Source organism: Microvirga lotononidis (assembly GCF_034627025.1).
In the GTDB taxonomy this organism is placed as follows: Bacteria; Pseudomonadota; Alphaproteobacteria; order Rhizobiales; family Beijerinckiaceae; genus Microvirga; species Microvirga lotononidis.
In genome coordinates this window covers 222,301-279,971 of sequence record NZ_CP141050.1, presented here as the reverse complement: position 1 = coordinate 279,971, position 57,671 = coordinate 222,301, and the positions used below count along the sequence as shown (strand labels likewise).

Annotated in this window: 46 protein-coding genes and 6 pseudogenes (2 of these 52 only partly in view); 19 read left to right on the top strand and 33 right to left on the bottom strand. The window is 61.5% G+C overall.

From position 1 onward, the window contains the following. Positions 1-321, bottom strand: partial view of a hypothetical protein gene (locus U0023_RS30940; protein WP_009488977.1) — the 5' portion only. 69 nt of this gene lie to the left of the window's left edge; the window shows 321 of its 390 coding nt (coding positions 1-321); its start codon is at positions 319-321; its stop codon lies off the left edge, out of view. 206 nt (positions 322-527) lie between these two features. Between U0023_RS30940 and U0023_RS30935 the strand changes: the two genes are divergently transcribed. Genes U0023_RS30935 through U0023_RS30925 form a run of 3 tightly spaced genes read left to right on the top strand, consistent with a single transcriptional unit; the run spans position 528 to position 3,836 of the window. Beyond that, the gene (locus U0023_RS30935; RefSeq protein WP_009488976.1) at positions 528-890 is read left to right on the top strand and encodes a DsrE family protein; all 363 of its coding nucleotides are present in this window, start codon (positions 528-530) and stop codon (positions 888-890) included. A 36-nt stretch (positions 891-926) separates the two neighbouring features. Further along, positions 927-1,904: an MBL fold metallo-hydrolase gene (locus U0023_RS30930; protein WP_009488975.1), complete on the top strand. Its 978-nt coding sequence runs from the start codon at positions 927-929 to the stop codon at positions 1,902-1,904. A 54-nt stretch (positions 1,905-1,958) separates the two neighbouring features. Continuing rightward, positions 1,959-3,836: an adenylate/guanylate cyclase domain-containing protein gene (locus tag U0023_RS30925; protein WP_245272835.1), complete on the top strand. Its 1,878-nt coding sequence runs from the start codon at positions 1,959-1,961 to the stop codon at positions 3,834-3,836. Between the two features lie 36 nt (positions 3,837-3,872). Here the strand turns inward: U0023_RS30925 and U0023_RS30920 are convergent. The 3 genes and pseudogenes from U0023_RS30920 to U0023_RS30910 form a co-directional block, all read right to left on the bottom strand. After that, a pseudogene (locus U0023_RS30920) lies at positions 3,873-4,178 on the bottom strand (DDE-type integrase/transposase/recombinase); the annotation flags it as partial. Positions 4,179-4,184: 6 nt separating this feature from the next. Beyond that, complete coding sequence (locus U0023_RS30915; RefSeq protein WP_322883917.1) at positions 4,185-4,745, bottom strand: IS630 family transposase; 561 nt, start codon at positions 4,743-4,745, stop codon at positions 4,185-4,187. Then, complete coding sequence (locus U0023_RS30910; protein WP_322883902.1) at positions 4,717-5,250, bottom strand: winged helix-turn-helix domain-containing protein; 534 nt, start codon at positions 5,248-5,250, stop codon at positions 4,717-4,719. Before U0023_RS30910 ends, U0023_RS30915 begins: the two co-directional genes overlap by 29 nt. 202 nt (positions 5,251-5,452) lie before the next feature. Here U0023_RS30910 and U0023_RS30905 point away from each other — a divergent pair, with 202 nt between their 5' ends. Next, complete coding sequence (locus U0023_RS30905) at positions 5,453-6,283, top strand: IS5 family transposase (protein WP_009764920.1); 831 nt, start codon at positions 5,453-5,455, stop codon at positions 6,281-6,283. Positions 6,284-6,299: 16 nt separating this feature from the next. On the opposite strand, the pseudogene U0023_RS30900 reads toward U0023_RS30905, so the two are convergent. The 4 genes and pseudogenes from U0023_RS30900 to U0023_RS30885 form a co-directional block, all read right to left on the bottom strand. After that, positions 6,300-6,751: pseudogene (locus tag U0023_RS30900) on the bottom strand (IS6 family transposase); the annotation flags it as partial. A gap of 80 nt (positions 6,752-6,831) precedes the next feature. Continuing rightward, complete coding sequence (locus U0023_RS30895; protein WP_195904134.1) at positions 6,832-8,337, bottom strand: B12-binding domain-containing radical SAM protein; 1,506 nt, start codon at positions 8,335-8,337, stop codon at positions 6,832-6,834. A gap of 22 nt (positions 8,338-8,359) precedes the next feature. Further along, the gene (locus U0023_RS30890; protein ID WP_323673925.1) at positions 8,360-12,247 is read right to left on the bottom strand and encodes an ATP-binding protein; all 3,888 of its coding nucleotides are present in this window, start codon (positions 12,245-12,247) and stop codon (positions 8,360-8,362) included. A gap of 385 nt (positions 12,248-12,632) precedes the next feature. Beyond that, positions 12,633-14,114 (bottom strand): amidohydrolase family protein, encoded by a 1,482-nt coding sequence (locus U0023_RS30885; protein WP_154660880.1) that lies wholly within the window; start codon positions 14,112-14,114, stop codon positions 12,633-12,635. A gap of 2,419 nt (positions 14,115-16,533) precedes the next feature. On the opposite strand from U0023_RS30885, the gene U0023_RS30880 reads away from it, so the two are divergent. Next, on the top strand, positions 16,534-16,782 hold the full coding sequence (locus U0023_RS30880; protein WP_009488964.1) for a hypothetical protein: 249 nt from the start codon (positions 16,534-16,536) through the stop codon (positions 16,780-16,782). A 157-nt stretch (positions 16,783-16,939) separates the two neighbouring features. Then, positions 16,940-17,086 (top strand): annotated as a pseudogene (locus U0023_RS30875) (IS6 family transposase); the annotation flags it as partial. 213 nt (positions 17,087-17,299) lie between these two features. Here U0023_RS30875 and U0023_RS30870 read toward each other — a convergent pair. From U0023_RS30870 to U0023_RS30830, 9 genes and pseudogenes are all read right to left on the bottom strand, one after another. Further along, positions 17,300-18,080: pseudogene (locus U0023_RS30870) on the bottom strand (efflux RND transporter periplasmic adaptor subunit); the annotation flags it as partial. Further along, positions 18,077-18,316: a DUF3302 domain-containing protein gene (locus tag U0023_RS30865; protein ID WP_009488960.1), complete on the bottom strand. Its 240-nt coding sequence runs from the start codon at positions 18,314-18,316 to the stop codon at positions 18,077-18,079. The pseudogene U0023_RS30870 and the gene U0023_RS30865, both read right to left, overlap by 4 nt. A 23-nt stretch (positions 18,317-18,339) precedes the next feature. Then, entirely contained in the window at positions 18,340-19,749 is a 1,410-nt protein-coding gene (locus tag U0023_RS30860; protein WP_009488959.1) for a DUF1214 domain-containing protein, read from the bottom strand. A 110-nt stretch (positions 19,750-19,859) separates the two neighbouring features. Then, on the bottom strand, positions 19,860-21,314 hold the full coding sequence (locus tag U0023_RS30855; RefSeq protein WP_009488958.1) for a DUF1254 domain-containing protein: 1,455 nt from the start codon (positions 21,312-21,314) through the stop codon (positions 19,860-19,862). 436 nt (positions 21,315-21,750) lie between these two features. Further along, entirely contained in the window at positions 21,751-22,647 is an 897-nt protein-coding gene (locus U0023_RS30850; protein WP_009488957.1) for an aminoglycoside phosphotransferase family protein, read from the bottom strand. 617 nt (positions 22,648-23,264) lie between these two features. Then, positions 23,265-23,495: a hypothetical protein gene (locus U0023_RS30845; protein WP_009488956.1), complete on the bottom strand. Its 231-nt coding sequence runs from the start codon at positions 23,493-23,495 to the stop codon at positions 23,265-23,267. 445 nt (positions 23,496-23,940) lie between these two features. Beyond that, on the bottom strand, positions 23,941-25,896 hold the full coding sequence (locus U0023_RS30840; protein WP_195904133.1) for a PAS domain-containing protein: 1,956 nt from the start codon (positions 25,894-25,896) through the stop codon (positions 23,941-23,943). A gap of 1,074 nt (positions 25,897-26,970) precedes the next feature. After that, a complete protein-coding gene (locus U0023_RS30835; RefSeq protein ID WP_009488951.1) occupies positions 26,971-28,029 on the bottom strand; it encodes an IS110 family RNA-guided transposase in 1,059 nt (352 codons plus the stop codon). A gap of 128 nt (positions 28,030-28,157) precedes the next feature. Beyond that, a complete protein-coding gene (locus U0023_RS30830; protein WP_009488950.1) occupies positions 28,158-28,646 on the bottom strand; it encodes an Lrp/AsnC family transcriptional regulator in 489 nt (162 codons plus the stop codon). A gap of 105 nt (positions 28,647-28,751) precedes the next feature. On the opposite strand from U0023_RS30830, the gene U0023_RS30825 reads away from it, so the two are divergent. From U0023_RS30825 to U0023_RS30815, 3 genes and pseudogenes are all read left to right on the top strand, one after another. Then, positions 28,752-29,960 (top strand): diaminopropionate ammonia-lyase, encoded by a 1,209-nt coding sequence (locus U0023_RS30825; RefSeq protein ID WP_009488948.1) that lies wholly within the window; start codon positions 28,752-28,754, stop codon positions 29,958-29,960. Further along, a pseudogene (locus tag U0023_RS30820) lies at positions 29,957-31,191 on the top strand (allantoate amidohydrolase). The gene U0023_RS30825 and the pseudogene U0023_RS30820 overlap by 4 nt, the downstream one beginning before the upstream one ends. Positions 31,192-31,201: 10 nt before the next feature. After that, positions 31,202-32,362 carry a M20 aminoacylase family protein gene (locus U0023_RS30815; protein ID WP_009488943.1) on the top strand — a complete coding sequence of 387 codons (1,161 nt, stop codon included), beginning with the start codon at positions 31,202-31,204 and terminating at the stop codon, positions 32,360-32,362. Between the two features lie 82 nt (positions 32,363-32,444). Here the strand turns inward: U0023_RS30815 and U0023_RS30810 are convergent, their stop codons facing one another. Next, positions 32,445-33,059 (bottom strand): DUF938 domain-containing protein, encoded by a 615-nt coding sequence (locus tag U0023_RS30810; RefSeq protein ID WP_040637849.1) that lies wholly within the window; start codon positions 33,057-33,059, stop codon positions 32,445-32,447. Between the two features lie 89 nt (positions 33,060-33,148). Further along, positions 33,149-34,261: a flavin monoamine oxidase family protein gene (locus U0023_RS30805; protein WP_009488939.1), complete on the bottom strand. Its 1,113-nt coding sequence runs from the start codon at positions 34,259-34,261 to the stop codon at positions 33,149-33,151. Positions 34,262-34,384: 123 nt separating this feature from the next. Between U0023_RS30805 and U0023_RS30800 the strand changes: the two genes are divergently transcribed. Continuing rightward, positions 34,385-35,299, top strand: a complete 915-nt coding sequence (locus U0023_RS30800) for a LysR family transcriptional regulator (RefSeq protein WP_009488937.1) — start codon at positions 34,385-34,387, stop codon at positions 35,297-35,299. Between the two features lie 281 nt (positions 35,300-35,580). Here the strand turns inward: U0023_RS30800 and U0023_RS30795 are convergent, their stop codons facing one another. Continuing rightward, a complete protein-coding gene (locus U0023_RS30795) occupies positions 35,581-35,802 on the bottom strand; it encodes an MliC family protein (RefSeq protein WP_280940642.1) in 222 nt (73 codons plus the stop codon). A gap of 340 nt (positions 35,803-36,142) precedes the next feature. On the opposite strand from U0023_RS30795, the gene U0023_RS30790 reads away from it, so the two are divergent. Beyond that, on the top strand, positions 36,143-37,132 hold the full coding sequence (locus U0023_RS30790; protein WP_009488935.1) for an MBL fold metallo-hydrolase: 990 nt from the start codon (positions 36,143-36,145) through the stop codon (positions 37,130-37,132). A 92-nt stretch (positions 37,133-37,224) separates the two neighbouring features. Here the strand turns inward: U0023_RS30790 and U0023_RS30785 are convergent, their stop codons facing one another. Continuing rightward, a complete protein-coding gene (locus U0023_RS30785; protein ID WP_009488933.1) occupies positions 37,225-37,908 on the bottom strand; it encodes an HAD family hydrolase in 684 nt (227 codons plus the stop codon). Between the two features lie 209 nt (positions 37,909-38,117). On the opposite strand from U0023_RS30785, the gene U0023_RS30780 reads away from it, so the two are divergent. Next, positions 38,118-38,615 (top strand): pirin family protein, encoded by a 498-nt coding sequence (locus U0023_RS30780; protein ID WP_040637846.1) that lies wholly within the window; start codon positions 38,118-38,120, stop codon positions 38,613-38,615. A 454-nt stretch (positions 38,616-39,069) separates the two neighbouring features. Here the strand turns inward: U0023_RS30780 and U0023_RS30775 are convergent, their stop codons facing one another. Further along, on the bottom strand, positions 39,070-39,288 hold the full coding sequence (locus tag U0023_RS30775) for a hypothetical protein (protein WP_154660879.1): 219 nt from the start codon (positions 39,286-39,288) through the stop codon (positions 39,070-39,072). A gap of 317 nt (positions 39,289-39,605) precedes the next feature. Here U0023_RS30775 and U0023_RS30770 point away from each other — a divergent pair, with 317 nt between their 5' ends. After that, positions 39,606-40,196, top strand: a complete 591-nt coding sequence (locus U0023_RS30770) for an alpha-ketoglutarate-dependent dioxygenase AlkB (RefSeq protein WP_009488926.1) — start codon at positions 39,606-39,608, stop codon at positions 40,194-40,196. Positions 40,197-40,303: 107 nt separating this feature from the next. On the opposite strand, the gene U0023_RS30765 is transcribed toward U0023_RS30770, so the two are convergent. Next, on the bottom strand, positions 40,304-41,023 hold the full coding sequence (locus tag U0023_RS30765) for a Crp/Fnr family transcriptional regulator (protein WP_009488924.1): 720 nt from the start codon (positions 41,021-41,023) through the stop codon (positions 40,304-40,306). A 459-nt stretch (positions 41,024-41,482) separates the two neighbouring features. Between U0023_RS30765 and U0023_RS30760 the strand changes: the two genes are divergently transcribed. The 3 genes and pseudogenes from U0023_RS30760 to U0023_RS30750 all read left to right on the top strand — a co-directional run bounded on the left by U0023_RS30760 (position 41,483) and on the right by U0023_RS30750 (position 44,695). Continuing rightward, positions 41,483-42,442, top strand: coding sequence for a helix-turn-helix domain-containing protein (locus U0023_RS30760; protein WP_009488922.1), 960 nt, complete (start codon positions 41,483-41,485; stop codon positions 42,440-42,442). Positions 42,443-42,962: 520 nt separating this feature from the next. Beyond that, positions 42,963-43,724: a dienelactone hydrolase family protein gene (locus tag U0023_RS30755; RefSeq protein WP_009488918.1), complete on the top strand. Its 762-nt coding sequence runs from the start codon at positions 42,963-42,965 to the stop codon at positions 43,722-43,724. Between the two features lie 167 nt (positions 43,725-43,891). Further along, positions 43,892-44,695 (top strand): annotated as a pseudogene (locus tag U0023_RS30750) (DUF1194 domain-containing protein). Between the two features lie 236 nt (positions 44,696-44,931). Here the strand turns inward: U0023_RS30750 and U0023_RS30745 are convergent. From U0023_RS30745 to U0023_RS30715, 7 genes are all read right to left on the bottom strand, one after another. Further along, the gene (locus U0023_RS30745; protein ID WP_009488912.1) at positions 44,932-45,240 is read right to left on the bottom strand and encodes a response regulator; all 309 of its coding nucleotides are present in this window, start codon (positions 45,238-45,240) and stop codon (positions 44,932-44,934) included. A 98-nt stretch (positions 45,241-45,338) separates the two neighbouring features. Next, complete coding sequence (locus U0023_RS30740) at positions 45,339-49,331, bottom strand: PAS domain-containing protein (protein WP_009488910.1); 3,993 nt, start codon at positions 49,329-49,331, stop codon at positions 45,339-45,341. A 303-nt stretch (positions 49,332-49,634) separates the two neighbouring features. Next, positions 49,635-50,156, bottom strand: a complete 522-nt coding sequence (locus U0023_RS30735) for a GGDEF domain-containing protein (protein ID WP_009488908.1) — start codon at positions 50,154-50,156, stop codon at positions 49,635-49,637. Beyond that, a complete protein-coding gene (locus tag U0023_RS30730) occupies positions 50,120-50,479 on the bottom strand; it encodes a hypothetical protein (RefSeq protein WP_009488905.1) in 360 nt (119 codons plus the stop codon). Before U0023_RS30730 ends, U0023_RS30735 begins: the two co-directional genes overlap by 37 nt. Positions 50,480-50,616: 137 nt before the next feature. After that, complete coding sequence (locus U0023_RS30725; protein WP_052600410.1) at positions 50,617-51,621, bottom strand: sensor histidine kinase; 1,005 nt, start codon at positions 51,619-51,621, stop codon at positions 50,617-50,619. Positions 51,622-51,625: 4 nt separating this feature from the next. Continuing rightward, a complete protein-coding gene (locus U0023_RS30720) occupies positions 51,626-51,805 on the bottom strand; it encodes a hypothetical protein (protein ID WP_009488901.1) in 180 nt (59 codons plus the stop codon). Between the two features lie 765 nt (positions 51,806-52,570). Further along, a complete protein-coding gene (locus U0023_RS30715) occupies positions 52,571-53,740 on the bottom strand; it encodes a YihY/virulence factor BrkB family protein (RefSeq protein WP_009488899.1) in 1,170 nt (389 codons plus the stop codon). A gap of 514 nt (positions 53,741-54,254) precedes the next feature. Between U0023_RS30715 and U0023_RS35800 the strand changes: the two genes are divergently transcribed. After that, on the top strand, positions 54,255-54,464 hold the full coding sequence (locus U0023_RS35800; RefSeq protein ID WP_407667467.1) for a hypothetical protein: 210 nt from the start codon (positions 54,255-54,257) through the stop codon (positions 54,462-54,464). 43 nt (positions 54,465-54,507) lie between these two features. Next, positions 54,508-54,684: a CsbD family protein gene (locus U0023_RS30705; protein WP_009488895.1), complete on the top strand. Its 177-nt coding sequence runs from the start codon at positions 54,508-54,510 to the stop codon at positions 54,682-54,684. Between the two features lie 131 nt (positions 54,685-54,815). Here the strand turns inward: U0023_RS30705 and U0023_RS30700 are convergent, their stop codons facing one another. Together U0023_RS30700 and U0023_RS30695 are read right to left on the bottom strand one after the other, a co-directional pair. After that, positions 54,816-55,790 carry a magnesium transporter CorA family protein gene (locus U0023_RS30700; RefSeq protein WP_009488893.1) on the bottom strand — a complete coding sequence of 325 codons (975 nt, stop codon included), beginning with the start codon at positions 55,788-55,790 and terminating at the stop codon, positions 54,816-54,818. A 95-nt stretch (positions 55,791-55,885) separates the two neighbouring features. Further along, positions 55,886-56,548 (bottom strand): DUF6766 family protein, encoded by a 663-nt coding sequence (locus U0023_RS30695; RefSeq protein ID WP_009488891.1) that lies wholly within the window; start codon positions 56,546-56,548, stop codon positions 55,886-55,888. A gap of 422 nt (positions 56,549-56,970) precedes the next feature. On the opposite strand from U0023_RS30695, the gene U0023_RS30690 reads away from it, so the two are divergent. After that, entirely contained in the window at positions 56,971-57,495 is a 525-nt protein-coding gene (locus U0023_RS30690; RefSeq protein ID WP_009488889.1) for a helix-turn-helix domain-containing protein, read from the top strand. Here U0023_RS30690 and U0023_RS30685 read toward each other — a convergent pair. Further along, positions 57,419-57,671, bottom strand: partial view of a helix-turn-helix domain-containing protein gene (locus U0023_RS30685; RefSeq protein ID WP_009488887.1) — the 3' portion only. The gene runs 50 nt beyond the window's last position; the window shows 253 of its 303 coding nt (coding positions 51-303); its start codon lies beyond the right edge, outside the window — the gene reads right to left on this strand; the stop codon is at positions 57,419-57,421. The two genes, U0023_RS30690 and U0023_RS30685, sit on opposite strands and share 77 nt — an antisense overlap.

Genomic DNA, 57,671 nt, shown 5'->3' with positions numbered 1-57,671 from the left:
AGCGGCAGCAAGGTCAGGAACCCAGGCCTTGAACCGCGCCGTCATCGCACCGCGTCCCTCCACATTCAAGGATTGGAGCCCCATTGTGTGGAGTGGCCCAACGAGCCTGTCGCCCTCACCGAAGAACAGAGTGCCGTCCTCCCACTCCAGCAGCACAAAGCCTTTTTCAGTCTGCACAATGAAGCTTTGGCAGAACGGCTTGAAATCGAGAACGACCGTGCCGGTAAAGCGGGGATTGCCGGGACCGGTGGTGATGAGACCCACGACGCCAACCACAAAGGCAACGCACCAAAGGCCAACAGCCAGGAGAGGCTTTGTCATCGCAGGCCCCCTCACAAAATTGGAGAGACCGCCCAGATCGACGCAGCACGAACTTTGCGAATATTATAGCCGCTTCAGTGGGCTATGTTAATGATCCGGTTTACCCTGCCGTGAGCACAAAGCCCCCGAAATATTCCATCTGCTCTGGTTGAGGCCGGAAGAGATCACGAGCATGATCGGCAGGAGCAGTGCTCTCGGAGGCCGTGATGCCAAGTCTTCTTGTCCATATCACCTGTGGCCCTGAGAATCCGACCAAAGCGACGCTCGCGTTCTTTGTCGCAGCGGCGGCAGTTGAAGCTGGACATGAGGTTCATGTCTTTCTCGCGGGCGATGCCGTCCAACTCCTGCGCGAACCGGTGCGGAACGCCCTGGTCGGGCTCGGCACAGGGGCGCTGAACGAACACTATTTGAAGATCATTGCGGGAGGCGGTCGTCTCTACCTCTCGGGCGGTTCGTGCGCCGCACGAGGTGTGACCGACCATGATCTACAAGGTCTGCCTCACGAGAAGGGAGCACCACCCACATTGGTGCAGCTGGTCATGGAGTGCGACCGCAGCATTGTCTACTGATGAGACCATCAATGGGGGCTGGAATGGGAGACCTTCGTGACAGCAACTACGACCGTTGATCGGGTTGAGATCCATGTCCTGGTGGACAATGTAACGGACAGCCTGTCCACTGTTCCAGGCTTCGTCGAGAACGAGTGGACTTACCTGTGGCGGAACGGGATGAAACGGCTGTCGGGCCGCTGCATCTGCTGTGCTGCCCATGGCTTGTCATGCCTGATCACCGCCTACCGTGGCGAGAGCAGGCACACCATCCTCTTCGACACGGGGCCAGAGGAGGAGGTCTTCGAGCCTAATGTCTCTCGACTGGGGGTTGATCTCGGCACTGTCGAAGAAATCATCCTCTCCCACGGCCACTGGGATCACGCGGGCGGGATGCTCCGAGCGCTTGATCTCATCCGCGAGCGCAATGGTGGGCAGCCGGTCCCATTCTATGCCCATCCCGGCATGTACGCGACCCGTGCTATGAAGCAACCGGATGGCAGCATGCGGCTGATGGAGGACATTCCCAATGTTGAGGCCCTGACGGCTCGCGGCGCACAGGTCATCAACACGACTGAGCCGCAAAGCCTCTCAGAGGGGATGTTCTATGTCAGCGGCGAAATCCCGCGCCGAACGGCCTTCGAGCATGGTTTTCCGGGACAGTATCGACAGACCAATGAGGGCGGCTGGGAGCCTGATCCCTTGCTCATGGATGAGCGCTGGGTTGCCGCTAACGTGAAGGATAAGGGCCTCATCGTGTTCACGGCCTGCTCCCATGCTGGGGTGGTCAATGTCCTCAAGCATGCTCAGGACTGCTTTCCCGGTGTGCCGCTCCATGCCGTTGTGGGCGGGTTTCACCTCTCGGGCGGCAACGAGAAAATCATCCCTGAGACGGTGGAAGGCATGAGGGAGTTTGGCCTGAAGACCATAGCGGCAGCCCATTGCACTGGATGGCGGGCCGTCATGGCGCTGACGCAGGCTTTCGGCGAGCCGGTAGTTGCGCCTTCGGCTGTCGGTAAACGGTATACGTTCTGACAGAGCTTATTCGACCATCTTCCCGTCACCGCCCAGGTCAGCATGATGCTCCAGATGAAGCTTGACAGTTTGGCTTACCCACTTGCCGATGCGGGCTGGACACCTCACTGCGGCGAGCAGCATAATTCGATCTGGAACTATACCGAGGCTCCCATGGGTCCGCAGGAGCACAAGGTTGAGCGGCGGCTGGCAGCCATCTTTGCGGCTGACGTGGCAGGCTACTCACGCCTCATGGAACAGGATGAGCTGGGCACACTCCGGAACCTGATATCCCATCGGGAGGTCTTGGATCGGCTGATTGCCGAGTACGGCGGGCGCATTGCCAATACGGCTGGCGACAGTGTTCTGGCCGAATTCCCCAGCGCTGTTGAGGCCGTCCAATGCGCCGTCCGAGTCCAGAATGCTCTCATCCAAGAAAACCAAGACACGCCTGCGGAGCGCAGCCTCCAGTTCCGGATCGGGGTCCATGTCGGCGACGTGATGGTACGGGGTGGCGACCTGCTCGGAGACGGCGTGAACATCGCCGCTCGGCTGGAAAGCATTGCTGAGCCGGGTGGCGTCTGCCTCTCCGAGGCTGCCTACGGGTATGCGCGGAAGGCGCTGCCTCTCGCATTTGCGGATCTTGGACTTCAGAAGGTAAAAAATTTCGAGGAGCCAGTTCGAGCCTACAGTGTCGGCTTAATCAGCACTGCCTCGGCCAGCTTCACGCCAGGGAACTCACCTGACATGCCACCTATTCTGGACATACCGTCCATCGCGGTGCTGCCATTCACAAACCTGAGTGAAGATCCGGATCAAGCATTTCTGGCTGATGGCATCGTGGACGAAGTGACCTCTGCCCTGTCGCGTTTTCGCTCTCTTTTTGTCATAGCGCGAAGTTCCGCCCTCGCCTACAAGGAACGCGTAGCGGATGTGAAGCTGGTCAGCCGAGAGCTAGGAGTCCGCTATGTGCTGGAAGGCACGCTGAGGCGGGCGGGTGATCGGGTCAGGATTACAGCGCAACTTATCGATGGCCAGAGTGGCGGCTATATATGGTCGGATCGCTACGGCGGTGAAATCACGGACCTGTTCGACTTACAAGATCGAATCACTGAGAGCATCATCGGGGCATTGCAGCCCACCATCCGCTCGTCCGAGATCGAGCGTGCTCGGCGCAAGAGACCGGGCAATCTTCATGCCTATGACTACGTTATGCGGGCTCTACCGTCGATCTGGGCGGTGGAAGGCGCGATGAATGAAGAGGCCCTTAAACTACTCGAACAGGCCATAACTCTTGATCCAGGTTATGCCCTACCCAAAGCACTTGCTGCTTGGTGTCATGGCCAGCGGGTGCCATACCTCTGGACCAAGGATCCGGAGGAGGAGCGTTCGGCGGCTCTCAGGCTGGCGAAGGAAGCCGCCCGTCTCGACAGCAACGATCCGCTCGTATTGACGGTTCTCGCGTCGGCTTATGCCGTGGGAAGAGAGTTCGCTGAGGCCATCCCGATTATTGACAAGGCCATGCAACTTGATCCGAACTCAGCCTGGGCATGGCATCACAGTGGCTGGATCAGGAACTTTCTGAGCCAGCCGGAACTTGCCATCGAACACTTCCAGCGCTCGATCCGCATCAGCCCACTCGACCCGTACAACTTCGATGCTGCCATTGGAATTGGCATCGCTCACTTTCATGCCGAACGGTTCGCAGAGTCTGCATCGTGGGTGCGCCGGGGGATTGCGGAGAAGCCCAGTGCGACGTGGGCGTGGCGGATTGTTACAGCGGCATACGCCAATCTGGGAAGATTGGATCAGGCGAGAGAGGCGCTCACCCACCTTGTCCAGGCCCATCCTGGGATCACGATTGCAGCGATCAAGCAAGCATCGATGCCCCCGAGCCGATCCTTTCAGCGTGCCTTGTTTGACGGCCTACGCACGGCTGGTCTTCCAGAGTGACACCGACTAATTTCGTTTGTGCCGCCAATGGCACCGTCAAGTTGTCGGAGAAGGATACGCGGACCCTGGTTTGAGGCTGGACCAGGCGACAGTAACGACGCCGGTTATCTCAGTCCAGGCCTGGAACGCCCGAGCGCGGGCACGGCGATGATCGGCGGCCTTGGAGTGGGTAGAGCGGCGGAAGAGGTTTGCAACCTGATCGTGGACTGAAAGGAAGCGTTGAGCCTGACCGGCTGACTTGAAGCGCGTCATGATGCGCTCGCGCCTTCGGGTCGGTTGGTGGCTGTTTTCCGCTCGATTGTTTAAGCCTTTATGCTGCCGATGCTCGACACACGGCATTATACCCGCTCATGGAATTCCTGACGCAGTGAGATACGGGTAGGCCGTCAATGTTGTGAGACGGCCTGTCTCGTCGAGGAGCCGGTTCCAGGCGCGGCAGACCGCGTCCAACACGGCTTCATAATCGTCGAGCATCCGATGCGAGAGATAGCGCTCACGCAGGTAGAGCCAGACCCGCTCCACCGGGTTCAGCTGGGGTGACGCCGGCGGCAAAGGCAACAGCGTGATCGTCTCTGGCACGTGCAAGGCCCGCGCGTCGTGCCAGCCAGCCTGATCCAGCACGAGCACTGCATGTACGCCGGGTTCGAGCTGCCGGGCAAACTGCTCCAGAAAGATCATCATCGCGTCGGTGTTCACCCGCGGCAGAGCCAACGCGAAGGTCTCGTCCGTGCCGGGCCGGCAGGCGGCAAACAGATACAAGCTCTCGAAGCGCTGATCGACCACACCGGGCGGACGTACCCCACGCTCGTACCAAACGCGGGTGGTCCGGCCTTTCTGGCCAAAGCGCGCTTCATCCTGGCACCAGAGTTGAAGACGCGCCTCAGGGTGCTCGGTCGCGAGGGCCTGCAGCTTTGACGGGAGTTCCTTTTTTGAACGCCGCCTGCGCGGCCGGATTGCCCTTCGGGTGCGAGGGCCGGGTCTTCTGCCGTGACAGGTTCAGCCGCTTGAGCAGGCACGAGAGCCCCCATTCGCTGTAGTGAACGCCATACGTCCGCTCGACATGCTCACACAGGTCGACCAGACGCCAGGCACTGACCCCATCGCGCTCGGGCTCCGGCCCGTGCAGAATGTGGGCCTTGAGCGCGGCCTGCTGCCCAGGGTTGAGTTGTTCCGGGCGACCCGAGCGGGGCCGGTCATGCAGATCGTCAGGTCCCTCGACATTGAAGCGCAGGATGGCATCGTGCAGAGCCTGGCGCTCCATGCCGGCCAGCCGGGCGGCCTCCGTTCGGGTCATGCCCTCAAGCGCATTGGCAATGGCCAGCAACCGCAGGCTGGCCCGGGTGTCCCTCTCACGAGCAGCCCGTTGGCGTAAGTCGGATGGTGAGTAGTCCTGGCGGATCCGGAGGGCAGCCATGCTGATCCCCTCAACAACGCCCCCGCTCCGCAGTGAATCACGTCAGGCGCCCCGACGCAAATCCGAGTCAGCAATTCCCTGGCTGGGTATTAGAGGCTGGTGAGCAATTTTATTGCTCGAGCCAAGTGGTTGATTCAGAATAGGTTTGGTGCTGGGCCGCGGAGGCGGATGCGGGCTGTTTCACGTTTGAGGAGCCCGTGCCATGGATGTCAGTTCCTACGCCAGCGATCTCACTGATGCGGAATGGGCGCTGCTGGAGCCGCTGATAACCCGCAGCCATCCCGCCGGGCGACGGCAGACTTATCCGCTCCGACGCATCACCGACGCCATCTTCTATCTGCTGCGCACCGGCGCCCAGTGGCGGCTGCTACCGCACGAATACCCTCCGCGTTACGCCGTGTTCTATCACTATGCCCAGTGGCGCGAGAACGGGACGTGGGAGCAGGTCACGCGAGTGCTGCGCGAGAGTTATCGCCGCATGATTGGCCGGGCTCCTCAGCCGACAGCGGCGATCATCGACAGTCAGTCGGTCAAAACCACTGAGATGGGTGGACCACGTGGGTACGATGGTGGCAAAAAGATCAAGGGCCGCAAGCGTCACTTGCTCGTTGATACGCAAGGAACGCTGCTGAAGAACAAGGTGCATCCGGCCGACATCCATGACCGCGCGGGCGCCGAGCTCCTGTTGGAGGGTTTAGAGCATCTCTTCCCGGTTATCGAGCTCATGTGGGCGGACACGGCTTATCGAGGGTTGAAGGATTGGCTGTGCAGAGCGCTCGGATGGAAGCTATCCATTCCGCAACACTGGTGGAGCGGTGGCGTCTGGATGCGGGCCGACGCGGAGCCCCCAACACGGCCGAGTGGCTTTCACGTGCTCGCACGCAGATGGATCGTTGAGCGGACCATCGCCTGGTTGACCACCAACCGCCGCCTCGCCAAGGACTACGAACGCCTAGTCGAGACCGGCGAGATGCTGCTTTATCTTGCGATGAGCCGCATTTTGCTGCGCCGCCTCACGCGGAAAGAAAGATAATTGCTCACCAGCCTCTTATAGCTCGCTTGGTCGCGCCGGAGCTTGCGAGTTTATCGGTAATCATCACGCGCGGTGCGATGCCTTGTTTCTTGAGCAGCTTGCGCAACAGCCGCTTGGCCGCCTTGGCATCGCGGCGGCTCTGGACCAGGATATCGAGCACGATCCCATGTTGGTCGACAGCACGCCAGAGCCAATGCTTCCGACCGGCGATGCTGATCACCACCTCATCGAGGTGCCACTTGTCTCCGGCTAGCGGAAGACGGCGGCGGATCTGGTTGGCAAAGTTCTGACCGAACTTCAGCGCCCACTGTCGCACCGTCTCATGACTGACCAGGATGCCGCGGCGGCCAGCATTTCCTCCACCATCCGCAGGCTGAGCGGGAACCGAAAGTAGAGCCAGACGGCATGGCTGATGACCGCGGCCGGAAAGCGGTGGCGAGCATAAGGAGAATGACGCGTGTTCTTCATCCCTCCTCTATGCCTCTTTCCGGTCACCTACCGGTTAACCTGACGCTACCGTATGAAGAAGGCGAACGATCCTAACGATATCATCCCTGCTCACGCACCGGGGTTGATAACCTGGTGAGATTTCCCGCGATATCGGGATGAACCTCTCCTGCTTCATCTGTAATCATGGTCGGGCTGAAATTCTGTCGGAGATGCTCGGGGAGGGCGAAGAGTGGCTGATAAAGTGGTCCGAGAGGCTGACTAGAGGTAATATAGGTGAGTGTCTCGTCATGAGTGAGAGACGGGCTACGACGATTGTTGATCAGGCTAGGCATGCACAAGCGGGCGCTATTTGCGATCAAACATGTCATCTGACGCACAGAAAGAGATCGCCGGTATCGACGCCAAAAGCCAAAACTGTGACGTGCGATCTGCCTGCTGTGGCCATTCAGTTTCGCAAGGCTTCGAACAAATGGGACTACCCGTTCAAGCTCGTCAATCGGTCGTGTGAGTAGGGTATATCCGTCCATATCCCTGAGTTTCGCCATTGGAAGGAACTGCTTTGACCGAAGACGGTCGTGGAACAAGGGGGTTCCGAGGAGCGGGATCGTGAGGCTGAGGAATGCCGGAAGAGGGATCCTGTCGCAATTCAGGACAAAGTCGAGCTCTGCCTCCATGTCTTCGAGCAGCTGCACCGTTGGGTCAAAAAGCAGACCATACTGGAAAACGATTCCGGCTTCTAAACATGCCCTGATGACTTCGAGCTGTGGCAAAACAAGATTTTGCCGTTTGTTATAGGCTTTAATTTGGTCCGCGTTGAAACTTTCAACGCCGCAGAATAGGCCAAGGCAGCCTGCCTCACGCGCACGGGTGAGGTTCATAGGATCTGAAAAAAAGTCACTTGTGACCAGCGCAAGCCATCCAGGTAAGATTCTACGCTTTACAAGATCTTCTAGCAGATCCAGCTTTTGGTAGAACAAGGAGCGATTGTTGCCATAAAAATTGTTGTCTACGAAAAGAACCGGCTTAGGGCGCCGATATGATCGGAGCTGCTCCTCCACAAAGTCTAAATCATAAGCTGCATAAGGCCTATTCTCCGCTGTCAGAGCACAAAAGGAGCAACGAAAATTACAGTACCGGCTCGATTCCGCATAGTTAACCGGGCCATTCCACGTTAGAAGATCAAAGCGTGGGCGGAAATGGTCTGCCACGACATGAGGCCCGAAAACCTCCTGTGCTACAGTGGCCAATTCCTCAACATCTCCATTGCAAGCGTAGTCGAAGGTACTGGCACTCGTTCGCGGCAAATTGCGAACGGCGGGCCCTCCAGCGACAACAACGCATTTAGGCGACTTGACGCGTGTGTAGGCTGCGAGCTGCCGCATTCTGTCGAACGCTGATGTGACCCCCGTAAGAACCAACATGTCTGGCCAAGAAAACATCTTCTCGTCAGCGAGTGGGCCACTATAGAACTCACTATAAAGCATCAGCTCAACTTCACTGCTGGCGAAGGCTCCTGCCAGAAATGCGTGCCCGACGCCTTGCGGTACAAAATTGGGGCGCCCGTTTGGGTTACGCGAATCGTCAAAATGAGCAATGACGATCAAGACTCGAGGCTTACGCGCAGGTCTATGCACCAGAGCTATCCTTACGAATGAGACTAAATCCTGCGGCAGACCGCTCTGCAATTTCCCACTGAGAGCGGTCATAGATCTCTGACAAGGCATCCAGTTGCATCGACGCCATGAGGCAAATGTCATCAAGGGGAGCGTTCTGGGCTTGGAGCCGTTTCCGTGCAGCTATCGCCATCCCGAAGAGCTGTAGGCGCATCGAATCCGAAAGCGCCCTGCGCCAAAGCCGAACGGCCTTGCGCTCTCTCCCGAACTTTGCCTCCAAGTCGCCGGAAGCCATAAACGACACCGGTCGTCCAATGGGATAAATTCTTGCGAAGCGCCGGAGCTTTGTCGCGCTAGCACTGGCGAGCTTTAGACACAACTCATTCGCCGCCTGGCTGGCGTTCTCGCTAGACTCAATCATCGCTGCTCTAAAGGCGCCGCTGAGAGCTGGCAGTGTTCTCGATTTCATGGTTGGATTCACCATGTCGATCCAGCGAAGCGCCTCGGTGAGCTGGTTCTCCCAGACATCCAAGTCTCCTTGGAGGTGCGCCACATCCGCCAGATACGCTGCAGCCTCAAGGCGATGGATAGGCTCAAGCTCCATCGCACGGGCTCCTAACAAATCTGAGAGCTGATGAAGGCATACAAGCGCCTCTTTATGGACACCGAGAACGTGGTAGCCGCGTAAACCGCCTGCTAGACCGCAGCCGAGTACTTGGATGTCATCCCGTTCTAATCCAGCACGACAGATCGCACCGACGAGCTTGATCCACTCATGCTCACTCCGGAAGATTGGATTAAATAACCATGGATTGCTGATCGTTTCCAATCCTACTGCGAGTTCACACCATCGTCTTGTATCACCGACCGAAGATGCTTGCTCAAGACCTCTCTCGAAATGGATCCTGGCTTGCTCCCAATCTCCAACGCTGGTCTTGTACAACCCTGTGAGGAGGTCCACTCTTGGCCTCACCGCAGGATTGTTCAATTCTTCTGACAGTCGGTTCGAAAGCTGAAGGTAGTATTCTGCTTGTTTCCTGAGTGGTATAACTCCACAAATTGCGCCGAGGCTTGCATAATTCACAACAAGTACAGGAGTTATGCTGCCCACCCGCTCGGCTAGAGCGGTAGCGCGTAGGGTTGCATAAATCAGCCGGGTCTTATCGCCTTGGAAATAGTAAATCCGGGTTAGGTCTTCATAGACCCGCGCCGCCTTGAGAAGCACACTATCGATGCTCGATCCTAAGGAACTACTCGTATCATTGGCAGCTAATTCCGAGTTTCGTCGACGTACATGTCGGAAAAGATGTCGGATGGCTTGTCGCAAGATACTTGCGGTGAGACCGACGGAGCTTTTCGGGAGAGGTAGCTTCATGATTCGGAGGCCATCTTCGTAGGCGCGCCGAGCAGCCTCGAGATGACCGAGGTTTAGTTCTGCCTCACCCTTAGTGAAATAAGCGGCCGCAAGTCGCTCAGCTGGTAAGACATATTGGGGTTCGCTTCCAGCCATTGCGAGGAAGCGATCAACCAGCACAAGTGCCGCGGAGCTGTTGTATTGCCGTAGCCTTATCTCTGCAACGACATCGAGGTAAACGAATTCCTTCGGTGGAACTTTGGCCTGTTGCCACTGCCGGAGAATAAGCGCTAGCGTTTCGGGTTCAGCGCGACGGTGACTGCTCTCAAGCATACGGGCAACTTCGGCATGGGCTTCTTCCCGTTGCTCTGACGGCATGCTTGCATACACCACCTCCCGAATGACGGCGTGGCTGAACATGAAGCGGTCTGCCTCAACGAAGTCTCGCCTTAACAAATTCACTGCAACGAGGTTAGAGATACAATTTGAGACATCGATATCTGCCTTCCTCAGAGGCTCAATGGCCCCGAGGTCCTCAACTGTGAAAGTTCCTGTCACGGCGCTTGAGATCTTGAGAACGAGTTGCTCATTGGAAGGCAAGAGATCCATGCGACCCAAGATTGCCGCTCGAGCGGACCGAGGCAATGTGACGGTACTTTGGTGGGGCGACGAAGCTGATGCTTGATTGAGCGCCTGGCAAATTTCACCCACGAATAATGGGTTGCCGCCGGTCCGGTGCCAGATCTCATCCTTAAGATAGGCGCCCGGGTTCGGGTATTTCAGCAGGTGCTGAGCCAGTTCTGTCGTTTCCCGCTCATTCAGTGGCTTAAGCCGAATCTTTTGAATAACAGTACCGCCTTCGAACTCAAAGTCTTTAGGCGTTGCATCGCGGGCAGTGAGAAGGACCGTGACCGGGTTCGATGTTCGGGCAATATCAGCAAGGAGGAGTCTAGATGCAGCATCAAGCCACTGCACATCCTCGATTATGATGAAGCCGGATCCAGTTTGCAGTGCGTCAAGAATCAAATCTCTGACGAGACGTCGTAGATTCTCGGAACGGACGCTACTCGATAGCTCTTCGGTCAACGCCGTGGCGTTGAGCCCGAGGTCCAGTGTGTCTCCTAGAAGAGAAATATATGGAACATGCTCTTGCCGGTTTGCCAACCGCTTGGCGATTTGATCGAATGCGTGGTCTCCACGCAAGCGCTCGACACCAAGGAGCTGTCTTACGACGCGGCGGAATCCGAAGTATGGTGTCTCGCGCTCGACCTCGTCAGCAGTCGCTACAAGGACGGTGAAGCCTTCTACCCGGCAAATTTGAGCAAGCCGGATCATCAGTGCGGATTTTCCGATCCCAGCTTCGCCTTCGATGAGAATTATCTGTGTGCCGGCTTTATGTGGTCGCTGAACAAGGGAAATCAGTTGCAGCAATTCTGCAGTGCGGCCTACAAGGTTCTGTTCCAGGGGAGGCACGCCATCGCTACGTCGCTCAATAGCGATGTAGGTCGCAATTGGAGTCCGGAGCCCTGGGACATTCATTGGCCAGGGACCCTGGAAGTTGACAAACTCGGACGCTGCGCTGGCGGTCATAGCATCCGCAAGCGTACGACCGGCCGCAACAGTTGTGAGCCGAGCGGCGCGATTCACCGCTTCTCCAAGGACTGTGTATTCAGCTCGATGGGGTGTCCCCAAAGGGCCACAAAACGTGTCTCCGGTTGCGATGCCTATAGACAGCTGCAGCCCTACTTGTTCAATGGCCGAATGAAGCTCTATGGCCGAGAGGCAGGCACGCCGAGGGTCGTCTGTATGGGTATACCCTGGCAAACCGAAAGCAATGAGAGCTTGAAGTCCGCCCTCGCAGCTTGCAATCCTCAGGCACTCACCAGAAAACTTTCTTGCCTTTGCATGAAGCGTATCAACGACGAGCTCAAGGCTGCCAATGTCATTAAGTAAGTTTGTGCGGGTAACTCGAGCAAATAGGATTGTAACAGTCCGAATCTCTGTGAGCCATCGCGCCAGAGGCGAGCCAAGTCGAGTGCGCACCACAGACGGAAGATAATTTATGAGATCCGCGCTTCCGAGTTCGGGGGACGCTTTGTGCGGGGCGCGCTTGAGAGGCGGTGGATCTTCGATTTCAATAAGGCGGACCATGTCGTCCGTGCTTCGCCCCTTCGCATACTCACGGACACTCTGCCATGCCTCTGCGGATATCAAGACTTCTCCACTCTCGGCTAGCCCAGCACAATGAGCGACCTCCGAGACACAGGGACCGGTAAGGATGACCTGTCTATCTTTTGAGCGTGTTTCCAGATGCACAACGCTCAATGTGCCTGCAGCGACACCTGAGCGAAGGGTAAGCGTCTCGCCCTCAATATCGATTGCACCAAATTCTCGATTGAGGATGTAAGCACAGTGACAACCACGCCAGACAGCCGATGCCAGTTGAGGTGGATCCCCCTCTGCCTTCCAGCCAGCAAGGAGTGAGTCCCCCTCAAAGCTTAGAACAGAGCCGCCCCGCTTTTCTATTGCTTCAACCAGCTCGCCCACGACCTGATTCAGAGCATGCCCGATCCTCTCTGCGCCGGCGTTTGTTCCGTCGCGTGATAACCTTGCGGTAAGGCGGGTAAAACCTGAGATGTCAGTTATTAGAAGCGCGCCAACATGCGACTCTTGCAGGGGAAGCGCACCACGTCCCTCCGCCCAATCGATAAGTACCCCGGGCAGAAACCTAAAGATGTCCTGTGATGCTCGGTCGGTCATAAACCTCGCCGGTCAAGACGGAAAAGCTACCATAAAAACCGCCCATCTCCTGTCACTATGTATGACTCGTTGGGAAGAAAGTGGCGCACGCCCCAGGCCCAGCCGTAAGCTTAGCATTAGAATCGGCAGATAGAATGGGGAGCATGATGTTCTCAAGTTGCATTTGATCAGGTCAGCTGACAGTTCGCGGGAGCATATCAACTTTCGTTGCCCACAGTGGCTTTGGCACATTCTTCGCGGCATAGAACGCGTCGAGTCGCGATCGTGTGCTGTTGGGAACCCCAGGGTGCAATGAAAGATGATCTGCGGCGTTGATTCCAAAGAAGCGATCGCTCAACGTACCTTCAGCTCCAATCGAAGGATCGCCACTAAGCTCGGCGAAAATCTGTTCGAATGTGCGGAGATAGCCAAAGGTATCGCCACCTTCGATGATGAGCATCTCCCAATCGCTGCCGTACATCAATCGTTCACTCAAAGGGACTGAACCTGGCCCCTGCATCGTCTTGAACAAGGTGCGAAGGGCAGATTTGAGGTTCGATGGATTGGTGATGGCATGTGTGAAATAGGCCGAGTCCGCATAAAAGTTAGCCCCATGGTTTCCCATTGGTTGCATCAGCTTCATATACTGCTTCGCGCGGTCGAGATTACTCTGGAGGCCTACTTCCGTATTCCCAAAATGCCCGAACGTAACGCTTAGCCCCGCCGGTACGGATTGCCAGTAGGACGCTTTAGTGAGTTTCTCGAAGTCGGATGAGGGGCTGTTTGACTTCGAAGTATGAGCCATGATCGGCACATTGTTGGCAATACACCAGCTATATAATTGAAGCAGAGCCCTATCGAGGAGAACACCAATATCTGGACGCTGCAGAGCTGGCGCAATCCACGGTTCTCGCCAGCGGCTCCACGATAGCGATGAGTTGCCCATAGGAGCAAACCCCATTGGCGGGTACATCTTAACGCCGATAAATCCCTGCGAGCTGATCGCTCTTTGAACGAGCGCGAGGGGAGACTCTTGAATCAGCTGAAGGTCGTACGCAACCTGCCTCATCGGGTCGAACGGAGCGAAGCAATGGACTCGACCTCCTGTAAGAATTGAAATTTGCTCCATGACATTGATCTGATCTTGTATGGAGGTTTTCGTCGGCTGGCCGTGAGCGAGTGACCAGTCAAAGTCCAATTGATGACAAATTATAAGGTCTATTTTTCGCGATGAACCTGAAGAGTACCGAGAGAGATACTCCAAGACATTGACATATCGATACTGAAATTGCTGTAATACAAACGCTAAAGCGGCATCAATTTCCTGCCGCGCTGAGCCTCTCAGTTTCTGCTGCCGCAGGCGATCCCGCAACTTGTTGTGCTCTGTCGGAAGGGATCGTATGGCGTCAGCAATGGAGTCTGCACTTTCCGCACGCGGTTGGCCCACATAGCGGCGCTCAACGATATCCAAAGCACGCGTGAGCTCCTGAAGCCCCTGAAAGTACTTCTGAGCTCTATAAGCGGCGATAGTCTGCTCGATCCTTCCGGCGTTGCATTCCGCTCTCATCTGCTTGCTGATCTCTTGAAGGAGTGCAAGCTCGTCTGTCCCACTTGGTGCAATATGCCATCCCACCTCCTGGAGAATTTCGCCAAGATACTTGAGAGCAGGGGTCACTCTAGCTCGCACAAGAGAGATGTATCGCTCAACCTGGATGTCGGATCCATTGAACACATGCACGTGTGTGTCGATGGTGAGTGGAGTAGTTGAACTGGTGTAACGTGGATCATCCGGACAAACGCCGGTCGCAGGGGAAACGAGAGTTGCGCACCCCCCGAGATTTACCCCGATCGTAGACAGCGCTCCACTGATGGCCTGGCGGCGAGTCAGCATCGGGGGCACCCCTCTTACGCTAGTGACGGATCAATAATGGTTGAGGATCAATCGTAAGTCTATGTCTGGCCTATAACTCTAAAGAATAGTATTTATGCTAAGAGAGTGGGGCAGGATTGGAACAGCTCAGAGAATCGGAGCTGGTATTACGCAACCATGACCTCGTATGGCAGATGCTGGAGGCTTAATGAACTGTGGATGTCTCACTATTGCCTATAAATGTCGAGTGAAAGTCTGCACTTCCAAGCTAGATAAACGAACCTCTATGAAGTTGGTGTCAGTGGCTTTCGAAGTCAGCAGATCTAGCCGTAAATTATCCATTCGACTTAGACTGCTGACGCGAGAACTTACTCACACATTTGCTGAGTTCTGGAGACGATTGCACCGGTTTTGTCGGTGGCCCACAGACGGACGGCGTGCAACGCATCGGTGGGTCCCAAACCCAAGTGTTGAGTTAGTTGAGGCACCTTTGGCCCCATGAACTAATTGGCCAATGCACGCTGGAACGTTGCCTATCCAGGGTTGTTTGTCCCTGCCTTCACGGTTCCTCCTGTTCGTGATGGTTTCTCCCTCTGGTGAAGGCTTGAGCCCTGAGTGTGTCTTGGGGCTTTCTTTTGCTGGGCTTCATTTTGGTTGGAGCCCCCTCACACGAAGCTCAAGGCGGATTGCACGTAATCGCCCCCGAAGCTCAAGTTCACGGCGGTGGAACTCCTCCTCAAGTTTTGTCAGTTCGCGTATTAGGGAACCGTACTCTGACACCAACTCCGCATCATCCTGACCCGCTAGTGTGGACGGAGATTTGAGCCCGGTTTGGACGATTGAACGAACCTGCCTGACCGTCGGTGGGCCAAACCCGGCAAGCGTCATCAGGAGACCGTCTGAGAGAGCAGCCACTTCCAAGAGGGAGGGGCGGCGGCCACCAAACTCAGCCAGGATACTTTGCTGTGCCTGAAACCTTAACAACTCTATTGGAAACAGATCGTCGTGCGGCACCCCACCCTCATGCACAAGGTCAGTAGGCGGCTAAAGTAACCTTTGCCGGGATGGATTGCAGGACCAATATCCCAATGATCCTGTGTCTACCCGAAAGAAGGCAATGCCGGACGGCAGATGAAGTTAGCCCTCGATTAGACGAGGCGTTGCCCAACCAAGGCAATCCTGGCTCGTTACCATTTCCCAGGTCGCCCGTCTGCGAAGGAGTTCACGATGGATGACTTCGGCAGGTATCTAACATGGCTCCTGCTTGCACTGGGCTTTGCCATAACCGCTACGCTATTGCTGTATGGGCTTGGATATATTCTGTAGGCCATCAAGCACTCAAGTCTCAGCCTCCTAGGACCTCTTCGACAATCCCTGGTTTCCAGTCTGACAGTGACTGCAGCACCCTAGCTGGTCCTTGGCGTATCCTACATCTCGGTTCCCAGTTTCCGATGGTGGCCACGGGGACACCAACGCGGGTTGCATTTTGCCAGACTTTTTAGGAGTCCCACACCGCCAAAAGTGACCCCAGAGGTGCGGGTGCCCGTTCCACTATGTAAGCGAATGCCATTCAGCAGGAGAAGAGAGCCCCCAACTGGGTCTGAAGCCTAAGCCTCGCAACCTCATTGTGACGCCACATATCCCGGATTGCTTCGGCTGTAGCGGTCTGACTTTCCCGCTCAAGCTTCTCCGCCGCAGCCACAAGAAGCTGGGCCTCCGTTTCCCGTAAGTCCAACTCGCGCTTCAATTCCCGATAGTACGAAGCTTTGGCAGTTTCAGACATTGCAACCCCCATCCTATCGGTAACAGCATGAGGGGTGAATGTTTCCACCTGTGCCTTAGCAAGATTTAGAGGAGCAGAGAGGGACCAAAGACAGGGATGCAGAGTTGTCTCTCTGCCCAGGCGTTCCTTCGTGTACACCGCCTCGGCAGATCGATGTTGCCTTCATGGTCCCTTGAGAGAGCCCCAGGTTTCCCTGCTTGGGGTTCTTTCCTTTTGCCTGGACCTCTTAGGAGTCTCAGCCGCCAAAAACTGACCCCAGGGGTGTGGGGTGAGAGCATCTTTCAAAAACACCGTTAAAGGTCTTGTTCTTGTTGTCGGACCTGAGGGGCAGTGATGTTGCTAGGAATTTAAAGCTAAATATTGCCCAGGTTCAACCCATCCCAGTTTTTGACATAAATCGACGAAAACATGGACAGTTGAACATAACTGAGGAGGCCACCCATGCTCCCGAACGCGTCTTATTTTCATCTTGGTGACAATGGACTGTATTACGGCAACTACGGTGGGCTGGATTACTCAGCGGGGAAAGAAGACGGAAAAGCGGCCGTGCCAGCTTATCCAACACCCGTCGATGCTTACGATAAACTCTTTTACCAGCATGACCTTGCCCTCCAGAACGCTTCCACCCCAGGTGAGCGTCTCGACGCACATATTCAGGTTGTGGAGGGCGTGTGGCATTTGCTGTTCTAAGAGTGTGGCGCAGGCGTCCCACTCCGCCAAAGTGACCCCAAAGGGCGTGATAGGGATAGGGACTGTCACAGTCAGCAGCCAGCACAGATGCTTCGACCGAGCTTATCTAATCTGCGCTGACGAGGCTTTTCAATGTCTTCGGCCTTCTGACGCGCTGCCGATGCTGGGCTTCCAGTCAATGGCCACTGCCCGTGTGATCCTCGGTGGGATCGAGATGATCCACATGATGCGCAAGCAGCAGGCGAAGTATGCCTGCAATCCGCAGCCGTCATTGGCCGAGCAGTTCAATCTGCTCGCCGCCTAATCCTAAGATGAGATCGCGGCCATCTTCGCGCCCCTGCTGCAAACTTGCGACGCAACCCGCCGGCGTCGCCCTTTCGGCTGTAGGGCTGAGGTTTCGCAGGGATGTGTGTGGGCCCCCCTGAGGCTCGAGCGCCGCGCTGTCACGGCTCCCGCCTGTACGTGGGCTTGTTGGCCTTCGGCGCTGGCATCACAAGCTGATACGCCTGCCCTCTGGCCGTACAACAAACGGGGCCGATTGGACCTCCGAGGGGGCAACGGCCAGACCACTGACTTGCATCTGCCCGGTCGCGATGGCCTGCAACACGGTCTCGACACGGCCGAGATAGACCTCGCCTGGGAAGGGCTTGAACGTAACCTCCACGGGCTAGCCGACTTCGACGTAGCGTGAGTAAATCTGCTGGATCTCCACGCCGAGGATCGTCTCCGCCGTGTCGATGAACGCCATCACGGGGATTGCGCGGTCACCCGTGCTCCCTTGCGCAGCGCCAGTTTGGTCACGTAGCCATCGGCCGGCGCCCGCACTGTGGTCTTGTCGAGGTTCCACCTGGCGCCTTCGAGCTCGGCTCTCAACTGCTCGACCTCGGACTCGCGCTGCTGGACGTCAAAGGCGCGACCACTGTCCCGGCTCTGGAGTTCCGAGAATTGGCTGCGGCGCAGTTCGGCGAACTTGAGCTGGGCCTCGATGGTCTGGACCTGGGCCTGGTAGGTGGTCGGATCGATACGGAACAGGACGTCGCCCGCCTTCACCGGCGTGTTGGCCGCAACGGGAACGTCGACCACCTCGCCCGCCACTTCGGGCACGATCTGCACCGAGTTGCGGATCGCCGCCGCCGGCCGGACGGCGCGCCCCACCCCATCGGGATGAACAGCCCGACGAGCAGGAGCAGCAGCATGAGGACCGGCGACAGCTTAAAGAACAGGTTGAAGGGAATGAACCGCAGCCAGATGAACAGGGCCAGCAGCGCGATGTAGGAATTGAGCAGGACGACGATCACTCGGACGCCTCCCGCCGAGCTGGCACATCGACATAGGCCCAGATCAGCACCAGCGGCCGGAACACGAAGCCGAACACCAGCGTCGCCCAACTTCCGACCGTCACTGCCTCGGGCCAGGGATGGCCGCGCTTGCGGGCGATGTGTCCCGGCATTATCCCGAGCGCCACGAACACCGCGACACCCGTGGCAACGAGGACAATGAGGACGATCCAGGCAAAGATATCGAGACCCGACATGGAAGCCTCCACCCGCATTGCGATCAGTTCACCTTCGCGACGTCCGGCAGCCTCCAGGCCTTGTCGAAGAACTCCTTCTTCGGACCATAGGCCCGGAACATCAGCTCGAAACCGCGCTGCGGATCGGTCGGCACCCAGTTGGCCTCCTTGCCGGCTGGCGCCTTCGGGCCGAAGTAGATGTCGACGGACCCGTCGGCATTCCGCTGCACCTCGGCGGCGTTCGATGCCCGGCTGGCTCGGCCGACGTTCCTGATGAGCGCATGGGTCTCCCGATCATAGGCGGTCACCGACCAGTACTGCTCAACCGGCACGTTCGGCGGCACGGTCAGGCGGTAGGTCTTGGCTCCGTCATAATTCTCGCCGTCCTTGTCCTTGATGTTGATGAGGTAGAACTGGCCCGATCCCAGCCGCTTGATGCCGATGTAACCGTAGGTGTAGGTCAGGCCCCGCGCGTCAACGGGGTAATGGTCGGGGTCATTGAAGCCGGCCGATGCGGCCTGGATGAGTTCCGGTGATGTCGGGAACGTCCAGTGGGTTCCCTCGAAGAACGTCGGAAGGCCCGCATCGTACCGGGCCTCGAGCAGCATGTGGGTCTCCCGGATGCCGGCATCGAGCGCCTGACCCGCCGCATCGCCAGGCGCGAAGGGCTTGCCCTTTTCGATCCCGAGCGTGCGCAGCGGATCGATCATGGCCCTGTCGCGGTCGAGCCACGGCTCGCTCTGCACGATCCGGTTCAGCCCCTCGTAGAAACTGCGGTCATAGCGGATGGTCGAGTCGAAGAGGATGTCCTTGACGTCGGTGAAGACGGTCGCAGGAGGGCTGGCAGCTTGCGCCAGGGGGTAGATCCTGATCCGCTTGCCGTAGGCGATGGACCTGGCAACGTCGGCTTCGGCATGGCTGGCGAGGTTGGCCCGGAACAGGGCATAGCTTCCGTGGGTTTCGGGTTGCAACCCGACATAGCCGTCGGGAACCTTGTCGGCATAGTCCGGGGGCAGCATGACGAACTTGCTGCCTTGGCCCTTGTCGACCCCAAGCAGGCCGGCGTCCTCGAGCGGCTGCTGCCAGATGTTGACGATGTTGGCATTGAGCGAGCCGTCGGATCCAGCCGGCGGCACCTCGATCACGATCGGCCCCACGTCCTTCGTGTTCATGAACGCCATAAAGTAAAGCGTGTCCGGATTGGGGGTGAGCGTCTGGTTGCGCCAGTCGAGGGGGTGGCCCCAGTAGATCACTTGGTTCACCTTGCCCGGGGTCTTGGTCAGCATCTCCTGGAGCATCAGGTCGTAGTTGACCACCGGCATGCTCCAGATCGCCGCCTCGACGGCCCGGCGCTCGATGACTCTCCGTTCCAACTCCTTGGGCGACGTGCCCTGGGCGGATGCCGGTGCCGCCAGGGACACGACGGCCAGTGCAGCAACAACCAATCTCTTCATGACGTCCTCCGCCAGGTTATCCCTGCATTTGCTCCCAAGGGTCGTCGAGGCGATCGGCCCCCGATTGCTCGGTCGCGGTCTTGCGCGGGATCGCTCATAACCGCCGCCTCCTATTGCACTTCCTCGAAGTCGCCGGGCTTCCAGCTCCGGTCGAAGGCCGCCTGCTCGGGTCCGTAGATGCGAATGTAGGCGAACCAGCCCCTGCCGGGTGCGGTCTTGATCCAGCGTGCCTGCTGCCCGGCTGGCGCCGTCGGCCCGAAGTACAGGTCGAGGGGTTTCGTCTGGTCGACGTCCTTGAGCTCGAACAGCGAGCGCAGCGCCGCCTTGTCCTGATCGGTCTGGACCTGCGAGCGGGTCTGCGCGTCGTACACCGTGACTGACCAGAACAACTGACCCGGCACCGGCTGCGGGATGGTGAGCTTGTAGTTCCTGCCGCCGTCGAGGAATGCGCCTGTCGCGTCGCGAGCACTCAGCCAGTACAGCGAGCCCGCGCCCGCGTTGCGCCGGAACATGGCGGGCGAGGTCACGATGGCCTGTGCGAACCACCGGTCACGGGCATCGAGGTCAATGCTTGTGGGCGTCTCGAACTGGGCGCTGCCGGGCACGAGGCCGGCCCATTCCCACTTGCGGTCGGGCCAGTTGAGGCGATCGGGCCGGTCGCTGTCGAAGGCGGTGACCAGCATCTGGTCACGCCCGGTCTTGGCCGCACGTTCGAGGATCGCCTTCATCCGGGCATCGGGCGCAAACGGCTTGTCCTGCTCGATGCCGAGTTCCGAGAGCAGGCCGTACATTGGCAGGAACTCGGGCACCCGCGGCTCCCCCGCGATGATCTTGGCCAGCACCTCCCAGAACCGGATGTTGTCTTCCCACTTGAGCGAAGAGGAATCCATCGCCTTCTCGCTCGTGTCGGCGATCCGGAGCGGCTGCGGCGATGCTTCGCTCGCGAGCGGGTAGACCTTGATGGCCCGCAGGGCCTCCAGGGCCTTGGGGACATCCCCGTCCGCCGGCAGGGAGCGGACGGCGAGCAGGTTCTTCAGCGACTTGGATCGGCCGACGTAATAGCCGGCCGGAACCTCTCCCGTGTAGCCAGGTGGCAGGACGAGATGCTTACCGCCCTTGCCAGCATCCGGCCCTGGCAGGCCGAGATCCTGCACCCAACCCTGGTGGTGATCGTTGACGAGGCCGATGTAGGCACCCGGTGGCAGCTCGATCACCATCGGTCCGTTGGAGAGGTCGAGCACGGCCGAGCCGTAGGGCGTGTCGGAGTTCAGCGTGAAGCCGACCTGACGCGGTCCCGTGGCGGCGATGCCCATGGCCTTGCCGTCTTCGATCCCGACCGCGCGGTTGCCGTTGAAGATGCCCTCGTTCGAGACGGTGGGATACCAGAAGCGATAGGCGATGATGGCGCGCTGGAAGTCGGCCTCGTCGCGGACGCGCTGCGAGGTGTCACCGACCGGATAGCCGCGCTCGAAGGCATAAGGCAATGATGCGGATGGGGTCTGTGCAGCGACGGGCGTCACCGCAAGGAGGACAGCTCCGAGCATTGGGCCTGCGGGGCGTAGCATGGTCCCAGTCCTTTCTGTGGTCGCGGGAAGTCGCGTTCACCCGTGAAGAAGAACCGCGCTGCTGCGGTCGGGCTGCTCAGGAATTCTATCCCCGTGGCTGAAATTGAGTATCAGGTGAAACCCTGAGCTCCAGACAGGAAAATACCCCATGCCCAGAGACCCTCTGAAAGGGAGCCATAAGTCACCCCAGGAAATTGCGGGCGCCTTGGGAAGGTCTGCTGCCGCACGCTTGAGCGGACGTTCGGCGTACTTCCGCGTCGTGCCAGGAGCTGTCCTTCCTTCCGGACCTTCCGGAGCAACCCAGGGCAAATTGATCCGAGATAGCAGCTCCGGGCGCACAACACCGGCTACCGGGATAACACTTCGCTTGTGTTGCCGGGTCAAAGAGGAGCGGACAGTCCTTTGTCCATTCGCGTCCACCAGAGGTACATCCAGTTCAGACGACAAGATCCTCAAGCAGGCGGCAGATCGTGTTTCGACCAAGGGCACTCATGCTCGGATGGGTATGCTCGTAGTACCACACAAGTCCCATCGCCTGCTGAAACGCCCATGCTGCGCCGCGCGTCCACTCGAGTTCACCCAATCCGAGATAACTCCGCACAACCTCCCTGCGGTCGCGGTCAAGAAGATGCCACGCGGCCACAAGATCCAACGCCGGATCGGCCGGCCCGAAATTGCCAGCGTCGAGCACACCCACGAGACGCTCGCCACGCACAAGAAGGTTCGCCGGAATGAGATCCCGGTGGCTCATGACGTCGGGCCCGGATCGCGGCAACTCACGCAACCGCGCCCACAGGCGACGCAAGCGGGCAACGTCGAGGAGCGCCTCGCTGTTCATGAAACAGACTTCCATCCAATCGTCGTGATCGGGAAGGTTGCCGCCCCGCCCCTGTCCATCAAAGTGGCGACCCTGAGTGTCCGCGGCCCGCAACGAAGCGATGAGGTTCGCAATGTCGAGTGCAAATGCCGTGGAAGGCGCAAGGCTGGTTGGTGTAACAGGAACACCTTCTACCCAGGTCTGTATCGCCCAAGGCATCGGATAGAGTTCACTGGGCTGGCCAAACCCCAGCGGTCGAGGAGTCGCAACCGGAGAATGCCTCGCGAATTCGGTCATGGCAGCCGCTTCTCTGCGAAGCATATCGGCGCATTCGACCGGCGTCATGGCGCGCAACGGGAACCTCGCGGCGACACTTGATCCAACCCGGAAGATGGCACTGACAGTGCCGGTCAAGCCAAGTTGCTCGATCCGCTCGTGGCGATACTCCGGGAACTGATCGATAATCATCCCCCGAATGGCATCAGCATCAATATGAACCTGATCGTCGTGCATCATGCTGCCAGGATCTCCGGTCAACCTCGCTTCTAAGAGATGGCTACAGGTATGAGTTGCAACGCTCAATGCCGCTAAGTCTTGGAATCAGCACCGGAGGTCCGGAACGGGTCAATGAGTAACGAATAGCAAATGAAGTGAAGGTCGGCTCACGCCACGGATGCGGAAATTCGATCTACTTCCGCCTCGTGCCAACCTCAGACCATCGGCAAACCGTAATTTTCCTTTCGTGAGCATAGAGATATCTTGGCGAGTTGCCTCCCTCGGATGAAGACGCAACCATGACCTCACCGCTGAGGGCGCCTAGAGATCTCAATTCGCGAAACCACGAAGCGTTTACCCTCGAAGTGCCCCGCGAGAACGGATGGCAATCCCAAATGAAAGAGCAATGCCCCTGAGTCACTAGCGGTTTTGAATGAGGATGACAGCAGTACTGACCGCCAGCGCAACAAAGACGGCGATCCTTCGACCAGGTCCTCCACCCTCTCGGCCCCTGGCGGCACTCGGCCAGCAATTACAGTTCCTGTTATGAGAGGCTGGTCAAATGCAGGTGTCTCCGGCATTTGTGCCCCTCTGGCCTGATTCCCAGCGCACAACCGGCATGGCGACGAAATCCCATCTTATCCCTCACCCGACCGCTTCCGCAACTCGGCAATTTGTTGGACATAGTGGGTGCGGCGCTCAACGTACCGCTGGCGTACTGTGTCCATGATTATTGCTGTGAGATGAGGTTCGGCCGTCGCCCGGATCCGCGCCAGCTCGAACTCATACTCGACATCAATGTTGGCTAAAGTCGTGGACAAGATCCAAATCAGTTCTGTAACGCGGTTATCGTTCGCAGCCTTGTCCATGGTCTTGCGTTCCTCCCTGACGTAGTCTTGAGGCTTGCTTGGCAAACTTGATTGCACCCCTCACCAGATCTTCTCCAGGCGAGCCTGCTGCGAAAAGGGCGTCTAAGCTTCGGGGAAGGCCGTGCACCCGTGCCACCCCTTAGCTCGTTCCTCGATTAATTTAGCGTCTCGCCGCCTCCTTGGGCGGTTCTCCCTAAACCGCAAGCGCCGTCGCTGCCTGCCATTAGCCTGAGTTAACTTTTGGTCCAATCAGGCACCAGTCGGATACTTCCTACGGATTGTTCCGCAAGGCCCAGAAGCAGCTGCCGCAGCAGCGGCGTGCTGAGCAGTTCAGGCAAGATTGGCCCAGTGAATGCCCCAAGGGAATAATCCTCACCGTGCCATTCTGAGACGTAGTTCGGCCACATTAGAGATGTGATCGCGCTGTTGCTTACCACCTGCGCAGTCAACCGTGCCTGTCCTGTCGTTTCGACTGCAAGCCGGCTGCCACGGCAATCTGCACCAGTTCAGGCAGGCTTTGCGCTCCCAGCCGCTCCATGATGCGGGCCCGATGCGACTCGACCGTGCGCGGGCTGAGGCTAAGGTCCCGCGCAATCGTCTTGTTGGTCCCCCCTGCGAGTAGTCCGTCCAACACCTCCCGCTCGCGTGGCGGCAACGCTGCAATGAGCGCCTTCACGCGTTCGGCAGCCTGATCTTGTCCGGCCCTCTCCCGGATGGTCGCCTGTGCTGAGGCGAGTGCGTCCAGCATCTGTTCGGGTTGGTACGGCAGGTCGAGGAAATCCACGGCTCCGGCCTTCATCGCCTGAACCCCGACCGTAACATTCCCACCAGACTCTCCGAGCACAATGACCGGCAGCCCGGCCCTGCGCGCCTTCAGCTCTCTGGGGATCGTCAGCCCCCCGGCTTCAGGACTGCGCGTATCGAGCACCACGCAACCCGGCACCAACACCGGCGCTACCGTGAGAAACGATTGTGCAGAGGCAAAGGATTTTACCTCGTAGCCGGCCCCCTGGAGCAGAAGGCACAGGTCCCGACGCGAGACCTCGTTGCCATCGACCATGTAGACGATAGAGCCTTCATTGTGGGTGATATCCTGGGCGATGCCGCCAACCCGTCGGATCCGCCCCTGCTCATCTCGCATTGGAAAGAACGTATCACGGATCCAGCGCACGCCGCCGTCAGGTCGGATGATGTGGTACTCGTACGTGCCCTCCTCGCCGCCTCGGACGCGATCGAAGATGGTGCTAACCCGGTCACGGTCGTCGGGGTGAAGGGCTTGGATCCAATGATCCGGATCGCGTAACGCGACCTCCACAGGCTCGCCCCAGATCGCCGCGTAGGCCGGGCTGATGTACTCTATCTCGTGGGTTTCGAGATCCTGGATCCACAGCACCGTGGAGGAGTGCTCGGCAAACTGCCGGAATCGCTCCTCACTGTCCCGGAGAGCCGTCTCGGCCCGGGACTGCAAGATCGAGGTCCAGGTGCGCTCGGCAACTTCCTGGACCAGCGAGACCTCGTCATCGCGCCAATGGCGCGGCTCGGTCTGATGAACATAGAAGGAGGCGACCAGCCGCTCGTCCCTGACCAGGGGCGCGATGATGGCTGAGCGCTTTCCGGCCCTGAGGAACTCGGCGGCGACGGGACCTTCCCCGGTGAGCGGATGTATCAAGGCATCATCAATGCGTACGGTGCGTCCCGCCCTCAACTCGTGTTCGATGACGGTGCCAAAGTCATCGATGCGATGCCCGCCGACAAAGCTCGGGGTCGTGGCATCGGTCCAATCACGCTCGACCGCAAAGGTCTCACCACTCTCACTCAGTTCATAGTACCCGACACGGTTCGCCCTCAGATGACGCCCCAGCATCTCCGCGGCTGTGGCCATGACCTCGCGCGCCTCGGCCACCCCACGTAAGCGTGTGCTCAGATCGACCAGAAACCGAAGCCGCTGCTCAGTGAGCACGCGCTCGGTCGTCTCCTGCAGGATAATCAGAACGCCACCCAGCTGGTCAGCCCCGTCCATGACAGGGCTGATTGAGCCGGTCCACCAAGTCTCCTCCGGGTAGTCTTTTCGTTGCACGATATCGATGGGCACGTCCTGAACATAGGTCGTCTCACCCCGAAGGGATCGCGCGACCATCGGCGACACGATTTCCCAGATCTCGGACCAAGCTTGCGGCAGGGGCTGTCCAAGCGCCTCAGGTCGGTTCCCGCGCAGCTTGAGAGCGGGGTCATTGTAGAAGGTCGTGAGATCCGCCCCCCATGCGAGATAGGTCGCGAACGCAGAATGAAGCATGTTGCCGAGCGTGATCCGGAGCGCTTCCGGCCAGGTTTCGATATGACCTAGCGGCGAGCCTGACCAGTCATGCGCCTGGATTCGCCCTCCCATAGTGCTGCCCTTCAAGAATCGCATCGTTCCCAAGCCGCCGTCACTCCACCGTTTGCCATCCGCTAAATCCGACCAACCTTGGCGATACCGGTGTGGCACTTCCACAAACGTATCGGTCGCTCCTATTGGCCGCTCCGGTCTGCTCGAAAGCACCAGGCTGTCATGATGCAGGGTCCCGTCGAGCGGCTGGAGGGTATTTCTCCGTCGTAGTTTGCCGACATGACAACGCGGATGCGCCCGAATAGATGAACGTCATCGGTACCGTTACTTTTGCCCCTACGGGCCGAACCTTGGAGCGCCCCTGGGAAAAGGGGCGCTTTCTTTTTGCGGAGACGGGTTCGTCAGGGAACTTGTCCGGCATATATCCGGACCCCTCTGAGAGCCGGATCTCAGAGGGCGGCACCATTCAAAAATGGCTACTGCCATCATCTACACAGCATTGCTGCAGTCACAAGCAAAGGGCTGAGCTTGACTGAATTGGCCGAGCCTGTCGATCGGGCGTGCCTATCCCAAACTGCGTGCTCGGAAGGACTGCTTTGGGTCGATGCTGTTGAAAAACTCCCCTGCGGGATACTGGGCATCTACAGGTGGTATGGAGCTGCTTAAGCGGCCACTGCATCAGGTATGCTGTTGCTGCTGAAAACAAGGAAATGAGAGTTTTTCGACAGCATCGGTCAAACTTAGCCGTTAGGCATGGCCTTATGAAACTCAGCTCACCCTATGAGTTCGGAAGTTCGGCTTTCGTCCGCCTCGTGCCAGATGTATGGTCCGGCCGTGCGTCGCAAGATGATGTTGGCAGAGTGACAAACGTGAGAGCTGCATCAATGTATTCGGCCTCGTGGTGGAGCCTCAGCTCCGGGCCATCATGGGGATCCGCGCGCATCCAAGACTCGCTAGCGGCGAGACCTCTATGGGCCATTATGGCACCCAGTCTTGTGGTTGCGCCGGGCAGACCGTTCGTCCATCTCCTTCGTCATCTCGCAGACCTCGGCGGGAAGCCGCTGATTAGCTAACCGGTGTCATCATTCGACCCTCAGGGTTGATGGATCATCTGAACCGACAGGATCGTGTCTCAGAGGTGAGTTCGTATCAGGCTGCTGCATGGGAGGCACTCCTGGGCTGATAGCCGTGCCCTCGCGCCAGCACCGCCCAGGCGATGCGCGCCAGCTTGTTGGCCAGAGCAATCACCAGCATGTTGCGATGTAGCCGCCGGCCCGCAGTCTCGATCCAGAGCCACAGGCCGAGCCTCGCCCCATGTGGCCGGCGCACCAGCACGATGTGAGCCGCTTGGACGAAGAGCATCCGCAGGTACTTGTTGCCGCGTTTGGAGATCTTGCCCAGGATCGTGCGATCACCGGTCGACTCCTGCTTCGGCACCAGCCCGAGCCAAGCGCCGAAGTCCCGCCACTGCCTGAAGCCTGCACCTGTACCAATGGCCGCCACCACGGCCGACGAGATGATCGGTCCGACACCCGGCACGCTCATCAGACGCTGACAGTGTTCGTCCTGGGCGGCGAGCGCCTCGATCTCGGCGCAGACGTCCGCAATGCGCGCGTCGAGCTGACGCCAATCCTCAGTCAGATCGGCAATGAGGTGAACGATGCGCCGCGATAGAGCATCAGAGGACGAACCCAGGATGCTTGGCAGCGCCTGCCGCAGCGGCGCAAGGCCCTGGCGCACGGTGATGCCGCGCTCCAGGAGGAAGCCCCGGATCTGATTGGTCACGCCGGTGCGTTGACTGACCAAGCGCGAGCGCACCCGATGCAAGGCGAGCAGATCCATGTGCTCGGGCGTCTTGATCGCCACGAACGACATGGTGGGCCGTTGCACCGCCTCCGCGATGGCTTCAGCATCGCGATAGTCGTTCTTGTGGCCCTTGAGGAACGGTTTGACGTATTGAGCCGGGATGAGGCGTACATCGTGGCCGAGCGCCCGGAGTTGGCGGCCGATGTGGTGGGCTCCGGCACAGGCCTCCATGCCGATCAGGCAGGGTGGGATGTGGGCCAGCCGCTGCGGGAGCTGCGAGCGGGAAAGCTTGATCCGCAGCACGATGGCGCCGCGCTGATCCTGGCCGACGAGGTGGAAACTGTTCTTGCCGAGATCGATGCCCAGCGTGGCAATGGCGGAAGAGGAAGAAGACCGTGACATGGGACGTGCTCCTTACGTGGCTCGAAGCCCCACAGCTTACGAACAAGCGGGGCAGAAGCACGGCCGGACCATCCCATTAGCAGTCGTTCCCTCACGCGCCGTCTGTTGGCAGGGATTGGAGCGTACAGTCATTCCGGTAGAGGAACCATCAAACCGACCTTGACGCGATCCATGGCGACGAAGGTGCGGAACCGCTTTACGTTGTTATTCCCGAAGAACAGGCGCCGCGTCAGTGCCTCATAGGCGGTCATCGTTGACACCACGACCACCAGCACGAAGTCCGCCTCTCCAGTGACATAGTAGCACTGCTGCACCTCCGGAACCGAGGCGAACTCCCGCTTGGCCGCATCGATCAGCTCTGCCGTCTCACTGATCACCTCGACCTCGACGAAGATGGTGATGGATTGTCCAACCTGGGTTGGATCGACAACTGCGACATTGGCTTGGATGACCCCGGCCTTCTCCATCCGCCGGATGCGGCGCTGCACGGCAGGAGCGGACAGACTAACGGCCTCACCGATCACCCGCTGCGGGGTTGTATTGTCCCGCTGGAGGATGTTCAGGATCGCGAGATCGAAGCTGTCGAGGGTGATCGACGACGAAGGCTTAGGCACCACGGGGCCACTCACACGAAAAATTCTTGCATTCAACAGGTCAAAATAGAGCGCCTTTCTCGTGGCAGGCGCAATATCTTCTCGCCGTCTCAGCAATAAAGGATGGCGATGTTCCTGCTCAATCAGCACCCCGACTACCGCACGCCTCTTGAGCCAGTTGATGCCAAGACGCTCGGCGTACCGGCCGCTGAAGAGGTCGAACGTTATCTCACCTATCGGGACAACCATGCCCCGACGCCCCTACACACCCTGCCGGCCCTGGCTGCCGAACTCGGCGTGGATTCCGTCCATATCAAGGATGAGGGCTTCCGGCTGGGCCTCGGCAGCTTCAAGGCGCTGGGCGGCTCCTATGCGGTCATCCGGCTTGTGCTGGAGGAAGCCCGCTGCCAGCTCGGACGCGCAATCGATGTCGCTGAACTGCACGCGCCCGAGGTCCGTGCCGTCACTGCTGGCATGACGGTCGCTTGTGCCACCGATGGCAATCATGGACGCTCAGTGGCGCAGGGTGCCCAACTCGTTGGAGCCAGTGCTGCCATCTTTGTGCACTCCGGCGTCAGCGACGAGCGTGTGGCGGCCATTGCCCGCTTCGGCGCTCAGATGATCCGGATCGAGGGCACCTATGACGATTCGGTCGCTGAGGCCGCACGCGTCGCTGCCGAGAAGGGCTGGACCATCGTCTCTGACACCTCCTGGCCGGGTTACGAGCGCATCCCCGGGCTGGTGATGCAGGGCTACACCGCCATGGTGCGCGAAGCCCTGCGCCAGCTTCCCGAAGCACCGACCCATGTGTTCGTGCAGGCTGGTGTCGGGGGTGTCGCGGCCGCAGTCGCGGGGCATCTCGCTCTCGCCCTTGGGGACCAGCGGCCGACCTTCGTCGTGGTCGATCCCGCCCGAGCCGCCTGCGTCTTCGAGACCGCGCGCGCAGGACGTCCGGTCCGGATCGACCACGGCGAGCCGACCGTCATGGCGATGCTCGAATGCTACGAGCCGTCGCTGGTTGCCTGGCGGGTGCTGTCGCGCGTCGCCGATGCCTTCATGACCGTCGACGAGAAGGATGCGGTCGCGGTGATGAACCGCTTGGCCCGGCCCACCGGGAACGATCCGGCCATCGTGGCGGGTGAGAGCGGCGGTGCAGGTCTCGCCGGTCTCATGCGCGCGGCTGCGGATCCTGAGATCCGAACAGCGCTTCATCTCAACGGAGCGTCCCGGGTCTTTGTCATCAACACCGAAGGCGCCACCGATCCGGAGCGCTACGCGGAACTGGTCGGGATGCGGCCTGAGATCGTTGCAACCACCCCTAGAAGGGCTGACGCATGACAACGCTCTCAATCAACGCGGAGCGCCTGCTTGGCCGGCTCCGGGAACTCGGGCAGATCGGTCGCGACAGCGATGGCAGGCTGATCCGGCTCACCGGCTCCGACAACGACAAGGCAGGACGTGACACCGTCCTTGCCTGGATCCGCAGCGCGGGCCTGGAGGTTGCGGTCGACCGCATCGGCAACATCTTCGGAATCTGGAAGGATGACGCAAATGCGGATGCGGCGCCTGTCCTGCTCGGCTCCCACATCGACACCGTCATCAATGCCGGCATCTATGACGGCTGCTACGGCGTGCTGTCCGGGCTGGAAGTGATAGAGACCCTGAAAGCTTCTGGGTATGTTCCTACACGGCCTATCGCAGTCGCCGCCTTCACCAACGAGGAGGGCGTGCGCTACGCCCCCGACATGATGGGTTCGCTCGTCTATGCCGGCGCGCTCGTGGTCGAGGAGGCGCTGGCGACGGTCGGCACCGATGGCACGGTGCTCGGGGCGGAGCTGGAGCGGATCGGCTATGCCGGCTCCGAGGAGCCGGGCTTTCTCAGGCCGCACGCCTACGTCGAGTTGCACATCGAACAGGGGCCTGTGCTGGAGTGCGAGGGCGTGCCCATCGGTGCGGTCGAGAACCTTCAGGGCATCTCCTGGCAGCGCATCACCATCATGGGAGAGGCCAACCACGCCGGCACGACGCCGATGTCGATGCGCCGGGATGCAGGCCATGCCGCAGCCCGCGTGGTCACCTTCCTGCGCGATCGGACCCGCACTTCGAATACACCCACCGTTGCCACCGTCGGCTGCATGAGCTTCGAGCCGAACGCAATCAACGTCATTCCCTCCCGCGCAACCTTCACGGTCGACCTGCGTGATCCCGACGAAGGGCGCCTCCAGGCGGAGGAGGCAGCCCTTGCCGCCTACCTGACGGAGTTGGCGGCTACCGAGGAGGTCACAATCTCGGTCGAACGGCTGGCGCGATTCGAGCCGGTGACCTTCGACCGGGGATCGTGAAGCTGGTGGAGGAGGCCGCACGCAAGCGCGGGCTGGCCTCGAAGCGCATGACCTCGGGCGCGGGTCACGATGCCCAGATGATCGCCCGTATCGCGCCCGCAGCCATGATCTTCGTGCCGAGCATCGGCGGCATCAGCCACAATCCACGCGAGCACACGCCGGATGCCGACCTCGTTGCAGGCGCCAACATCCTGCTCGACGTGACCGCTACTCTCGCAGCCCCATAAGGAGACACCGATGGCCCTGGATCTGGACGCCCTGGCTCAAGAGATGACCGCCTGGCGGCGCGACCTGCACGCGCATCCCGAGTTCGGCTTCGAGGAGAGGCGTACGAGCGCCTTCGTGGCCGCCAAACTGCGGGAGTTCGGCCTTGACGAAGTGGCCGAAGGCATAGGTGGCACCGGCGTCGTCGGCACGCTCAAACGCGGAAGCGGCAACCGGGCCATCGCGCTCCGGGCCGACATGGACGCCCTGCGCATCACCGAACAGGGCACGTCGGAGTACCGCTCGCAGAATCCCGGCACGATGCATGCCTGCGGCCATGATGGCCACACCGTCATGCTGCTCGGGGCCGCCAAGCTCCTCGCCGAGGAAGGCGGGTTCGACGGCACCGTGCGCTTTGTCTTCCAGCCTGCCGAGGAATGGGGCAAGGGCGCGCTCGCCATGCTGGCGGACGGGTTGATGGAGCGCTTCCCGTTCGAGGAAATCTACGGCCTGCACAACATGCCGGGACTGCCCGTCGGGCACTTCCAGACCCGAGTCGGCCCGATCATGTCGGCGGAGGACAACTTCGAGATCGTGCTGAAAGGCGTCGGCGGCCATGCCGCCCGCCCGCATTGGGGCAACGAAGTACTGGTCGCCGCCTGTGCAACCGTGATGAACCTCCAGACCATCGTATCACGCCGCCTCAGCCCGACTGACATCGGTGTCGTGTCGGTGACGGAACTGATCACCGACGGCATCCGGAATGCGTTGCCCGGGCTTGCCCGCATTCTCGGTGATGCCCGCAGTTTCCGGCCGGAGGTCAGTGCAGAGATCGAGAAGCAGATGCGCATCATCGCGGAGGGCACCGCCTTGACGTACAATGTCGCCGCCGAGGTGACCTACACGCGCGAGTTCGTGCCGCTCCTGAACGATGCCGCTCTGGCGGACGAAGCCTTCGCTGCCGCTCAAACCGTGTTCGAGCCTGAGCATGTGTCGACTGCCCGCGAACCAATGACGGGGTCGGAGGACTTCGCCCGCTTCCTGAAGCACGTGCCGGGCTGCTTCGTCTTCGTCGGCAACGGCACGGATTCGGCGCCCCTGCACAACCCATCCTACGATTTCAACGATGACGGGCTGCTCTATGGGGCACGCTTCCATGGCGCCATCATCCGACAGCGGTTGCCATCGGCCTAATCGCCACGGATCAAGAATTAACGTCAGGGAGAAATAGCCGCCTAAAGAGCTGCCGTTCCGGATTAGCGGACTTCGCAGGTTCCTAGCGCCGGAAGACAAGGCTGAGATTATTGGCGGGCATCGAGATCCGCTCGACAAGCGTCAACCCGTACCTTCCGGCGAGCTCTGCCACCTCCTCGAGGTCCCGGATACCCCAATCGGGATTCCGACGTCTGAGATCGGCATCGAAGGCTTCATTGCTTGGTGCCGTGTGGATACCGTTCTCCTTGTACGCTCCGTAGAGGTAGAGCACGCCGTCGGGGGACAGCGCCCGTCCTGCCCCGGCCGCCAGCCCTTGAGTCGCCTGCCAGGGGCTGATGTGGACCATGTTGATGGCCACGACGGCGTCCACCTGCTCGACAGGCCATTCGGGAGCTGCGGCATCGAGGCGAAGCGGCGCGAGAAGGTTCGGCAGGCCAGAGATGGCCCGATGAGCAGTGATGCTTCTCAAACCCTGCTCATCCTGATCCGATGGCTGCCATGTGAGGTGCGGCAACGCAGCCGCGAAGTGCACCGCGTGCTCGCCCGTGCCGCTGGCGATCTCGAGAACCGTGCCAGTCGGCGGCAGAACTCTGCGCAATACGGCCAAGATCGGATCGCGGTTGCGGGCCACTGAAGGTGCAACCCGTGCATCCTGGGAAGACGATGTCGTTGTCATGAAGGCGTATTCCTCATCATGCGGTGCCTGTGCTGTCATGCCGTGGAGAGGAGCCGTCGACAGGACAGACACCGCCACTCTGCGGACGATCAGTTGGAAGAGCCGATCCTTTGGAGCGTGTCTGTCACAGCACATCTCGCTGCCTCCAACGCCCCGGCCAGAAAACCCGGTTCCGTTGCGCTGGTTTCGCTGCCGGCCAAGGCGAGGCGCCGTTGCCACGCTCCCGTGACCCAGGCGGAACCCTCTGCCGAGGGGTGACCGCCGAATCCTCTGTCTGCCGATGTTGCGGTCAGCGGGTCCTTTGACCAGTCCTTGTAGAGCGTGGCTCGCGGTTGGAGCGCCTGAGGTCCGAAGATTCGGGCCAACTGCTCGATGCAGGCCTGGGTGACCACGGCCTCGCCAATCGCCGAACGCTGATCCGGTCCCATACCAAGGAAGCCGAACAACCCCGGCTTCCCGGATGAGGTCGTCGCATCGTGGATTTCCATCAAGGGCCCAACCACACTCTGCGCCGTTCCCGACAACCCGGCCTCGCGCCAGAACGGTCGATCATAGAGGGCGAAAAACTTCGCATGCGGGGCCATCCAGGTCGGCGTGCTACGCCAGCGATCGGTCGTCGATGGCTCCAATGCAGGCGTGAATTGCACTGTCGCTTCGAGGAGACGCGGCGGCACCGCCGTGATCACTTGGCTAGCGTGGGTTTCCTCCTCCCCGCCACCGGGAAGGCTAATGGTCAGCCGCACCCCGTCCTCTGCGAGCGCGATCCGGGTGACATGCGCCTCGCACTGGATGCAATCCTCAGGCAGGCTGGCCATGAGCGCGCGGACGATAGCGGACATACCGCCAACCAGCCGGATTGACTGTGGGTCCTGCCTTGGCCCTGCATGGCGGAGCGGCCCCTCGCGCGAAAAGCGCTCGAAGACGACATCACCTTCACTGAACTGGGTGAAACCGGACAGTCCGAGTTCGTCGACTAGGGCGCCTATCGCCGGCTGCATCCTTGGCCAGATCCAAGACGCGCCGAGATCGAATCCGTCCTCGCTCGGACGACCTTCCTCATCGACTGACAGAATGCGCCCGCCGACACGGTCGCGGGCCTCCAGGATCTGGACCCCGATACCTGCGGCGTGAAGCAGACGGGCAGCGTAGAGGCCGGAAAGGCCGGCTCCGATGATCACAACCGTAGCGGCGGTGGGTTTCATGCAGGCTTCCTCTTGGCGGCTTAGGCCCCATGCACTGGGGCGTACTAGACTCCTCCTCCATACTAACTTCCTATCATGAGGAGAAATGGTAAGAGCTCATTGATCGATGAGCGGGAGTCATGAATGCTGGACCACCAACACCTCGCCGTTCTCCGGGAAGTCGACCGCTCAGGCAGCGTGACCGCGGCCGCCGAGCGACTGAACGTCAGTCAGTCGGCGCTGTCGCACATGATCCGCAGGGTCGAGGAACGCTATGGGGTCAAGCTCTGGGTCAAGCAGGGACGCGGCCTGCGCTTCACACAGGCTGGCGAATACCTGCTCGGCCTCGCCCAGCGGGTTCTGCCACAGATGGAACACGCCGAGCGGGTTCTGGTCGACTTCGCCCAAGGGCGGCGCGGCGCCCTGCGCACTGGGATGGAGTGCCACCCGTGCCAGCGCTGGCTGATGCGTCTGACCCCGCATTACCTGGCTGCCTGGCCGGACGTGGACCTGGATGTCCGCACGGCCTTCCGCTTCGATGGGGTCGCTGCGCTGCTTGGCCACGAGATCGACCTGCTGATTACCCCGGACCCGATCGATCTGCCTGATCTCCTGTTCACGCCTGTCATCGATTATGAGCTCGTGCTGGTCGTGCATGAGGAACACCGTCTGGCCCGATGCGATTGGGCCACACCGCCGGATCTCCTCGACGAGGTGTTGATCACCGTCCCGGTCAGCGTCGAGCGGCTCGACGTCTACACGCAGTTTCTCGTGCCGGGGCAGTGTCGCCCGCGGCAGCACCGGACGGCCGAAACGACCGATCTGATGTTGCAACTCGTTGCTGCCCGGCGGGGTGTTTCGGTCCTGCCAGACTGGCTCGTCCGCGAGGAGGGAGCGCAGCTTCCCATCCGCGCCGTAAGGCTTGGGAAGAGCGGGATCAACAAGAGCATCAATCTCGGCGTCCGCCGCGGCGAGGAAGGGATTGCCTACATCGCTGGCTTCCTATCTCTTGCACAGGAACTAGAGGCCAAAGCTGACCCAGCGACCGACTGGAGCTAGTGACCCTCGCATGACGGCGCGGGAGCTTACGTCCGGAAAGGGTCTTGGTTGTATCAAAACGCTGACAGGTCCCTCGTTGAAGCAACTTCATGTCTCGCAAGGCCGAGTAGGCTGGAGATTTCACGGCCTATGAGGTTGGTGTTGTACAAATAGTTCGTCGAGCTCGGACCTATTCGCGTTTTGACACAGGCTGGGTCACAGGCAGTCCTTCATCTTGGCCGTGTGAAGGTCCGCTCCCGGCCCTCAGGCGGGCATTGGGCCGGCGGGTCGGAAGGTGTGATTTAGTCGCGCGTCCGGCAAGTCGTCGACTTTCCTGCTCGGGTCAGCGTTGCACCCTTGCCCTTGATCCAGAACTCGACGTCGCCCTGAGTGTATCGCCCCCCATCCGCAGAGAGAGCCTGCGGGAGCATCATCTCAGTCGAAGATCCGGCATAAACCAGCTTCACTGACCCCATTGAAGTGCTTGGAGGTGAGAACGTGGCCTGAAGCTTTGTGCCATCCATACATGTGTAATGAACAGGTGTACGATCTTGGGCCGTCGCTCCTGTGGCGGCACCGATCAGATAAAGTGCGGTCATGATCGTTCTGCCGAGGGCAGATGATGTACAGTTCACGAGACAGTCCCTTCCTTCTCGACCGCCCTCCGTAAGTCCGCATTGGGGCGGCCCTGCGATCCAGAAGATCCTGCTGAAGATCCTCAACCACGTCCTGGTCTGGCTGCCCATTTTCTTGGCAGTGTCAGCCGTTCACGAGGCAATGCCGCAAGGATGACGGTTGGCATGCATCTCTCTGCTATGCCAACATTCCCACGCTCAGACCTAATCTGCTGGTGCTGGAGGCTTCATGAAACTGATCGCATCCATTGCTTCGATGGCAATGTTCCTGATGCCCACTATTGCCCTGTCGGGGCAAGGCTTCGATCTGATTGTTCTCGGCGCTTTGGGCGGCATTCAGGACAGCAATCTCAGTTCCTACCTCATTCGGCCACACGGGGACCGCAACGCCATCGCCTGTGATGCCGGCAGTCTGGTCAACGGGTTGAAGGTCGCTCAGGACAAGGGCGTCTTCAGAGACGTCAAAGTGCCTGAGGGTTCGACCGACAGCGTCATCGGGCACGTGTTGAAAAGCGAGATTAAAGGCTACCTGATCAGCCATGCTCACCTCGACCATGTACAGGGCCTGGTGGTCGCATCGCCGGATGACAGCAACAAGACCATATATGCGCTACCATCGGTGAGCGCCGAAATCGAGCAGACCTATTTTAACTGGAAGGCCTGGCCCAACATGCTGGATCGTGGCCAGCCGCCTCAGTTGAGGAAGTATCGCCTGGAGGATCTGAAGTCCGGGGAGACCAAGGACCTTGCTGGCACTACGATGACCGTCACCCCCTTCCCGCTCAACCATGCAGGAGCCGAATCGACCGCCTTCCTCATCGAAAGCGGGGGTGACGCCATCCTGTGCTTCGGGGATACCGGCCCTGACGAGGTTCAGAAGGCTTCCAATATGCAGGATATCTGGAAGGCGATTGCCGACAAGGTGAGGCAGCGGACGTTGAAGGCCATCATCCTGGAAGTGTCGTACACCAGCGATCGGCAGGACAATCTGCTGTTCGGGCACATGACACCGAAATGGGTTCACAAGACGCTGCATGTTCTGGATCAGGAATCCGGCGGCAATGCCCTGAAGGGGCTGCCGGTCGTCGTGAGCCATATCAAGTACTCATTGACCAACGAGCAGCCGCAGGAGGCGATCCGCAAGGAACTCGAGGCCGGCAACGATCTTGGTGTTCAGTTCGTGATCCCGGAACAGGGTGCGCTTTACCACTTCCGGTAAGGCGGTGAACTTGCGTCGTCTCAGCGCCACGCCGGGAATGGACCATCGATTTCCCCATCCGGGCCCACCGGGATCATCGTGGGCAGTCGCCATCAAGCCGCGTGTTGGAGGAGTTCCTTGACTGCCGGCTCCAAATCCGTGATCGGCTGGATGCTTGGCGGGAACTCCAGCGTCCGATCCTCCGGCCACGCGATGAGGTGGGTGCCGGCGGTAAGGGCGGCCTGCGCTCCGGTCGGACTGTCTTCGATGGCAATACACTGCTGCGGCTGAAGCCCAAGAAGCGTCGCCGCCCGCTCATAAGGCTCAGGGTCAGGCTTGCCCCGCACCACGTCATTGATCGATACCGAAATAAACCCGGGCGTTTCCAAGCCCAGCACCCTGATGTTCGCGTTCACCACGATCCGGTCGGAATTCGACACCAAGGCCTGTCGGAGCCCCGACTGCTCGAAGAGCTGCCAGGCCTCCAGCGCGCCGGACCGCACCGAGATCTCTGCGGCATGGGCGGTGTAGTAGCTGTATTTCAGCCGGCGCCACTGGTCGAAGCTCATCGACAAGCCGAAGGTCTGCCGGCACTTCTCGTAGACGACCTTCGCCGCCCGGCCGACGATCTCGTGATGAAACTCGTCAGGCACCTCCACCCCTTCGGTTGCCAGGGTATGGCGAAGGGCACGAAAGTGCATGTCCTCGCTCAGGAGCAGGGTGCCGTCGATGTCCCCCAGCACGGCCCGAAACGGATGCTGTCCTGGCCTAACTCCGCTGGGATGTTCGTTCGTCATAAATCAGCTCCATCGCGGGCTGCGATTGCGGACGACGCATGGGCTGTCTCATCGGTGGGCTCAAACAGCTCCAAGCATCAGAGCAGGAGGTATGGCCGCTCACCGATCCGTTTCAATGATCCCGTCGCGTCTTCAGGTCACATTTCAGCCCTCCTGAGGGCCAACCATCCCGACTGGGCTTGGTTCTTGAGCTTGGGGTGGAGAGTCTGATACTGGATCTGGTGATTGATGCCAGGCGCAAGGATCTCGGTGGCTTTGAAGTCGGCCGGGTGCTCCCCTTCATGCGGCGGCGCATGGTTGGGCCGTTCATCTTCTTCGACCATATGGGCCCCGTAGATCTGCCTCCCCACGTGCCTCGGACAACCGACGTGCGCCCTCACCCGCACATCGGGCTCTCAACCGTCACCTACCTGTTTGATGGTGAGATCACGCACCGGGACAGTACGGGGGCTCAGCAGGCCATCCGGCCCGGCGCTGTGAACTGGATGACGGCCGGCAGCGGCATCAGCCACTCAGACATGTTGCTGGGCGGAGAACCTCTGGGACCACGGCACATCTGGTGGAACTTCCTGTCATTGCGCCAGGACAGGATCAAGCAGGCCAAAGCCGACTGGCAGAACGGTCGCATTCATCTGCCCCTGAACGATGATCAGGAGTTCATTCCGCTGCCGGAAGACCCGAGACCTGCTCCAGAACCAATGTCCTGAGCCAAACCTGCTGTGTGAAAAGCGACATGAGAGCACCCCTCAAAGCGGTCGAGGAGGCGCTGCGCTGCTTCTGATGCCATGACGGGCCAATAGCGATCGACATCCTGCTCAACGCGCTTCTCTCGCTCTGCACCGGAGAGGATCGGATACCAGCCCGAGCGCTCAATGGCTTCCTTCAGCAGCGCCCGCGCTTCCCGTTCGACCTGATCGGGTCCGATGCTCGCCATTCCAGTCCCGCCCTGACGTGGTGTCCGGCAAAGAAAAGACCGCTGTACCCAGCGGCCCAAGGTGAGAGGGGCCCGCCCTCTTTCCAGAGAACCGTTGCGTCCATCGTTCAGGACGCGCCGATGTGAAAGATAGTGATACGAAGGAAGCCGATTCTGGAATTCCGTGTCGTCAACGCACCTATGTACGCAATTCAATGCACGTATCGCTTACCCATGTGCCCAGTAGGTTAAAGCAAGCGCTTGTGACGAATGTCAGCCTCCACGATGAGCTTGTCGCCGAAGCGACGCTCGATCTCGGATACAGCTTGAGGCGATGCCTCAATGACGACGCAACTTGGATTGCCCGCCTCCTTAACCTGGACGCCAGGCACTTGGCGGACGCACTCCTCGGCCGTCACAGGTTCCAACCGTGCCTCACGCCTGATCGCGACTACGTACGTGGCCAAGGCCAACCCTCCCCAGATCGGGCTCATTATAAACAACTTCTCTCGAGAACGGGATCTCTGGCCAAGACAAGAGAGGACGTCCAACATTGCACAGAATAACCTATAGGAGTCCTCTGATAGCCTGTGACCCGCGGAAATCCCCAGGGCGCTCTTCTGCCAAGGATCTGCCTTTGATGTCCCGAATTAACGGCGCGATGACTTTTCGCGCGGACGAACAGGGTCGGAAACACCACCCTCTTGGTGGCACTACTGGGTGGGACAGACACAGTGCGACCGCGTCTGGGATCTCAATGCCATACCGGCGAGCGGATGTTGCCATGAACCACAACCAACCCGACCTCTTCCAAGCTTCCCCTTCCTTGCCTCAGGGGTTCAGATATCGTCCCGACTTCCTCTCGGCGGATGAGGAGCGCGATCTGGTGGAGCGGTTTGCGGACCTGGCTTTTAAGGCGTTCGAGTTCCGAGGGTATCAGGGCAACCGACGTGTTCTCTCCTTCGGCTGGCAGTACGACTTCAACCGAATGGAACTGCAGCGGACGGAGGACATGCCTGAATTCCTGCTCCCATTGCGGGAGCGCGCGGCTCGCTTTGCCAGCCTGCACGCCTCTGATCTCCAGCACGTTCTCCTCACCGAATATGCCGCCGGGGCTGGGATCGGCTGGCACAAGGACAAGCCAATGTTTGCCGAGGTAGTCGGTATCTCACTCGGATCGCCATGTGTATTTCGCTTCAGTCGCAAGGCGGGCAGCAAGTGGGAACGCGCCTCCGTCGTGGCCGAGCCGCGCTCCGCATATCTGTTACAGGGACCTTCCCGCACAGAATGGGAGCACAGCATCCCGGACGTGGATCGACTGCGCTACTCGATCACCTTCAGGAACTTCAAGCCCTCACGCCACCCGGACGGCTAAGGAGGGGCAGCGCGTGAACCATGGTGCTGTCATGCATCACAGGCATGAGCATGCCGCTGTTCCAAGGCTTATACCCGGACACTAAAATTGTCGTTGCACAGTCAGCCTTACTCTGCTGTGAATGTATGTGGCAGCAGGCGCTCAAAGGTCGTCCGTAGCTTTCGGTAACATTCGCAGGAGCCCTGTTCCAATTTGACGATGTCAGCTATGGTGATGCCGCCCCTCACCTGTTGGATCACTCCGGCGGCCTGGAGTTTGCCCATGATGGTGGTGACCGTGGAGCGTTGCACACCAAACCGTTCCGCCAGAAGCTCATGAGTGAGCGGCAGGATGACTTCATCCGTTCTGTGATGGGTGCTCAGGATCCAGCGGCACAGGCGCTGCTCAACACTGTGGACTGCATTGCACGCGACTGATTGCAGGATGCGCGCCTGCATAGCCTCGGCGAAGCGGTTCATCAGCCCTGCGACCATGGGACGTGCCTGGAGAACCGCTTGCAGTTGATCCAAGGAGATCCGAGAGGCAGTTCCCCGCATCTGCACAACGTAGTTTCCAAAGGCTTGGCGCGTGACCGATGCTGGAATAAGACCCATCACACCTTCCCGGCCGCAGACAGCCATCTCCGCCGTGCTGCCATTCTCCATCACGGTAACCAGAGAGATCACAGCATCATGAGGAAAGTAGGCATGGTGCAGTGCCTCGCCCGCCTCGCAAATGATCTGCCCTCGTCTCAGGCTGACCATCTCGAGATGGGGCTCAAGGTAGACGAGATCATCCGGCTCCAGAGCGAACAGGAGCCGGTTGGCGTAACGGCCGGCTCGTCTCATGCTATCTCGCATGCCGGATGATCAGCTTGCCGGTGGGTGGCTTATGACACAGCCGTCCTGTCATTGGGTCCAAACCCCACGCGGACACCACCACAAGTTATTGCTTGCTCTTCGAGATGGTCTATTGCGCATCAAAGTAATCTCGCATTCGGCCCTGGATCAGCACATGCCTATGGCGAAGAAGTCGCCAAGCTGCTGGGACTACCTTCCCGATGCCAGATGATCGGTAGACGGCCTGCCTTGACGTTATGACGTCGCCCATCCAAGCTTAAGCATGACCTGCGAGGGGCGGTGTGTCTTGGTGTGAGACGAACTGCGGTGTGGACGTCGGCGAACTGCATCGCCGTATTCGGATGGGCAGGTGCGCTAATGATCTCTGCGCTGTGTAACTGAGAAACAGTCTCTGATGGGATTAACTGCTGACTGGGCCTGACAGCATCTTGATCGTATAGGAGGTTCATGCAAACCCGCATTGAGATGAGCGCTCTCGCTACTCCTAAGGATCAGTTCGCGTACTGGCGTGAGATTGTTTGTGAGACGTGGTTCGGGCTATGGGCCGAGCGAACTGACTCAGGCCCGTTCCACGCAACGATCGAGTTGCACGGGATCGGTGACGTGCAAATGGCCAGGGCCCATCTGCCAGAGCACCGCATGGGCCGCAGCGCGTCTGAGGTCGCCCGTCTTTCACAAACGGCGTATTGCCTGCATTACCTGCACGGAGGAGCGGTGCACGGGGTCTACCAAGGTGTGGAGTACGAAGCTGGTCCTGGCGATCTCTTGCTGTTCGACACGGCTGAACCCTGCGACAGCTTTGTGATTACGCAACCTGTCCAGTCAACCATCCTGCATGTGCCCCGCAACCTTCTTGACAGGCACCTCACTTCCCTGAACCGGACCAAGGTTTGCGTCCATGGGGGTGATGGAATGGGAGCCCTGCTCTCAGGCTATCTGGTGACACTGTCACAGACGATCTCCACCTTGCCGCCAGAGGCGATGAGCAAGGCTGGTTCGATCTTGTGCGATCTAGCCGCGGCGGCCTTCCAGCCGGCGGGATCAATCAGTTCCGATCAGGGTGGAATTCGACAGGCCCGACTTGCGACCGCCCGACAGTTCGTCACGAGCAATCTGGCCGATCCGGAGCTGAGCATCGGCAAGGTTGCGGCCCATCTGAAGGTCTCTGGGCGCTACGTGCAGAAGCTGTTCGAAAGCACCGGGACCACATTTAGCGAGTTGCTCGTGTCGGCGCGGCTAGACGCCTGTCACCAGGCATTGACTGACCTTCGGCAGAGCAGGCGCACCATCGCCGACATTGCATTCAGCAGTGGGTTCAACGATCTCTCCTGGTTCTACCGGTGCTACAAGCAGCGCTGGAGCGAGACACCAGGTGACACCCGAGCACGCACCTGCGGGCCATCCTGAAGCGTCCAGTACCAACAATCTTAAGCCTATGGGATTGCGGCTTGCTAGATTCACATCAAAGTTCTGACGGAGAACATTCCCATCCGAATAGTCAGGGTCAACCATTCACCTTTTTGGGTTCCCAATGAATGTCAGCCCCTGAGTGCGAAAGCAGACCAACAGGGTACCTCTCAGGAGCGCCAACAAGGAACTTTCCGGGCTCATCACATCCAATCCCCGACCGAACTTGCAGGAGCCAGCAGGTGGGGGATGTTCGCGGGCGACCTTGGGTGAACGCGGTCGCACGAGCGGCTGGGGAGCCATAGCCGCCTCTCATTCTCTTGGCCAACAACGGCCTGAAGTGGTAAATTTGGTGGATGGGATCAGGCACGGGAGCAGTGCCATGCGTTATCTCATCTGTGTGGCCTTAGGGCTGGTCCTTTCAACCGGGGCCCGGGCTCAACAGCCCGGATCCGGCCCACCTTCTGTTGTTGGTGAGAAGGTCGATTTTCAGGCTGCTGCTCGGCCTGTCGGAGGGCTCATGGCCCGCAAGATGCGCGAGCGCGGCGAGGAGCCAAAACCCACACCAGGAACTCGCATCGAAGGCTACTTGGCCAAGCCCACGGGCGATGGTCCCTTTTCGGCCGTCGTGGTGCTCCCCGACTGTATCGGTATGACGCCGTTTGTTCGCGAGATGCTCCCGGCGCAACTCGCCTCGTGGGGCTATGTCACCCTTGTGGTTGACAGTTGGACCTCGCGGAATGCACAAGCCGGCTGCTTCCTGAACGGTCAGGAACCTCCTGGTGTGGACCGGATTGCTGACGCTTATGGCGGCCTGTTCTACCTGGCGGGATTGCCAACCGTCCAACGCGACCGAGTAGGCCTTCTCGGGTTTGCGACGGGAGGCGTCTTTGTTCTCACCCTTGCTGAGCCGCAGTCACAATCGAGCGTGGTCAACGATGAGAACCTCGGTTTCAAAGCCGGCCTGGCCTACTATCCCGAATGCACTGCACTCGGACAAGTCCAGAAGGCTGCATTCCCGCTGCTGATCCTGGTAGGGCGGGAAGATCAGCGCACGCGGGCGCAGGGATGCGAGGAGATTGCGCGGCCCGCGAACGGAGACGGCAACTCCATTGAGGTTCAGGTCTATCCTGGGGTGAAGCACGGGTTCGCCGATCCCCGCTGGGGAGCCATCGGTGAGATCCTAGGGTTTGCCGCGGCCTACGATGCAAAGGCAGCCGAGGATGCATTGGGGCGTGCTCACGCATTCTTAGATCGGACTCTCAAGGGAAAGTCGCCCTGACAGCGGCGACGTCCATTGCCGACCAGCAGCGGCACTGATCCGCAGCGCGGAGCCGTGCGCGGGCCAGACATCGAGACGAAGGTCGGGATTGTCTCGTCTGTCCGCTGCTCAGGTTCAATCTCGACGACGGCAACCTGGACGAAGCGCAGGCGGAACGGGAGCTAGGCATGCTGAGCCTACCGCGCCTCATGACCACCCTGATGCTGGCAGTCGGGATGTTGCTCGTGACCAGTGCAGTGGCTCTGGCGGAAATCCGGGTCGATCTCGCCCTGGTGCTGGCGGTGGATGTCTCGTTTTCCATGGAGCCGGATGAGCAGGATCTCCAGCGCCACGGCTTTGCCGAGGCGGTTCAGTCTCCCGAGGTCCATCGGGCGATCCGCCAGGGTGTGCTGGGACGCATCGCCGTGGTCTACGTGGAATGGTCGGGAGCGTTCGATCAGGAGATCATCGTCCCCTGGACCGTCATCGTGTAGTCCGATGATGGCGTGGCCTTTGCAGAGCGGCTGTTGCAGAGCCCGATCCACCGCATGGGCTACACGTCCATTTCAGGGGTTATCGACTTCGGCGTTCGGCAGCTTCGTCAGAGCGGCCTACAAGCGGATCGGCAGGTGATCGCCATCTCGGGTGACGGAGCCAACAACACAGGCCGAACCGTGACCTTGGCGCGCGATGAGGCCCTGGCTCACGGCATCACCATCAATGGCCTGCCAATCATGCTGAAGCAGCCCAATGGCATCTGGGATATCGAAGATCTCGACCTCTACTTCCGCGACTGTGTCATTGGTGGTCCGGGAGCATTTCTGGTTCCAGTGCGGGAGAAGACGCAGTTCACCGAGGCCATCAAGGCCAAGATCATCCGGGAAATCACGGACCAGCGGCAGCCTCGCCCACTCGTCCAGCCAACCCAGGCTGCCGCACCGACGAACTGTTTGGCTGGTGAACTGCGACGGCACCAATCGCTAAGCAGATGATTGACGCAGACATTGTTGACTGCCTGCAATGATGCCACGGACGCAACGCAACCGCGGGCAGCTTGGTTCTAAGTTGGCGTTGTGATCCAACCCTCTCTACGGCCGGTCTCGTGATGTCCTTAACACCGCTCAGCAGGTTAATGCCACGCCAAGGATGTCGGTGCGGGGTCAATCTGTAACGTTGATCGGACCCGATGAAGGTCTGCTCAGTGCGCCAATGCAGAAGATCCTTCGGGTCACGCCGTCATCCCGCGGATGATCCGCACGACGTCGGCCATGCGGTACGGCTTGGGCACGAAGCGCGCGTCCGGCGCCTCGCCGCTGAACTTGGACGGCAAAGCGCCGGAAGAAACCAGGACGCGCACGTCCGGGTACGCCCTTTGCACCAGCCGCGCCAGGTCGAAGCCGTTGAGAGTTCCCGGCATGGGGACGTCGGTGAACACCACGCCGATATCACGCCGGGACTCGAGCAGGGTTGCCGCGTAGTCGGCCGACGGGGCCTCCAGCACCGCGAAGCCCTCGTCCTCGAGTGCGTCCACGGCCATGGCGCGACAAAGGGGTCGTCTTCGACCACGAGGACGAGTGGGAACGCGATACCGGGAGCGGCATGGTGGCATGGGAGGTGGCCTGCCGCCAGGGAAGGTCAAGACACGCTGTCCGTTGGGGATGCCCTCGACAATCCGGACAGGCTGGCCGCCAGCTCGGCCTGCCGGAAGGGCTTGGTCAGCCGCGGCAGGTCGGGGGCTATCCCCTCGTCCTCGGCATAGCCCGAGATGACCAGCACCGGCAACCCAGGCCGCTTGTCCTTCAGGCGGCGCGCCAGATCGACACCGGTCATCCCGGGCATGAGATGGTCGGTGACGACCACGTCGGGCACGAGGCCGGCCTCGACCAGCGCCAGTGCCTCCTCGGCCGAGGCCGTCTCGACCACCGCGTAGCCGAGATCCGACAGCATGTCGGCCGTGCTCGCCCGCACGGCCTCCTCGTCATCCACGATCAAGACCGTTCCTGCGGCCGCCAGGCGTCCGGCATCGGCGGACCTCTCCGACGGCTCTGCCCCCGTGGGCGCCATCGGCAGCCACAGCTCGACGCTCGTGCCGACACCGGGCTTGCTTCGGATCGTCAGCGCCCCGCCGAGCTGGGCGGCCAGCCCGTGCACCATCGACAGCCCGAGCCCCGTGCCCTTGCCGATGCCCTTGGTGGAGAAGAACGGCTCGACCGCGCGCGCGAGCGTCGCCTCATCCATGCCGACGCCCGTGTCCGACACCGACAGCCGCACGTAGCGGCCCAGCGGCAGCTTCGAGCGATGCTGGGTTCCGAGGATCTCGTCCCGCGCCGCAATGGTGAGTTGCCCGCCGTCGGGCATGGCGTCACGCGCGTTCACCGCGAGGTTGAGGATCGCCATCTCGAGCTGGTTCGGATCGCCCTTGACGGGCGGCAGGGCAGGATCGACATCGACCACCACCCTCACCCGCGGGCCCGAGGTGCTGGCCACGAGGTCGGCCATGCCGGCGACGAGTTGCGGCAGGTCGACGGCCATGGGCTGGAGCGGCTGGCGGCGGGCAAAGGCGAGCAGGCGCTGCACCAGGGTCTTGGCCCGCTCGGCCGATTGGAGGGCGCCCTGGATGAGACGCTGCGACCGCTCGTCGGCAACCCGGCGCTGGAGCATGTCGAGGCCGCCGATGATCGGCATGAGCAGGTTGTTGAAGTCATGCGCCACGCCGCCCGTGAGCTGGCCCATGCTCTCCAGCTTCTGGCTCTGCCGCAGCGCCTCCTGCGCCTGCTCCAGCTCGGCCTGGCGCTCCTTCTCGGCCGTCACGTCCCGGCCGCTCGCATAAAACACCTCGCCCTCCGGAACGAGGCTCCAGGCGAACCACCGCCACGAGCCGTCCGCATGGCGCAGCCGGTCCTCGAACCGGGCAATCGCCTCTCCCCGTCGCAGCCGCTCCACGAGGGCCCCGACCGCCGCGTGATCGTCCGGGTGGACCTGCTCCCAGAACGGCATGGCGAGCAGCCTCGCCTCGTCGAAGCCGAGCGTCGCCTCCCAGGCCGGGTTGATCGCCTTGAGGTAGCCGTCGAAGCCCATGACCGCGACCAGGTCGCGCGAGTTGCGCCACACCCGGTCGCGCTCCGCCGTGGTCTCCGCCACCCGCTGCTCCAGCGTCTCGTTGAGCCGGCGCAGCTTCTCCTCGCTTGCCTGGAGCGCGGACTCGATCCGCTTCCGCTCCGTGATGTCGATCGAGGTGCCGATCAGCCCCGTCACCTCTCCGGCCGCGTTCCGGAGCGGCGCCTTCGTCGACAGCCACGTCGCAGGCGTGCCGTCGGGCATCCGCACCTTCTCCTCGACCTGTTCCATGACGCCGCCCTCCATGATGCGGCGGTCGTTGGCCATAATCGCCTCGCCCTGCGCCCGGTCGTCGAGGAACTCGGCATCGGTCCTGCCCAGGTACTCCTCCGGCGGCTTGCCGATCAGCTCGGCGGTGCCGCGGTTGGCCATCAGCATGCGGCCGTCGCGGTCCTTGGCGTAGACCACGCCCGGCACGGCCTCGATGAAGGTGTGCAGCATGGCCATCGCCCGGTCACGCTCGGCCTCGGCCGCCCGCCGCTGCTCGATGTCGATCAGCACGCCCGGGAACCGGAGCGGCGTCCCGTCGGCGCCGAGTTCGACGCGCCCGTTCGCCTCGATCCAGCGGAACGCGCCGTCCTGGTGCCGGACCCGGTACTCGCAACGGTAGTCCCCGCCGCGGCCGAGGGCCTCGGCAACGGCATCGGCAACCCGCGCGCGGTCGTCCGCGTGAATGGAAGCCATCACCTGCCCGATCGGCAGGCCTGCCCGGCAGAGATCGGCATCGAGGCCGAAGGAGCGCGCGAAGCGCTCGTCGGTCGTGAACCGGTCGCCCGGAACGTCCCACACCCAGGTGCCGACGATCGCCCCCGCATCGAGCGCGAGCTGGACCCGCTCGGAGGATGCCCGCAGCCGCGCCTCGATCTGCTTGCGGTCGGTGATGTCCCGGGCCATTCCAAGCAGCCCGATGATTGCACCATGCGGCGCCCGCAAGGGAACCTTCGTGCTCAGGAAGATCCGGCTTTCCCCGCGACCGTGATCAAGAACGCGTTCTTCGACGCTGACCGTCTCGCCGTCCCTGAGGATCCGCTCCTCCTCGCGGTCGTGGAACGCGGCGAGCTCCGGCGGCAGGAGGTCCCGGTTGCGCAGGCCCGCCATCTCCTCGCGCGGGCGGCCGATCACCCGGGCCGCGGCCGAGTTGACAAGCGTCCAGCGCCCGGTCTCGTCCTTGGTCCAAATCGGGTCCGGGGCGGTCTCGATCAGTTGCTCCAGCAGCGTCGCGGTCTGCCTTGCTTCGGCCTCGCTTTTGCGCAGCGCCGCCTCCGCGCGCCGGGTCGCGCCGATGTCGCGGTAGAAGGCGGCCACTCCGCCCGGCACCGGGTAGATGCGCAGCGCCAGCCAGAGGTCATGGCCCGTGGCCGGATCGACGTAGCGGTGGTCGAGCTCGACTGGGACGCGCTCGGTCATCGCGCGGCGGTAGGCCGCCTCGACCGGGGTGCCGACCGAGGCGGGCGCCGCCTCCCAATGGGTTCGCCCGAGGAGTTCGCTCTTAGCGCGGCCGTCGAGCCGCAGCCCCTCGGCGTTGATCTCGGTGATGCGGTACTCCTCGTCGAGGACGATGAAGCCCTCGCTCATGGCCTCGAGCACGCTGGCATAGCGGCCGTTGCTGGCCTCGACGGCCGTCCGGGCCCGATAGGCCTCGGTGACGTCGTGGCCCTCGCAGAAGATGCCGGTGATCCGCCCGCTCTCGTCCCTGACGGGCTCGTAGATGAAGTCGAGGACGACGTCCCTGGCTGGCTCGGACGGGGAGGCTTGCAGCCGGGCCGGGACATGGGTGGCGACGAAGCGCTCTCCCGTCGCGTAGACCTGGTCGAGCCAGTCGTAGAAGCCTTGCTCCCCGATCTCGGGAAAGGCCTCGCGCACGGTCCGGCCGATGAAGTCGCGGTCGCCGAACAGGCGCTTGTAGGCCTGGTTGACGAACTCGAACCTGTGTTCCGGCCCGGCCAGGATGGTGATGAAGCCCGGCGCCTGCTCGAACAGCCGCCGCTGCCGCTCGGTCTCCGACGCGATCCTGCGCTCGGCCAGCACCCGGTCGGTGGTCTCCACCACGATCGCCAGCACGCCTGCGGGCTGCCCGCTCTCGTCGAGCACCGGGCTGTAGTCGAGGTTCATCCACACCGGCTCCGGCACGCCCTCGCGGTGGAGCGTAAGCTCCTGGTCCTTGTAGGACAGCGTGCCGCCGGCCAGCCCCACCCGCATCACGTGGGCGTTGAAGTCGGCCACCTCCGGCCAGCCCTGGAGCACCGGGGAACCCAGAAGCCGCGGATGGCGGCCTCCGGCGAAGACCGTGTAGGCGTCGTTGTAGATCATCACGCCGTCCGGCCCCCACAGGAGAACCATGGGCACGGGCGAGCGCAGCATGATGCCCACCGTCGTCCTGAGGCTCTGCGGCCAGCCGGCGATCGGACCGATGGCCGTTCCGGTCCAGTCATAGGCCGCGATGCGTTCGGCCATCTCGCCGCCGCCCGCGAGGACGTCCGGTCTGCCATTCGGTCCAGGGCTGCCGTGCATCGCGTCCGCTCTCTTCGTGGATGCTTGGGTCGACGGCCGCGGCCCGTCCCCGCCAGGGGCAAGGCGTTGGCCCGACTTCAGGCGAAGGCAATCAGATAGCGTCGGGGCCGGATAGGGTAAAGGTGGCCGTCCGGCGGGCCACGCCTCATGCTTCGGGATCGCCCCGGCGTCGGGAGGATCCTCCACCACGTGACGGGATTCGCCTCACTCTGCTCCTAAGGCCGCGCCATCGACCATGGTTCGGTTCCGCCCTTCGCGCTTGGCGGCGTACAGGGCCCGGTCCGCCCGTCGGAGAAGCGAGCTTCAGTCATCCTTCGGCACGGCCTCGGCAATTCCGGCGCTGAAGGTGTAGCGCAGGCTGATCCCATCCTCGGCCAATCTTATCGGCGGGAGCCCTTGTCGCACCCGCTCGGCGAGCCCCATGCCATCGCCTGCCTTGACGCCGGGGAGGACCAGCAGGAACTCCTCGCCGCCCATGCGGCCGAGCACGTCCTGGCTCCGCACCCGCTCGCGGCAGGTCCCGGCGAAGTGCCGGAGCACGGCGTCGCCGGCCTCGTGCCCGTGCGTGTCGTTGATGGCCTTGAAACGGTCGATGTCGATGACCGCGACGCAGAGACCCGACGTCGAGGCCTCGTTCCCGAAGAGCGCCTCGTCGAGCAGTTCCAGGATGCGGCGGCGGTTCGGCAGGTCGGTGAGCGGATCGGTGCGTGACGCCGCGATGGCCGCCTCGTGCGCCTGGCGCAGGGTTTTCTCGTTGTGCTTCAGCGCGGTGATGTCGGCACCCACGGTCAGCACCCAGCCGTTCGGCAGGGTAGTCTCGTCCATCCAGAACCAGCGTCGTCGACGAGGTCGGTGTCGAACGACTTGCGCGGGACGCTGCGACGGCCCTTGTAGGTCCGCGCGATCAGGGCCTCGACGCCGCCGTCGGCGATCCGTGTCCCAATCCCGTGCCGTGCCCCGTGGCGCAGGAGATCGGCAAACGTGAAGGTTCCCTCGCAGTCTCCGAGAAAGATCTTGCGGTAGGCCCGGTTGGCATACCGGAGGCAGTCCTCGGGATCGTAGACGGCGATCACCTGCCCGCTGTCCGTCAGGGCTTCCACGAGGGATCGGAGGGTTTCGTCGTCGGCGTCTGCAACAGGCGTGGGCATCGGGTCGTCGGATGGCAGGAGCGATGAGTGCGGTTCGGGGGCATGTAGCACGAAGGCGGCTCATAAGGCATGTGCCGGCCCGTGCGGCATTGAGACAGATCAAGCCACACTCGGACGAGCCTTCCCGGGCCGGAGGCCTACGCGACCGGGGTGTCGATCGTGCAGACGATGCCGGAACGAGCGAACTCGATCCGGGCTTCACCGCCCAGGTCCTGTGCCAGGCTGCGCTCGATCAGCCGTGTGCCGAAGCCGCGACGGCCGGGCGGCGCGACCGGCGGGCCGCCGTGCTCCTCCCAGCGCAGCCTGAGGCGGGGCGGCATGCCCCCGCGATCCACCTCCCAGGTGACGCTGACCGTGCCGGAGGCATTCGACAGGGCGCCGTACTTGACGGCGTTGGTGCCCAGTTCGTGCAACGCCATGGCCAGGTCGAGCGCCACCCGCGGCGACAGCCGGAGTTCGGGCCCGCTCACCTGAAAGCGGTCATGCTCCGCGTCGCGGAAGGGCAGCAGTGCCTGGTCAATGATCGCGGGCAGCTCCGCCCCCTCCCACTTCTCACGGGTGAGCACGTCGTGGGCGCGCGACAAGGCGATCATGCGCTGCTCGATCAGGGTCCGCGCCTCGGGCGGGGTGGGCGCGTTGCGCAGCGTCTGCGACACGATCGACTGCACGGTGGCGAGCGTGTTCTTGACCCGATGGTTGAGCTCATTGAGCAGCAGTTGCTGGTACTCGGCCGCGCGGACCCGGTCCGTGACGTCGCTGCCTTCGACGAAGATTCCGGAGACCTGCCCGTCCACGCCGATGATCGGCTGATAGATGAAGTCGACAAAAATTTCCTCGACAGGACGATCCGGCTGCCGCTGGACTTTGGCCGGCATCTGGTGCCCGACGAAGGGCTTTCCGGTCGCATAGACTTCATCGAGCAGTTCGAAGAAGCCCTGCCCTGCGAGTTCGGGCATGGCCTCGCGCACCGGCTTGCCGATCAGGTCGCGCTCGCCGACGGTGCGCCGGTAGGCGTCGTTGACCAGCGCGTAGACGTGGTCCGGTCCCCGCAGGACCGCCATGTAGCCGGGCGCCTGCCGGAACAGCGCGTGCAGATCCGCCAGCTCGGCCCTGAGGGCGTTGCTGGTCCCAGCGTTGTCCATCCTCTCAGTGCGACGTGACATGGATGATCCGATCGCCCTCGTCCGTGACCGCCACGGTCCCGCAGCAGCCTGCCCTGGTTTCATGCAGGAGAACGCCGTGCAGTTCCGCCGCGACCTTATCGCCCCCTTCCGTGTCCCGGACGAACCGTTCCTTGGAGCGGAGGTGGAAGTAGTAGCGGGGCATCGGAATCCCCTGCGATCACGGGACGGGACGGTGAGTGGCTGGAGGCTAAAACCCTGGGATGCCGCCCCTTGTTCGAGGACAGGGCCAAGTTTTGCTGGGAAGGGCGTGATCCATCTCCGGAAACCCTCTCACCCTGGTCGGGCGGCCGGCACGGAACGGGCCCGGACGCTTATGCGACGGGCCCGTGGTGACCCGCAGGTCACACGTCACTGACGGTGTTCCGGATGACCCGGTCAAAAAGGCTCGAATTGTGGAGCCGGGACATGAGCCTCTGGATGGGAAGACATGAGAGGCGGTCTCGGCCCAGGCGGTATGTCGATCTCAGCCTCCCTTTCAGCCGGAGCCGCGGCGGGTGCGCGTCCCAGCCGGGAACGTGAGCGGGGCGGCTTGAGAAAACCCGCAGTGAACGCCACCCCACTTCGATAGTCAGCATGCACCCGACCGGGCGGGGCCGCCCTAACCCATGTGAAACGGGGCCGCGGAAAACCCGGCATTCGCTTTCGCCCCCGGGCAATACGACGTTGCTGGGTAGCGACTGGGCCGCGACCTCCGGCTCAGTGCATCCGCCGCGGCATCGGCCCCATCGGGGCCAGGGCGTGTTCATGGGCTAAGACCGCCGTCAGGAGGCGGAGCCGGCCTTCGGCACTCGCCAAGTCGGCCACTGATCGCCCGTACGTTCCGATTGGAAGCCGCATGGACGGTTCGTGTCGCGGCGGCCGATGGCGGATCCGTGCCAGCAACCCTGTCGCGGGTCGGGATCGGCCCTCAGGCCTTCGCGGCCCCGACGGTGTCGGCCATGGTCGCCCCGCGGCTTCCCATGGGCTGTGGCGGCCCTTCCGTGGAATCTTTTGCCGTCTGGTGCTCCATCTCGGCGTTCAACTCTGCCCCGAGCAGCACGACGATGCTTGAGATCCAGATCCACGTCATGAAGCCGATCACCGCGCCGAGCGAGCCGTAGGTCTCGTTGTAGCTGCCGAAGTTGGCCACGTACCACGAGAACAGCATCGAGCCGACCAGCCACAGCACGGCGGCCACGAGGCCGCCCGGCGTCACCCATTTCCACTCCGCCTTGTCGCGGCTCGGGCCGTAGCGGTAGAGCACCGCCAGCCCCGCAACCACCGCGGCCAGGAGGATCGGCCAGCGGGCGAGCGAGAGCAGCCATTCCATCCCGCTGCCGAGACCGACGAAGTCGAGAACAATCGGCAGCACGACGATGCTGCCCAGGGCCAAGAGGATGAAGCCGATCGCCGCGAGCGTGAACGCCAGCGACTGAAGGTTCAGCCGGATGAAACTCCGCTTCTCCTCCTCGTCGTAGGCGATGTTCAGCGCATCGAAGATGGCCTTCATGCCGGCGTTCGCGCTCCACAATGCTATTGCCAGACCGATGACGAAGCTGAAGCCCAGCGTGCCGCCGCCTTTCGAGGCAATCCGCTTCACCTGATCGCCGATGACCTCGGTCGCCCCGCCCGGCAGCACGCCCGAGAGCGCGTTAAGATGGTCCTGGATCGTGGCAGGGTCGGCGAAGAGGCCGTAGATGGAGACGAGTGCCGCAAGGGCCGGGAAGATGGCCAGCAATGCGTAGTAGGTCACGCCGGCGGCCACCGACATGATGCGGTCCTGGCCGAACTCCTCCCAGGTACGCCACAGGATGTCCTTCCAGCCGAGTGTCGGGATCTGCGTCGGTGTGTCGGCCTCGCGCCCGCGCCTCGTCTCGCTCGCCGCCTGGGGTGGGGCATGCTGCGGGTCGCTCTCCTGGCCGGGCCGTCGGCCACGGGCCGGGGTGGCCCGGCGATCCCTCGCCTCCGCGGGATGTCCCCGCCCATTGGCGACGAGGCGGACCAGTGCCCAGCCGGCGACGATGGCCAGCATGGTGGCCGTTGCGGAGCCTGTCCGGCTCTGTTTCGGATCCTGACGCGGGGGCGTGACGGCCGACATGACGGAAACGGCACCTCCTCGACGATGGACAAGCGACATGCTTGGCTGCTGAGGTAACCGGAACCGTGCGGCGACGGTTCCCGCTCCGCTTCAGGCGGACCGCGGGCCCGATGCCTCCGGCTGCCCGTCCGGGACGTGCCCCGTGCCGCCGCAGGCTTGGCATTGCAGGCCCCCGATCCACCGCCGACGGAGCACCTGTGCCGGACGAGGTCCAGGCCTTCCACTGCCCCTTCCCTACCGCACTTGTTGCACCGCACGGTTCCGGCGCCGTGGCAGGCGGCGCAGGCTCTCGCGACTTCCGGCATGCGCCTCCCCTTCATCGCTGTCCCGGCAGACGGCCTGCCGATCCGGCCTGTCATCCCCCGGATCCGTGCCGTGTCCCGACAGGCCCTGTGGTATACTGCCTTGGTGTCCGCGAGGAGGCCGCCATGGCCCGCTACTTCTTCGATGTCCGGGACGGCATGACCTCCTGCGTGACGACGAGGGCACCGAGTTCGGCAGCGTGGACGCCGCCATGCTGGGGGCGGCACGCTCGGCCGCCGAGATCGGGACGGATCATCTGGCGAAGGGCGATTTCAGCGATGTCGTCATTGAGGTGCGGAATGAGCACGACGATCAGGTCGGCGCGGTCACCGCGTCGATGAGGATTGATCGCCGCAAACCAGCACCTCATGCACCTCATTCACACTTCGCCAGGGAACGAGCGCGACCGGGGAGCGGTTGATTCCCTGACGCACAGCCGCGTCGGTTCTCCCCAGGAGGGAGCCATGGCGATGGACAAAGATCGTGTGAAAGGCGCCGCCACCCGCACGGGCGGCAAGATGAAGCAAGCCGCCGGCGATTTGACCGGCGACACCAAGATGCAGACCGAGGGCAAGATGGACCAAGCCAAGGGCAAGGCCCAGAACGCGATGGGCAGCATCAAGGATACGCTGAAGAAGTAACCGCAGCGCGGTTGCCGCAGCCCCATCCGTCCGATGGGGCTGCCTGTGCTGGCCCGGCTCGGCTGCCATGCGGCGCTCGGGGCTGTTGCGTCGGGCATCCACCATGGCCGACGGCGGGCGCTGGACCCACGCTAGAACCAGCCCCGCCACTTGAACCAGATCAGCGGAATGACGGCGCTGACCAGGATCAGGGCCAGCCCGAACGAATAGCCCCACGCCCAGTCGAGTTCGGGCATGACCTTGAAGTTCATGCCGTAGATGCCGGCAATCAGCGTCGGCGGGATCCCCACCACCGAGGCGATGGTCAGCACCTTGAACAGGTCGTTCTGCTCGATCGTGATGTAGCCCAGCACCGCATCGAGCAGGAACTGCACCTTGCCCGACAGGTGCGCCTCGTACTCGTTGAGAGAGGCCACATCCTTCATCACGGCCCGGAGCCGCACCTTGAACTCCGGCGTGATCCACTCCTCGCCGATGTCATGGGCGAACGAGGCGATCCGGCCCACCCCCAGCATGACGTCGCGCGCCTGCGACACCCGCTCGCCGATGGCCCCGACGGCACTCAAGGTCAGGCGCAAGGTGTTGGTGGACCGGACGGCATGGCTCAGATGGATCGGATTGCCGTGGAAGACCTTGCGGGAGATCCGGTCGAGCTCACCCCGCAGCCCCTCCAGCACGTCGGCCCCGCGGTCGACAATCGCCTCGAGCAGGGCGGTGAACACCCCGACATTGCTGGCCAAGGTCGGATCGTCGTGGATCTGCTGCGCCACCAGATCGAAGGTCACCAGCTTGGCGAAGCGTACCGTCACCAGCACCGTGGGCGACAGGATGAACCCGACCGGGGACAGGAAGGCGTCGGGCGTGTCGCTGTGGGCGAGAATCGGGGTGCTCAGATAGATGATGCCCCGCCTGACCTGGAGCCGGCTCGAGGCCTCGATCTCGCTTAACTCCGCGGCCGAGGGTACCTGGATGTGGGTGCGGCTCTCGACGAAGGCCGTCTCGTCGGCAGTCGGATCGAGCAGGTCGATCCAGATCACCGCCTTCGGCAGGTCGAGGGAGGCGCTCTCGCGCACCGTTCCGGCCTCGTCGCGGTCGATCGTCAGCATGGCGCCGGCCTCAGGCCTTCATGCAGGTATCGCTGATATAGGGCCGCTCCAGATCCGGTCATGAGCATCATCGATCCCGAATGGGGAGGTTGGTCTCAGTGTCCGGTCATCGTGTGCGGAGCGGCGACGGGCTTCGACTCCGGCGAGCCGCGCTCGCGCAGGTAGATGCCGAGCACCAGCAGCACGGCAATCGACAGGAACTCGCTTTGCCAGTTCTGGAAGCTCTCGTACCAGAACTGCGGATCCCCAAGCGTCTCGATCATGGTTTGCGAGGGCTGGTGGTGCTGAACAGCCTCCTCGTTCATTCGGCGCGTGCTCCCCGCCAGATGCAGCCAGAACGAGGCGAGGAACAGCGTGACAAGGGCAAGACTGAGCGAGTGCGAGTAGAGCTTCAGCAGCAGGCCGCCGCGGTGGACAGGCCACGGTGCATCTGGATCGCCGCGATGCGCCGAGGGCGACTCGTCCTCGGGATTGTCCTCGTTCGGCTTCTTGGACTCCGAGGCGCCCTTCTGGAACAGGAAGATGGTGAGCAGCACGTAGGTCGCCATCTGGAGGAATTCGCTTTCCCAGTTCTCGAATGTCGCCGAGATGAAGTGGCCGCTGGTCAGGTACATGAGGAAGCCGATCTCAGGCAACTCGTGTAGGCGGAGCTCCTCGGCGTTGGCCCTCCAACCCGTGAGTGCTTGGCCGATGAAGGAGACCAGGAACAGGGCAAACAAGGTGAGCGACAACCCATTGTCACGCAGGAACCGACGCATCCGCCTGACCTCACACTCTCAACTGCTACGGTCGGGTAACGCGGGACAGGAATGTTGGTTTCCGGAGGGCCAAGTCGCCTGAGCCAGCGCTGTCGCAAGGATGCGGTGGCTTGCCTGTCGAAGCGCGGACATCCGCAGATCACCTTCGACGATCTGCTGCTGGATCCGGGCGACTTGCTCGGCTCGGTCGGGCATGGCTCCGATCCTGCCTTAGCTCGCGCCCATGAGCCACGTATTTCCCGTAACCTTCGGTATGCAAGTGCCGCACCGCGAATGTCGTGGAAAGCCGTTTCGATCAATGGACTCGAGGCTGCGTGACTGACCTGGAAAGGCACCGTTTGAGCGCATTGCGCTCCCTTTGCAAGTACCTCAGTCTCAGCCGACCGCCATCCGGTCAAGGATGGCCTGTCCCAGGAGCGTTCATGACGGTCCACTTGCATGTGTCCATGCCGGAGCCGACGGCCGATCCAAGGCCTGGGGCGCAGCCGCTGCTCCTGGCCATGCTGGAGGAGCGGGCCGAGCGAACGACGGGTGCTCTGGACCCCGAGGTGGCGGACGGCATCCGGCGGTTGCTCTGTCCCTGGCTCACGGACCATCGGCGTTCGCGGGAGCACATGGCCGAACTGCTGGCGATGAGCGGCCGCACCGTCGACCGCCGCCCGAGGCGCCGCGGCACCAGCTACAGGACCCTTGCGAACGAGATTCGGTTTGAGGTGGCCTGTTGTCTGCTCAAGGGCACCGAGATGTCGCTCGGCCAGATTGCGGCGGCTCTTGGCTACTCGGAGGCCAGCGCCTTAAGCCGCGCGTTCCGGGGATGGTCCGGCCAAGCCCCAGGCCTGTGGCGAGCCGCGCATGCGGCCAATGTCCTGTCTATCCTGCCAGCCCGCGCTCACTGCTGCGCCAAGCCGACGGACTCTGGCCCGTCCACCGGCGAAAGGCGCGGCTGAAGGCGCTGAGCTCGGCGTAATTCAGGATCTCGGCGATCTGGCCGAGCGACAGGTTCGACGCGGCGAGCAACAGGCAGGCGAGCTCGCAGCGGACCTCGGTGGTGAGCTGTCGGAACGAACTGCCTTCGGCTGTCAGGTGCCGGCACAGGGTCCGGCGGGACACCGCATAGAAGCTG

Coding starts and splice junctions, on each gene's coding strand:
- U0023_RS30935 (WP_009488976.1), top strand. CDS start 528: ATGCCAAGTCTTCTTGTCCATATCACCTGTGGCCCTGAGAATCCGACC.
- U0023_RS30925 (WP_245272835.1), top strand. CDS start 1,959: ATGAAGCTTGACAGTTTGGCTTACCCACTTGCCGATGCGGGCTGGACA.
- U0023_RS30910 (WP_322883902.1), bottom strand. CDS start 5,250: ATGGCTGCCCTCCGGATCCGCCAGGACTACTCACCATCCGACTTACGC.
- U0023_RS30905 (WP_009764920.1), top strand. CDS start 5,453: ATGGATGTCAGTTCCTACGCCAGCGATCTCACTGATGCGGAATGGGCG.
- U0023_RS30880 (WP_009488964.1), top strand. CDS start 16,534: ATGCTCCCGAACGCGTCTTATTTTCATCTTGGTGACAATGGACTGTAT.
- U0023_RS30865 (WP_009488960.1), bottom strand. CDS start 18,316: ATGTCGGGTCTCGATATCTTTGCCTGGATCGTCCTCATTGTCCTCGTT.
- U0023_RS30860 (WP_009488959.1), bottom strand. CDS start 19,749: ATGAAGAGATTGGTTGTTGCTGCACTGGCCGTCGTGTCCCTGGCGGCA.
- U0023_RS30855 (WP_009488958.1), bottom strand. CDS start 21,314: ATGCTACGCCCCGCAGGCCCAATGCTCGGAGCTGTCCTCCTTGCGGTG.
- U0023_RS30850 (WP_009488957.1), bottom strand. CDS start 22,647: ATGATGCACGACGATCAGGTTCATATTGATGCTGATGCCATTCGGGGG.
- U0023_RS30845 (WP_009488956.1), bottom strand. CDS start 23,495: ATGGACAAGGCTGCGAACGATAACCGCGTTACAGAACTGATTTGGATC.
- U0023_RS30835 (WP_009488951.1), bottom strand. CDS start 28,029: ATGTCACGGTCTTCTTCCTCTTCCGCCATTGCCACGCTGGGCATCGAT.
- U0023_RS30825 (WP_009488948.1), top strand. CDS start 28,752: ATGTTCCTGCTCAATCAGCACCCCGACTACCGCACGCCTCTTGAGCCA.
- U0023_RS30815 (WP_009488943.1), top strand. CDS start 31,202: ATGGCCCTGGATCTGGACGCCCTGGCTCAAGAGATGACCGCCTGGCGG.
- U0023_RS30810 (WP_040637849.1), bottom strand. CDS start 33,059: ATGACAACGACATCGTCTTCCCAGGATGCACGGGTTGCACCTTCAGTG.
- U0023_RS30805 (WP_009488939.1), bottom strand. CDS start 34,261: ATGAAACCCACCGCCGCTACGGTTGTGATCATCGGAGCCGGCCTTTCC.
- U0023_RS30800 (WP_009488937.1), top strand. CDS start 34,385: ATGCTGGACCACCAACACCTCGCCGTTCTCCGGGAAGTCGACCGCTCA.
- U0023_RS30795 (WP_280940642.1), bottom strand. CDS start 35,802: ATGGATGGCACAAAGCTTCAGGCCACGTTCTCACCTCCAAGCACTTCA.
- U0023_RS30790 (WP_009488935.1), top strand. CDS start 36,143: ATGAAACTGATCGCATCCATTGCTTCGATGGCAATGTTCCTGATGCCC.
- U0023_RS30785 (WP_009488933.1), bottom strand. CDS start 37,908: ATGACGAACGAACATCCCAGCGGAGTTAGGCCAGGACAGCATCCGTTT.
- U0023_RS30770 (WP_009488926.1), top strand. CDS start 39,606: ATGAACCACAACCAACCCGACCTCTTCCAAGCTTCCCCTTCCTTGCCT.
- U0023_RS30765 (WP_009488924.1), bottom strand. CDS start 41,023: ATGAGACGAGCCGGCCGTTACGCCAACCGGCTCCTGTTCGCTCTGGAG.
- U0023_RS30760 (WP_009488922.1), top strand. CDS start 41,483: ATGCAAACCCGCATTGAGATGAGCGCTCTCGCTACTCCTAAGGATCAG.
- U0023_RS30755 (WP_009488918.1), top strand. CDS start 42,963: ATGGCCCGCAAGATGCGCGAGCGCGGCGAGGAGCCAAAACCCACACCA.
- U0023_RS30745 (WP_009488912.1), bottom strand. CDS start 45,240: ATGGCCGTGGACGCACTCGAGGACGAGGGCTTCGCGGTGCTGGAGGCC.
- U0023_RS30740 (WP_009488910.1), bottom strand. CDS start 49,331: ATGCACGGCAGCCCTGGACCGAATGGCAGACCGGACGTCCTCGCGGGC.
- U0023_RS30735 (WP_009488908.1), bottom strand. CDS start 50,156: ATGGACGAGACTACCCTGCCGAACGGCTGGGTGCTGACCGTGGGTGCC.
- U0023_RS30730 (WP_009488905.1), bottom strand. CDS start 50,479: ATGCCCACGCCTGTTGCAGACGCCGACGACGAAACCCTCCGATCCCTC.
- U0023_RS30725 (WP_052600410.1), bottom strand. CDS start 51,621: ATGGACAACGCTGGGACCAGCAACGCCCTCAGGGCCGAGCTGGCGGAT.
- U0023_RS30720 (WP_009488901.1), bottom strand. CDS start 51,805: ATGCCCCGCTACTACTTCCACCTCCGCTCCAAGGAACGGTTCGTCCGG.
- U0023_RS30715 (WP_009488899.1), bottom strand. CDS start 53,740: ATGTCGGCCGTCACGCCCCCGCGTCAGGATCCGAAACAGAGCCGGACA.
- U0023_RS35800 (WP_407667467.1), top strand. CDS start 54,255: ATGCTGGGGGCGGCACGCTCGGCCGCCGAGATCGGGACGGATCATCTG.
- U0023_RS30705 (WP_009488895.1), top strand. CDS start 54,508: ATGGCGATGGACAAAGATCGTGTGAAAGGCGCCGCCACCCGCACGGGC.
- U0023_RS30700 (WP_009488893.1), bottom strand. CDS start 55,790: ATGCTGACGATCGACCGCGACGAGGCCGGAACGGTGCGCGAGAGCGCC.
- U0023_RS30695 (WP_009488891.1), bottom strand. CDS start 56,548: ATGCGTCGGTTCCTGCGTGACAATGGGTTGTCGCTCACCTTGTTTGCC.
- U0023_RS30690 (WP_009488889.1), top strand. CDS start 56,971: ATGACGGTCCACTTGCATGTGTCCATGCCGGAGCCGACGGCCGATCCA.